The following is a 54,061-nucleotide window of genomic DNA, read 5'->3' on the forward strand; positions in this document are numbered from 1 at the left end:
AAGGCGATCCGCCCGGTGTCGCCGAGCATGACCGGCAGCCGGACCCGCGACCCGGGCACGTCGGAGATGGTGCGCGCGGGCCCGTCGCGGTGGGTCAGCCAGTACAGGCTGCCCCGCACGCACACCGCGCTGGCGCGGCCGGTGCGGTCCACGGCCAGCCCGTCCAGGTACGCCGAGGCCGGGACCTGGTACGGGCGCCGGCCCGCGCGCGGGCCGCCGAGGTCGACGGCGACACGCCGCGGCACCGAGTCCGGGCCGAGGTCGTCGACCAGCCACACCTCGCCCGCGCACTGGTAGACCACGCGCGTGCCGTCGGTGGCGGCGCTGCGGGCGTAGAAGTCGGCGTGGTCGGTGTGCCGCCGCAGGTCAGTGCCGTCCGGCAGGCAGGAGTACAGGTTGCCGATGCCCTCGTGGTCGGAGAGGAAGGCGATGCGACCCGCGACGAACATCGGCGACTCCAGATGGCCGTCGATCTCCGGCAGCAGCCGTCGGCACTGCAGCCACAGCCGCCCGGTCGCCCCGCCCCGGTACCGCTTCCACGAGGCCGGCTCGTGCGGCGCGGTCGCGGTCAGCAGCAGCGTCCGGTGCTCGCCCTCCTCGCTGTCGTCCACGGCGATGTCCGACACCGGGCCCCAGGGCAGCCGGCTGCCGGGACCGCCCTCGGACGGGATGCCGTAGGCCCAGGTGTAGTGCGAGAACGGCTCGCCGTGGGAGGAGACGGCCAGGATCCGGCCGTCCGGCGTCCAGGCGCGCACCCGTGTGTCGGTGCTGCCCCAGTAGGTCAGCCGGCGGGCCGGGCCGCCCTCGACCGGCGCCACGTACACCTCGGGGTCGAGGGAGCGCCAGCTGTTGAAGGCGATCACCGAGCCGTCGAGGGAGAACCGCGGATGCCCGACCCGGATCCGGTCGGCCGTCACCCGCCACGCGCGCCCCTCGTCCAGGGGCGCGACCCAGATGTCGTCCTCGGCGACGAAACAGAGCCGCTCGCCGTGGACATGCGGAAACCGGAGATATGCGGCGTCGCTCACTCATCCATCGTTCGCGGCTCCCGGAGCCCGGGCAACTTTTCCGGCCGGCGTCAGCGCAGGCACTCCCGCACCGCGCGGACCAGCGCCTGCGCGCGCGGATCGGCGGTGACGTTCTTCTGCATGCCGTTGGTGACATAGCCGAAGGCCACGCCCTCGCCGGGGTCCGCGAACCCCAGCGACCCGCCGCGGCCGGGGTGCCCGAAGGAGCCGGGGGACAGCAGCGGGGCGGCCGGGCCGTGCAGCATGAAACCCAGGCCGAAGCGGGTGTTCACCACCAGCACGCGGTCCGGGCCCTCCGACTCCGGGGTGCGCGCCGAGGTGAGCGTCGCCGGGGCGAAGAGCCGGGCGCCGGGGCCCTCGACCTCCCCGATCAGCGCGGCGTAGAAGCGGGCCAGCGAGCGGGCGGTGGCGATGCCCCCGGAGGCCGCCAGCTGCGCCGCGTGGTACCCGGGGTCGTTCTCGTCGGGCAGCGGGTCGATCGCGGCGAACGCGCGCCGGGTCAGCGACGACGGGTCGTCGTACGCCTCCGTCACGTTCCGCTTGGGCCGCGCCCGCAGCCCGGCCGCGGCCGGGGGCGGCGGGGTCGACACGGCGGCGATCCGCCCGACGCGGCGCTCCTCGCCCGCCGGCAGCCCGATCCACAGGTCGAGGCCGAGCGGGCGGGCGATCTCCTCCGCCACGTAGCGGCCGATGGGCCGGCCGCCGCTCGCCCGCTGCACCAGCTCGCCGATCAGCCAGCTGTACGTCTGTGCGTGGTAGCCGTGGTCCGTCCCCGGCGCCCAGAACGGGGCCTGCGCCGCGAGCGCCCGCGGCCCGCTGATGCCGTCCTGCGCCCGGGCGGGGGTGAGCGGGGTGTCCAGCGCCGGCACACCGGCCCGGTGCGCCAGGGCGTCCCGGAACGTGACGCGCTCCTTGCCGGCGGCCTTGAACTCGGGCCAGTACGCGCCGACGGGCGCGTCCAGGTCGAGCTGGCCGCGCTGGTGCAGCAGGAGCAGGCACGCCGCCGCCACGCCCTTCGTCGCCGAGCGCACCACCTGCGCGGTGTCCTGCGCCCAGGGCGCGCCGCCGCCACCGTCCTCGTCCCCGTCGGCGGAGCCCGCCCACAGGTCCACGACCTTGCGGCCGTCGCGGTACAGGGCCACGGCCGCGCCGCGTTCGCCCCGCTCCTCGAAGTTCCGGACGAAGGCCTCTCGGACCGGCTCGAAGCCTTCCGTCACCGCCCCGTGGACGTCCACCACAGCCCGTGCTCCCACCATGCGCCGCCGTTGTTGCTCCCCCCATGGTGCCTCCCTCCCGGGATCGGCCGGGACCGGGGTCGGGACGGAACGGGGCGGCGGCCCAGGGGCGCGGAGGAAGGAGGTCAGGCGGTCGCCTTCGCCGCCGCGCGGCCCGCCGTACGGCCGGAGAAGATGCAGCCGCCGAGGAAGGTCCCCTCCAGCGAGCGGTAGCCGTGCACCCCGCCGCCGCCGAAGCCGGCCGCCTCGCCCGCGGAGTACAGCCCCGGCAGCGGCTCGCCGTCGGCGCGCAGCACCCGCGCGTCCAGGTCGGTCTCCAACCCGCCGAGCGACTTGCGGGTCAGGATGTTCAGCCGTACGGCGATCAGCGGGCCCGCCTTCGGGTCCAGCAGCCGGTGCGGCGCGGCGGTGCGGATCAACTTGTCGCCGACGTAGTTGCGGGCCCCGCGGATCGCGGTGACCTGCAGGTCCTTGGTGAAGGTGTTGGTGATCTCGCGGTCCCGGGCCTCGATCTCGCGGCGCAGCGCGGCCTCGTCGATCAGGTCGTCCTCGGTGATCGCGTTCATGCCGCGCACCAGCGCGGCGAGGTCGTCCTCCACGACGAAGTCCACGCCGTGCCGCTTGAAGGCCTCGACCGGGGCCGGTGCCCCCGGCAGCGCGCGCTTGAGCACATCGCGCACGCTCTTGCCGGTCAGATCCGGGTTCTGCTCGGAGCCCGACAGCGCGAACTCCTTCTCGATGATCTTCTGGGTGAGGACGAACCACGTGTACTCGTGCCCGGTGCGCATGATGTGCTCCAGCGTCCCCAGTGTGTCGAAGCCCGGGAAGAGCGGCACCGGCAGCCGCCGGCCGGTCGCGTCCAGCCACAGCGAGGACGGGCCCGGCAGGATGCGGATGCCGTGCCTGGCCCAGATCGGGTTCCAGTTCTCGATGCCCTCGGTGTAGTGCCACATCCGGTCGCCGTTGATCAGGTGCGCCCCGGCCGCCTCGGCGATCCCCAGCATCAGGCCGTCCACGTGCGCCGGAACGCCCGACAGCAGCTTGCGCGGCGGCGTGCCCAGCCGCTCCGGCCAGGCCTTGCGCACCAGGTCGTGGTTGCCGCCGATGCCGCCCGAAGTGACGATCACCGCCTGCGCCTTGAGCTGGAACTCCGCGCGGATCTCCCGCGAACTCGCCTGGCCGCGCTCGGCGTCGCTGTCCACCAGGACCTCGCCCGCCACGCCGTCCACCGCGTCGCCCGTCGCCGTCAGCGCCGTCACACGGTGCCGGAAGCGCAGCTCCACCAGGCCCTTGGCGACCGCCTCCCGCACCCGGCGCTCGAACGGCGCCACCACGCCCGGGCCCGTGCCCCACGTGATGTGGAAACGGGGCACCGAATTGCCGTGCCCCGTGGCGAGGTAGCCCCCGCGCTCCGCCCAGCCGACCACCGGGAAGAACCGCATCCCCTGCGCGTGCAGCCAGGACCGCTTCTCGCCCGCGGCGAAGTCCACGTACGCCTCAGCCCACTTGCGCGGCCAGCGGTCCTCGGCGCGGTCGAAGCCGGCGGTGCCCGTCCAGTCCTGGAGGGCGAGTTCGCGGCTGTCCCTGATGCGCATCCGGCGCTGCTCGGGGGAGTCGACGAGGAACAGCCCGCCGAAGGACCAGAACGCCTGGCCGCCGAGGTTGCTCTCCGGCTCCTGGTCGAGCAGGAGGACCTTGCGGCCCGCGTCGGCCAGCTCGGCCGTCGCGACCAGACCGGCCAGTCCAGCTCCGACGACGACGACGTCCGCGTCCAGCGCCATGGTGTGCCTTTCCGCTCCCCTTTGGTGTGCAGGCACGTTACGCTACGCGCGAGTAAGGAGGCGAGAGGTCAGCGCCTCGCACTTCTCGCCGGCGGGGGATGACGCCATGCGCAGGTTCGAGGGGCACGCCGCCGTCATCACCGGAGGAGCCCAGGGCATCGGCGCGGCGACCGCCCGGCGCCTGATGTCCGAGGGCGCGGACGTCCTGCTGGCCGACCTGGACGGGGAGCGCGCCGGCGCGACGGCGCGGGCCCTCGCCGAGGAGACCGGCGGCCGGGCCGCGGCGGTGGAGTGCGACGTCGTCGACCAGGCCGCGGTGGACGCCGCGATGGGGTACGCGGCCGAGCGCTTCGGGCGGCTCGACGTGCTCGTCAACAACGCCTACGCCTGCCATGTGGACCCCCCGCGGTTCGAGGACATCCCCGACGCGGAGTGGTACGAGGACCTGGAGGTCACCCTCACCGGGGCCATGCGCTGCGCCCGTGCGGCGCTTCCGCTGCTGGCGGAGGCGGGCGGGCGCGGGGCGATCGTCAGCATCGGCTCCGTCAACGGGCACATGAACTTCGGCAACCACGCCTACAGCGCCGCCAAGGCGGGCCTCGCCTCGCTGACCCGCACGCTGGCCGTGCACGCCGCCCCGCGCGGGGTCCGGGTCAACCTCGTCGCCCCCGGCACGGTGCGGACCCCGGCGTGGGCGGGGCGCGACGACGCGCTCGACCGCCTCGCCGGGGTGTATCCCCTCGGGCGGGTCGGCGAGCCCGACGACATCGCGGCGGCGGTCGCGTTTCTCGCGTCCCGGGACGCGTCCTGGATCACGGGCCTGACGCTTCCCGTGGACGGGGGGATTCTCGTCAACGGGTCGGCGTTTCGCGCTGCGCTCGATTGATGCCGGGGTTGTGGTTGCGGCCCGTTGTTGTGCGCAGGCGCGAGCGCCCCGCACACGACAACCGGGCAGCCCGGGGGCACCCGAACCGCAGGCGCGAACGACCCGCACATGAGCAACCGGGCAGCCCGGGGCACCCGGACCGCAGGCGCAAACAACCCGCACACAACAACAGGCCGCAACCACAACCCCCGCCGCAACGTTACGCGTGCAGCATGAGGCCGATCCCGGCCACCACCACCAGCGCCGCGACGACCCGCGCCCGCCCCAGCCGCTCCTTGAAGAAGACCGCCCCGATGACCGCCCCCGCGATGATGGAGGTCTCACGCAGGGCCGCGATCGGCGCGAGGTCGCCCCGCGTCTGGGCCCACAGGACGAGGCCGTACGCGGACACGGACAGCGCCCCGCCGAGGAGCCCGCGGCCGGCGACCGGGCGCAGTTGCCCGAGGAGCGCCGCGCGGCGGGCCGCGAGGGCGCAGCCCACGAGCAGCGTGCCCTGGACGAGCAGGAGCCAGGCGACGTACCCCAGGGCGGTGCCGGACGCGCGGACGCCGACGCCGTCGACCACGGTGTAGACCGCGATGGTCAGCCCGGTGCCCACGGCCGCGCCGACCGCCGGCCAGTCCCTGCGGCGGCCCCGCATGCCCCACAGGGCGGCCCCGCCGAGCCCGGCGGAGGCGACGAGGACGCCCGCGGTCTGCAGGGCGTCCGGCACCTCGCCCACGAAGACCGCCGCGAGCAGCGTCACGACCATCGGGGCGACACCGCGCGCGATGGGGTAGACCTGCCCGAAGTCCCCCAGCGTGAAGGACTTCATCAGCAGGTACATGTACGCCATGTGGACCCCCACCGACGCGATCAGGTAGGGCCAGGCGCCCGCCGCCGGGAGCGGCGCGAACCCGGCGATCGCCGCGCCGCAGATCGCTCCGCCGCCTCCGACGAGGGTGAACGCGACGAGCTGGTCCTTGATGCCGTGGGCGATGGCGTTCCACACCGCGTGGGTGACCGCCGCGAGGAGGACGGCCGCCGCTATCAGGGGTGTCACGCGGTGCGTTCGCGGACGTCGGCCAGGGCCGCCCCGGCGTGCTCGACCAGTTCGGCGGGCGCCATGGGGAAGACGGTGTGCGGGGTGCCGGCGGCCGCCCACACGGTGGTGTGGGCCAGCAGGCCCCGGTCGGCGAGGACGGTGGTCCGCGTCCGGTGCCCGAAGGGGGGTACGCCGCCGATGGCGTACCCCGTGGTCTCGCGCACCAGGTCCGCGTCGGCTCGCCGTACCGCCGTGGCGCCGAGGTGCGCGCGGACCCGCTCCACGTCGACCCGGGACGCGCCGTCCATCAGCACCAGCACCGGGACCCCGTCCGCCGTGAAGATCAGGGACTTGACGATCTGGCCGAGCTCGCAGCCGACCGCCGTGGCGGCCTGCGCCGCGGTACGGGTCGCGTCGGGGAAGGCACGCACGGGTACCTGGAGGCCCAGCGCGGTGAGCGCCTCCGCGAAACGGGGATGAGCTGCGGCCGAAGTCGTCATGGCCGCACGTTAGTCCCCGGCGGGGGCGGGGTGCCAAGCCATTTGCGGGCGGGTCACGAAGCGCGTCACGAAGCGCGTCACGAAGCGCGTCACGGAGCGCGTCATGACGAGGCCTTCAGCACCGACGCCACGATCGGCCCGGCGGAGTCACCGCCGTGCCCGCCCTCCAGGACCATCCCGCCGGCGGCGACGTCACCGCGGTAGGCGACGAACCACCCGTTGGGCTGCTCCTGACCGCCGACCTCCGCGGAGCCGGTCTTGGCGCCGACGTCGCCGTAGACCCCGCGCATCGCGCCGGCGGCGGTGCCGCTCGACGCGGTCAGCCGCATCATCGACTTGAGGTTGCCCCGGACGCCGGACGGCAGGCCGCTCTGCGCCTTCGCGAGCGGGCCCTCGATCAGGCCGGCGGCCACCAGGCGGGGCTGGCGGAACACACCGTTCTGCACGGTGGCGGCGATGGAGGCCATGTTGAGCGGGCTCATCTGTATCTGGCCCTGCCCGATCATCTCCTCCGTCATCTCGTCGCCCGGGCCGCCGGGGACGCGGCCGTCCCAGGCCGGGACGCCGACGTTCCAGGTCTGGCCGAAGCCGTAGTAGCGCTGGGCGACCGTGGGGACCGAGGACTCGTCGAGCCGGCCGGCGAGCTTGATGAAGCCGGTGTTGCAGGAGATCGCGAAGTCCCGCTGGAAGGTGGCCGACGGGTCGGAGGAACTCTCCACGTTGTGGAACATCTTGCCGTTGTCGTGGTTCGCGGTCGCCGGGCACGGCGCCGGGGTGCCCGGCGTCACGCCCCTCTCCAGCAGGGCGGTGGCGGTGACGACCTTGAAGGTGGAGCCGGGGGCGACCTGCGCGTTGAAGGCGTTGTTGTTGTCGCTCGACGGGTTGTTGGCGAAGGCGAGGATCTCGCCGGTGCTCGCCTTGACCGCAGCGACAGACGACTGGCTGCTGCGCCTGACGGCCTGCTCGGCGGCCTTCTGGACGCGCGCGTCCAAGGTGGTGGGCAGCTTCGCGGCCGTGCCCTTGGAGATCACGTGCAGCGTCTGCCCGGGGCCGTCGGCGGCGTTCACCCAGGTCTCGATGCCCGGCTTGCCGCCGGAGAGCTTGGCGCCGTAGCGCTCGCGGAGCTGGGGCAGCACCGAGGTCAGGGAGGGGTAGTCGTCGGCGTCGAGGACCTTGCCGTTGCGGTCGACGACGTCCACCGGCGGCGAGGCGGCCTCACCGGTCTCCAGTGACTGACCGTCCGTCAGTTTGGGGTGCAGCACCGCCGGTTCCCAGTCGACCAGGGGGCGGTGGGTGGTCTCGCCGCGGAAGACGGTCAGGGCCGAGGAGTACGTCCACGTGGAGGACTTGCCCTGGTAGGAGAGCGAGGCGACGACCTTGAACGGCACCACGTCCCCCTTGGCCGCGCCCGGCGTCAGCCGTACGCGGGCGACGTGTGCGTCCTTGCGGTACGCGGCGAGGTCCGCGGAGGCCGTCGCCGCGTCGTTGGTGAGCGCGCCCGCAGCGGTGGTGTCCCCCTTGGCCCAGGCGGCCAGGAAGTCCGCGGCGGTCTTCTTCACCTCCGCCGCGGTCGGCGGCCCCGTCTCGGCCGGGGCGGCGGCCGCGGAGAATCCGCCGCCGCCGGACAGGCCGTCGTAGATGTTGTACGCCCCGTACGCCGCGGTCCCCACCAGTCCCGCGGTCAGCGTGGCGACGATCCCCAGCTTCACACCTCGGCGCATGGCACCGACCCTCCCCGTGGTCCCCCTGAACATGTTCAAAAAACAGGCGATGCAAGCGCACTCTACGGGAAGGAGGGGAATGTGGGGCGGTCCAACGGGTCACAGCTTCAGCACGCGCTTCCCATGGCCCGGGAAAGTCCGCCGGTCGGAGCGCCCTGCCGCGGGTCAGCACTCCGGCCCGGGCGGGAGCCGTTCCTCGTCCGTGAGGGCCAGCTCCGCCCAGACGATCTTGCCCTCGCCGGTCCTGCGGACACCCCACCGCGTACAGAGCTCCGCGACGATCACCAGGCCCCGCCCGCCCTCGTCGGTGGGCTCGGGATGGCGCGGCAGCGGCGGGCCGGGACCGGCGTCGAAGACCTCGCAGGCCAGCTTCATGTGCCGGACCAGCCGCAACCGCACGGGTCCCGCCCCGTGCCGGACGGCGTTGGCCACCAACTCGCCGACGACCTGCTCGGCGCCCGCCCTCACCCGGTCCAGACCCCATGCGGACAGCTGCCGGACCGTCTCGGCCCGTGCGCGTCCGACGGCGGCCGCCTCGGCCGGCACCTCCATGCTGAACACCCGGTCGGCGCTGAGCCGGCAGGTCCTGGCGAGCAGCAGCGCGACGTCGTCGTCCTGACCGCGCGTGGGCAGCAGGTCAACCACCGCGTCGCACAGGTCCTCCAGCGAGGTGCCCGGCGGCCGGGTGAGCGCGGTCCGCAGGCGCTCCATCCCGTCGTCGATGTCGCGGTCCCGGGTCTCGACGAGCCCGTCGGTGTACATGGCGATGACGCTTCCCGCGGGCAGTTCCAGTTCGACCGAGGGAAAGGAGCGCAGGCCCACGCCGAGGGGCGCCCCGGAAGGGATCTCCGGGAAGGCGGCCGTGCCGTCCGGGGTGATGATCGCCGGCGGGGGGTGCCCGGCCCTGGCGATGGTCAGGCGCTCGTCGATGGGGTCGTAGACGGCGTACACGCAGGTGGCGCCGAGGATGCCGGTGGTGGGCGAGGTGTCGTCGGAGTCCTCGAAGCCCTGCCGGACGACGAGGTCGTCCAGCGCGGACAGCAGCCGGTCCGGGGGCAGATCCAGCCCCGCGAGGGTACTCACCGCCGTGCGGATCCGCCCCATGGCCGCGGCGGCGTTGAGGCCGTGCCCCACGACGTCCCCGACGACCAGGGCCACCCGTGCGCCGGAGAGCCGGATCACGTCGAACCAGTCGCCGCCCACGCCGTCCTGCGTGTCCGCCGGGAGGTAGCGCCAGATCGTCTCCAGGGAGAACCCGGCGCTCGGGTTGCGGGGCAGCAGGCTGCGCTGCAGGGTCAGCGCCATGTTGTGCTCGCGCGTGTAGCGGCGGGCGTTGTCCAGACTGAGCGCCGCCCGGCTGACCAGCTCCTCCGCCAGCGTCCGGTCGTTCTCGTCGAAGGGGGTGGGGTTCTCGCTGCGGACGAGCACGGCGACACCGAGGATCTCGCCCCGCGCGTGGACGGGCAGGATCAGCAGGCTGTGCATCCCGTGTTCGAGGACCCGCTGCAGCCGCTGCGGGTCCTCCTCCAGCCACGTGCCGGGCTCGGTGTCCAGCTCCGTCTCCATGTACGTCCGGCCGGAGCGCAGCACCTCGACGAACGGCGAGTGCGGGGGGACGAAGACGGGGCTGCCGCGCGCGAACAGCGACTCCCGGTAGTCGTCGTGGACCGAGGCGATCCCCGCCCGGTGGAAGACGGGGACGTTGCCGCCCTCCATCGGGCCGAGCCGGGTGAGCGGGGCGTTGCCGAGCCGGACCGACTCCGCGAGGTCGATCGTCGCGTAGTCGGCGAGCAGCGGCACCAGCAGGTCGGCGAGGTCCTGCGCGGTCTGCAGGACGTCCAGGTTGGTCCCGATGCTGGTCGCCGCGCGGCCCAGCACGGTCATGCGGTCCCTGGCCCGCCGGCTCTCGGTGACGTCCACGTTCACCGAGCAGACGCCGGGCAGCCCGTGTCGGACGTCCTCGATCCGGAAGACGGACAGCGCGTACGCTCGGTGCCGCAGCCGGTCCAGCTGGCTCAGCTCCCGGTCGATCACCGGGACGCCGCTCTCCAGGACCTCGCGCAGCAGGGACTCGACCTGCTCGGTGTTCGCGTAGAGCGGTGACTCGTCCAGGTGCCGGCCCAGGCGCTCCTCGCGGGAGAGGCCGAAGTGGTCGGCGAGGGCGTCGTTCAGCCAGGCGGTGCGCAGGTCGCTGTCCCAGATCGCCATCGGGAAAGGGCACAGCTCCGCGGCCGACTCCAGTACCGACGGAGGTACCCCGGCGGTCGAGACCAGCCAGTCCATCGTGCCCGCGGCCCCCGGCAGCCCGGTCACCCGCAGGTCCACGTCGAGCCGCCGGCCGCCCCGGTGCCGCAGGGCGACCGGCCCGGCCCACTCCCGGGTGAACCCCTGCGGCCCGTCCCCCGGCCCGTCCAGCAGCATGGAGGAGTGCCTGCCCAGGACGTCCGCCGCCGCGTGGCCCAGCAGCCTGTGGGCGACCTCCGTCCAGCGGACGAGCACCCCGCCCGCGTCGACCACCGCCAGAGCCGCTCCGGCGCTGTCGAGCGCCGACGCCTGGCCGGGCACGGTGTGATCGGGAGCGGACATACGTGACATTCCCTCGGGGTTCACGCTAGGTCCGTGGTCGGCCCCCTGCAAACGGTCACCGCCCAGGTCGGCGGCCCCGCGGCCGGGCGGGTCAGATCCAGGTGTCGAGCCACATACGGGCGCGCCAGGCGTCCATGGGGATGGTCTGCCCGGTGTAGAGCGGGAAGAAGTAGATGAAGTTCCAGACGATCAGCAGCACCAGCGTGCCCGCGCCGACCGCGCCCCACATGCGGCGGCGTTCGCTGGAGCCGGGCGGCCCGAGGATCGCGCCGAGCATCATCGTGACCGCGAGGCACAGGAACGGCACGAAGACGACCGCGTAGAAGAGGAAGATCGTCCGCTCCTGGTACACGAACCACGGCAGGTACCCGGCCGCGATGCCGCAGGCGATCGCGCCGGCGCGCCAGTCGCGGCGGAAGATCCAGCGGTACAGGACGTACAGCAGGGCGAAGCAGCCGGCCCACCACAGCACCGGGGTGCCGATGGCGAGCACCTCGCGGGCACAGCCGCCGGCCGCGGTGCAGCCGTCCTCGCCGAACTTGGGGGACTCGTAGAAGTACGACACCGGGCGGCCCAGGACGAGCCAGCTCCACGGGTTGGACTGGTAGGTGTGCGGGGCGTGCAGGTTGACGTGGAAGTCGTACACCTGCGACTCGTAGTGCCACAGGCTGCGCAGCGCCGCCCAGGAGTCGGAGAGGAAGCCGCCGTCCCCCTTGGCCCAGTCGCGGTCGTAGCCCTTGTCGGTGGTGAACCAGCCGAGCCAGGACACCAGGTACGTCACGACGGCCACGCCGACCATGCAGATCGACGCCCACAGCCCGTCCAGCCAGAACGCCGTCAGCCGGGGGTGGCGGGCGCCCGCCACCCGGCGGGCACCGGCGTCCCACAGCACGGCGAGGACGCCGAAGAACGCCAGCACGTACAGGCCGTTCCACTTCGTGCCGATGGCCAGACCCAGGCAGATCCCGGCCGCGATCCGCCAGGGGCGCAGGCCCAGCCAGGTGAACGAGGCGACACGGTCGTCCGGGCGGCCCGCGGGCAGGGCGGCGGCGAGCCGGGCCCGCGCGCGGTCGCGGTCGATCAGCAGGCAGCCGAAGGCGGCCAGTACGAAGAACATGACGACGAGGTCGAGCAGCGCGACGCGGCTCATCACGAAGTGCAGGCCGTCCACCGCCATCAGACCGCCCGCGAGGCAACCCAGGGCCGTGGAGCGGAAGAGCCGGCGGCCGATCCGGCAGAGCATCAGCACCGACAGGGTGCCGAGCACCGCCATCGCGAAGCGCCAGCCGAAGGGGTTCAGCCCGAAGATCCACTCACCGGAGGCGATCACCCACTTGCCGACGGGCGGGTGCACCACGTACGCGGGGGCGTCGGAGAGCGGGACGGAGGGCGGGGTGGCGAGGATCAGGTCGTTGGCCTTCTCCGGCCAGCTGCCCTCGTAGCCGTACTGCAGGAGCGACCACGCGTCCTTCGCGTAGTACGTCTCGTCGAATATCACCGCGTGCGGGCTGCCCAGGTTCCAGAACCGCAGCAGGCCCGCGAAGAGCGCCACCAGCAGCGGGCCGCCCCAGCCCGTCCAGCGGGCCAGCCGGGACGCCGCCGCCGGGCCCACGCCGAGCGCGGCCCAGGCCCGTGTCCCCGGCTCGGGGAACGGCTGGAGCAGGCGCTCGCGCACGTCGGGGCGCGGGCGGTCCGCGTAGCCGAAGCGGCGCAGCTGCCGCTGCCAGGGGCTCTGCTCCTCCGCGGCCTTCGGTGCGTCCTCGACCCGGTGCGCGTGCGTCGCGGTGTCACTCGTCACCGGGCCATCGTAGGGAAGCCGCATGTGTATGTGCTGAGGACCGGGCCAACCGGGGTACACCGCCGTGCCGCGGCGAGCCCCGGCCGGATGCGCGGCGGGTGGGAGACTGGGGCGGTGACTAGCTCCGCAGGACCGGCCGCAGGCGTACTCGTACTCGCAGGGACCCCCATCGGCGACGTCGCCGACGCCCCGCCCCGGCTCTCCGCGGAGCTGGCCGGCGCCGACGTGATCGCCGCCGAGGACACCCGGCGGCTGCGCCGGCTCACCCAGTCCCTGGGCGTGACCACCACCGCCCGGGTCGTGTCGTACTTCGAGGGCAACGAGTCGGCCCGCACCCCGGAGCTGGTCACCGCGCTGGAGGAGGGCGCCCGGGTGCTGCTCGTCACCGACGCCGGGATGCCCTCGGTCTCCGACCCCGGCTACCGGCTGGTCGCGGCGGCCGTCGAGCGCGACATCCGGGTGACGGCCGTCCCCGGGCCGTCCGCCGTGCTGACCGCGCTCGCCCTCAGCGGTCTGCCCGTCGACCGCTTCTGCTTCGAGGGCTTCCCGCCCCGCAAGGCCGGTGAGCGGCGGGCCCGGCTCGGCGAGGCCGCCGGCGAGCGCCGCACCCTGGTCTACTTCGAGGCCCCGCACCGGCTCGCCGAGACCCTCGCGGCGATGGCCGAGGCCTTCGGCGCCGGGCGCCGCGCCGCCGTCTGCCGCGAGCTGACCAAGACCTACGAGGAGGTCAGGCGCGGCACCCTGCGGGAGCTGGCGGCCTGGGCCGCCGAAGGGGTGCGCGGGGAGATCACGGTCGTCGTGGAGGGCGCCCCGGAGACCGGGCCGGAGGAGCTGGACGCCACCGAACTGGTGCGCCGGGTCCGGGTCCGCGAGGAGGCGGGAGAACCCCGCAAGGAGGCGATCGCCGCCGTGGCGGCGGCGGCGGGACTGCCCAAGCGGGAGGTCTTCGACGCCGTGGTGTCCGCGAAGCACGCCGCGAACCGGTCCACAACCGGCTAAACGCGGCAGGGTGCAAAGTCCTATCGTGGGAGAGGGAAAAACCTGGGTCGCGTGCCCGGCCCCGTGTCACACACAGCCCAAAACTGGCTCAAGAAAGGGCACCCCCGCTATCGCCGGGGCCCGCCCGGGCGTTCGCTGATAGAGGGAAGTCCCGCTCCGGACGCCTCGTCCGGAGGGCATCAGGAGCTGCCATGAGCGAGACCATCGGAACCGATGGCACGGTTCGTGAGGCGTACGCCTTCGTCTGCATCAGCTGCGGGCGCGGATGGGAGCAGGCGTACGAGATCGAGCACCACGTCGACGCACAGGGTCGCGAGACCGTCTGGTACATGGCGGACGGCAAGCGCGTTCCGTCCCCGCTGACCCGCCCGACGTGCGTGGAGTGCGAGAGCCACAAGGTCCGCATCATGCGGGCCGGACAGGTCTCCGATGTCGCCGGGTCCTGGTCGGTCACCGCGGCCGCCGGCCCGCTGCCCGCGGCCTCCGACATGCGCCGGGTGTCGGCCTCGCCCGCCGTGGAGGACGCCGAGCGCCGCGCACGGCACTGGTCGCCCCGCAACCTGCTGCACCGCAGGAGGGACGCCCGGTAGCCGCCGCGGCGCCCGGCCTAGGATCTGGTGCATGCCCGAGCAGAACCAGAGCCAGAGCCGGCGCCCGAAGAAGGACGCGTCCGCCGCCCCTCCCCTCCCCGAACCGCTCGCGGTCCCGGTGGCGGACTCGCACACCCATCTCGACATGCAGGAGGGCAGCGTCGAGGAGGCGCTGGCGAAGGCGGCGTCCGTCGGCGTGACGACCGTGGTCCAGGTGGGCTGCGACGTCGACGGCTCCCACTGGGCGGCGCGCACCGCCGGGGCGTACGACGCGGTGTGGGCGGCGGTCGCCCTGCACCCCAACGAGGCTCCCCGGATCGTCCACGGGGACCCCGACGGCTGGAGCCGCCAGGGGGCCCGCGAGGCGGGCGGCCTGCCCGCGCTGGACGCCGCCCTCGCGGAGATCGAGGCCCTCGCCGCGCTCCCCCAGGTGCGCGGCGTCGGCGAGACCGGACTCGACTACTTCCGCACCGGGCCCGAGGGCGTCGAGGCCCAGCAGTACTCCTTCCGACGCCACATCGACATCGCCAAACGGCACGGCAAGGCCCTGGTCATCCACGACCGCGAGGCCCACGCCGACGTGCTGCGCATCCTCGACGAGGAGGGCGCGCCCGGCACCGTCGTCTTCCACTGCTACTCCGGCGACGCCGAGATGGCCAAGGTCTGCGCCGACAAGGGCTACTACATGTCCTTCGCCGGCAACGTCACCTACAAGTCCGCGCAGGACCTGCGCGACGCGGTCGCGGTCGCCCCCGCCGAGCTGCTGCTGGTCGAGACGGACGCGCCCTTCCTCACCCCCGTCCCGCACCGCGGCCGCCCCAACGCGCCGTACCTGATCCCGGTCACCGTGCGGGCCATGGCCGCCGTCCGGGGAGCCACGGAGGACGAGCTGGCCGCGGCCGTCGGGGCCAACACCGCCCGCGCCTTCGGCTACTGACGACGCGTCGCGGGCGCGCCGTGCGCGTCGCGCGGTCGGCGTAACACCGCGTGTCCGATTCCGGACGCGTGGCGGAGCGCGGCGGTGGCCGCCGAGGGCGGGGCGGGGCGCGCTGACCACGGGTGTGAGGTCCATCGCGGGGTCCGTCACGGAGCCCTCGTCCGGCGACACGGCGTGACCGGCCGGCTTGGGAGAGTGATGAATCCTCCGCTATGGTCCCGGTTCGGTCCGAATCGGGCCGGGCCGGAGGTACGCCGTGAGCAACATCAGCAACGCGGGCACGACGCGGGCCGGAGCACGGTCCCACGCGGACGGCCCCCACCGCGGGACACCGGGCACGGCCTCCGCCGCCGAGGGCGTCGAGCCTCGTCCGGGGCGCGCGGCCGCCCGGCGCAGGCGCGCCGCGAGGCGCCCCGACGCGCTGAGCAGGCTGCTGCCCCAAGCCCTGGTCGTCGCCTTCCTGGCGGGCGGCAGCACCGCCTACCTGGCCGGCGGCAAGGCCGTGCAGCTCAGCGTGGACGGCCGGCCGCGCGCCCTGCACACCTTCGCCGCGAGCGTCGAGGAACTGCTGCAGCGCCAGGGCGTCGAGGTCGGCGACCACGACATCGTCGCCCCCGACCCCCGCGCGGCGCTGCAGGACGGCGACACCGTCGCCGTCCGCTTCGGCCGCCCGGTCGCGCTCACCCTCGACGGCAGGCCGCGGCGGATCTGGACCACGGCCGGCACCGTCGACGGCGCCCTGCGCCAGCTGGGCGTGCGCGCGGACGGCGCCTACCTGTCCGCCTCCCGCGGCGAGGCCATCGGGCGGCACGGGCTGGAACTGGACGTCCGCACCGAACGCCAGGTGACCTTCCTCGTCGACGGCCGCGAACGGCCCGTCCGCACCAACGCCGCCACCGTCGGAGAGGCGCTGCACGACGCCGGCATCATGATGCGCGGCCTCGACGCCACCTCCGTCGACCCCGACAGCTTCCCCCGCGAGGGCCAGACGATCTCCGTCAGACGCATCCGCGGCCACGACGAGGTCCACGAGGAGCCGGTGCCCTTCCGCGTCGAGCGGACGAAGGATCCCTCGCTGTTCGAGGGCACCACCGCCGTCGACACCCGGGGCAGGAACGGGCTGCGCCGCGTCACGTACGCGTACCGCACGGTCGACGGGGTCCGGCAGAAGCCGCGCCGGATCGCCGAGGAGGTGCTGCGCAAGCCCGTGCGGCAGGTCGTGCGCGTCGGCACCAAACGACTCCCCGACAGCGTCCAGGGCGCCGACCACCTCAACTGGAAGGCGCTCGGCCAGTGCGAGGCGGGCGGCCGGCCCAATGCGGTCGACGCCTCCGGCACCTACGGCGGCCTCTACCAGTTCGACCAGCGCACCTGGCGCAACCTGGGCGGCCGCGGCCGCCCCCAGGACGCCTCGGCCAAGGAGCAGACGTACCGCGCCAAGCGCCTGTACATCCAGCGCGGTGCCAGCCCCTGGCCGGTCTGCGGCCGCAAGCTCCACTCGTAGTCCGCGGGAGGCCGCGCCGGGCCCGGATACCCTTGAGCGGTGAGCACCACCGACCACTCCGGTCCCGCCGACGACGCCCTGCTCGGCCCCGCCGACATCCGTGAGCTGGCCGCCGCGCTGGGCGTCCGCCCCACCAAGCAGCGCGGCCAGAACTTCGTCATCGACGCGAACACGGTGCGCCGCATCGTGCGCACCGCCGACGTCCGGCCCGACGACGTGGTCGTCGAGGTCGGCCCGGGACTCGGCTCGCTCACGCTGGCGCTGCTGGAGGTGGCCGAGCGCGTCACCGCCGTGGAGATCGACGACGTACTGGCCGCGGCCCTCCCCTCCACCGTCGCCGCCCGCCTGCCCGGCCGGGCCGACGGCTTCGCGCTCGTGCACAGCGACGCCCTGCGCGTCGAGGAGCTGCCCGGCCCGCCGCCCACGGCCCTGGTGGCCAACCTGCCGTACAACGTGGCCGTCCCGGTGCTGCTGCACATGCTCGCGACCTTCCCTAGCATCGAGCGCACCCTGGTCATGGTGCAGTCCGAGGTCGCCGACCGGCTGGCCGCCAGACCCGGCTCCAAGGTGTACGGAGTCCCCTCGGTGAAGGCCGCCTGGTACGCGGAGGTCAAGCGGGCCGGCGCCATCGGCCGCAACGTCTTCTGGCCCGCCCCGAACGTCGACTCCGGACTGGTCTCGCTGGTCCGCCGCAAGGAGCCGCTCGCCACCACCGCCTCCCGCGAGCAGGTCTTCGCGGTCGTGGACGCCGCCTTCGCGCAGCGCCGCAAGACGCTGCGGGCCGCGCTGGCCGGCTGGGCGGGCTCGGCCGCCGCGGCGGAGGAGGCGCTGGTGGCCGCCGGCGTCTCCCCGCAGGCGCGCGGCGAGGCCCTCACCGTGGAGGAGTTCGCGGCGATCGCCGAGCACGGCGGGGGCGGCACCTCCCGGCGCTAGCAGAGGGCACAATGGGGGCGCCGCCGTGCCCGGCGCGCCCGTCCCCGAACGTATCGCGCGCCGCACGACCCCCGCACCGAGGAGAACCGCGCCAGTGACCCGCCGCCCCGCGTCCGTGACCGTCCGGGTCCCCGCCAAGGTCAACGTCCAGCTCGCGGTGGGCGGACCCCGCCCCGACGGCTTCCACGACCTGGCTAACGTCTTCCTCGCCGTCGGCCTGTACGACGAGGTCACCGTGACTCCCCTGGCCTCCGACGTGGGGGACCCCACCGCCGAGGAGCCGCGGATCACGGTCGCCGGACCGGACGCCGGCCAGGTCCCGGCGGACGCGAGCAACCTCGCCGCCCGCGCCGCCGTCGCGCTCGCCGCGCGGCACGGCCTGGAGCCGCGCGTCCACATCCACATCGTCAAGGACATCCCCGTCGCCGGCGGCATGGCCGGCGGCAGCGCCGACGCCGCGGGCGCCCTCGTCGCCTGCGACGCGCTGTGGGGCACCGGCGCGAGCCGCGAGGAACTGCTCGCGATCTGCGCCGAACTCGGCAGCGACGTCCCCTTCAGCCTGGTGGGCGGCGCCGCCCTCGGCCGGGGCCGCGGCGAGCTGCTGGAGCCGCTGGAGACCGGCGGCACCTTCCACTGGGTCTTCGCCGTCGCCGACGGCGGCCTGTCCACCCCCGAGGTCTACCGCGAGTGCGACCGGCTGCGCGGCGACGCGGCGGTGCCGGAGCCGGAGGCCTCCCCGGCCCTGATCGAGGCGCTGCGCACCGGTGACGCCGTCGCCCTCGCCGCCTCCCTGGCCAACGACCTGCAGCCCGCCGCACTGTCCCTGCGGCCCTCGCTGGCCGCGACCCTCGCCGCGGGCACCGAGGCCGGCGCCCTGGCCGCCCTGGTCTCCGGCTCCGGCCCCACCACCGCCTTCCTCGCCAAGGACGCCGAGTCCGCGCACGCCGTCGCCGGCGCCCTCGCCGCCTCCGGCACCTGCCGCACGGTCCGGGTCACCACCGGCCCCGCCCAGGGCGCGACCCTGCTCTGAGTAGCCGTACTCACCCGATTCCGGGACGAGTTGAGTAGGGCGGGCCTGACGGAACGGCGCCCCGGCGCGGGATCGTGCCGCCATGGGGATGACAGCCGGAGAGGCGGCCGCGGCGACACCCGCGGGCCGGGACCGTTACGTGGACTTCCTGCGGGTGGCGTCGCTGGCCGCGGTCGTACTGGGGCACTGGCTGATGGCGGCGGTGACCACCGGGCCCGGCGGGGGCGTCGAGATCGGCAACCTGCTGGCGGTGCGCCCGGCGCTGCAACCGCTGACCTGGGCGCTGCAGGTCATGCCGGTGTTCTTCTTCGTCGGCGGCTTCTCGCACGCGCTCTCGTACCGCTCGGTGGCGCGCTCCGGCGGCGGGTACGCGGACTTCCTGCGGGCCCGGCTGCGCCGGCTGCTGCGGCCGACGATGCTGTTCGTCGCTGTGTGGGGCGCGGGCGCGCTGCTGCTCCCGGTGCCGGACGCGGCGGCACGGCTGGTGGCGCAACCGCTGTGGTTCATCGGGATCTACCTCGGCATGGTGGCCTTCACCCCGCCGCTGCTGCGGCTGCACGAGCGCTACGGCTGGGGCGCCTTCGCCGCGCTGTCGGCCGGCGCGCTCGTGGTGGACGTGCTGCGCTTCGCCCTCGACGTGCCCTACGTACCGTTCCTGAACTTCGCCTTCGTCTGGCTCGCGGTGCACCAGCTGGGCTTCCTGCGCGCGGACGGCCGGCTCCGGCTCCCCGCAGTCCTGGCCGCCTGCGGGCTGGCCGGGGCGGTCGCGCTGGTCGCCGTCGGTCCGTACCCGCTGTCCATGGTGGGCATGCCCGGCGAGCGGATCTCCAACATGGCGCCGCCCACGCTCGCCCTGCTCTGCCACGGCATGTGGCTCGTCGGCGCCGTCGAACTGCTGCGCCGCCCCGCCGCGCGCCTGCTGGAGCGCCCGCGCGTGTGGCGCGGCGTGGTCGCCGCGAACGGCATCGCGATGACGGCCTTCCTCTGGCACCTCACGGCCATGCTCGCCGTGTACGGCGCGTTGATCTCGCTGGGCGGCACCCTGCCCGCCCCGGCCGGTGCCGCCTGGTGGGCCCAGGCGCCGCTGCGGGTCGCGGCCGCCACCGCCCTCACCGCCGCCCTGGTCGCCGTCTTCCGCCGCGCCGAACGCCCACCGGCCCCCACCGCCCCCGCCCGGCCGCAGGCCCCCCTGTCCGGCCCCGGCGCGGCACTCGGCGTCGCCCTCGCGCTCCTCGGCGTCCTCGGCCTGTCCGCCGTCGGCTTCGGCGGCCTTCTCGACGGCCACTCGGCCACCCTGATCGCCGTCCGCGTGACGGCCCCGGCCGCCGTCCTGATGGCCGTCACCGGCTGGGCCCTGGTCGAACGCGCGGGCCGCACCGGGGGATGAGGCGGGCATCAGCCCACCCGGCCGACCTTGAGGACCAGGACGGTGACCGTCTCGGCGTCAGGCCGGTACAGAACACGCCAGTCGCCCACGGACAGCCGCAAGTACCCCGAACCTCCCAGGGCGCGCGCTGTCGGCGGACGCGGTTCCCGGGCCAAATCCCGGACGGCAGCCGCGCACGCCTTCGCACCCACCGGATCGAGGAGGCGCAGGCGGCGGAACTCGTCCATGGCCTGGTGCTGCCAGACGACGGTGTGTGTCACGAGGCCTCGGCCTGACGATCCTCGTCCTCCAGCCGGGCCATGAACTCGTCATGCGTCAGCGCGGGACCGGTGGGGGCCGATTCGCGGGCCGCCGACTCGGCCGCGTCCGCCGCGTCGCGCAGACGCTGTAGTTCCTCGAGCTCGCTTATCGGGATGAGCGCGGCGGCGGGTTTGCCGTACTCGCTGATCAGGATGTGTTCATGCCCGTGCCGGACCCGGCCGACGAGCTGCCCGAGCTGGTTGCGCGCTTCCACGAGCGGATACGTATCCATGAGGGAAATGTACAGACCTGCGGCTGTGTACGGTTGGCGATTCGCCGGAGACGGGCGGGCCCACCCGCACGGGTGCCCGCGCGGGGGCGGCCGGGCCCGAGGGGTGAGGGCGCCGCACTACCCTGGGAGGTCGTTCTTTCGTAGTGACAGGAGTCCCATGGCCGTCAACCTGGTCAACGTCGAGTCCGTCAGCAAGGTGTACGGAACGCGCACCCTGCTGGACGGGGTCTCGCTCGGCGTATCGGAGGGCGACCGCATCGGTGTCGTCGGCCGCAACGGCGACGGGAAGACGACCCTGATCCGCATGCTGGCGAAGCAGGAGGGGCCGGACACCGGGCGGGTGACGCACACCTCTGACCTGCGGCTGGGCGTGCTGACGCAGTACGACAGCCTGGACCCGCGGGCCACCATCCGGCACGAGGTGGTCGGCGACCGCCCGGACCACGAGTGGGCCGGCGACGCCAGGATCCGGGACGTGCTCACCGGGCTCTTCGGCGGGCTTGGCCTGCCCGGCTTCCCGCAGGGGCTGGACACGGTGATCGGACCGCTGTCCGGAGGCGAGCGCCGGCGGATCGCCCTGGCGAAGCTGCTCATCGCCGAGCAGGAACTGCTCGTGCTCGACGAGCCCACCAACCACCTCGACGTCGAGGGCATCGCCTGGCTGGCCGGCCACCTGCAGACCCGCCGCTCGGCCCTGGTGTGCGTGACCCACGACCGCTGGTTCCTGGACCAGGTCTGCACCCGCATGTGGGACGTGCAGCGCGGTGACGTCCACGAGTACGAGGGCGGCTACAGCGACTACGTCTTCGCCCGCGCCGAGCGCGAGCGGATCGCCGCGACCGAGGAGGTCAAGCGGCAGAACCTGATGCGCAAGGAGCTGGCCTGGCTGCGCCGCGGCGCCCCCGCCCGCACCAGCAAGCCGCGCTTTCGCATCGAGGCGGCCAACGAGCTGATCGCCGACGTGCCGCCGCCGCGCGACAACGCCGAACTGATGAAGTTCGCCACGACCCGGCTGGGCAGGACCGTCTTCGACCTGGAGAACGTGACCGTCCAGGCCGGGCCCAAGGTGCTCCTGAAGCACCTGACCTGGCAGCTGGGCCCCGGCGACCGGGTCGGTCTGGTCGGCGTCAACGGTGCGGGCAAGACGTCCCTGCTGCGGGCGCTCGCGGACGCCGCCGCCAGCGAGGGCGAGAAGCAGCCCGCGGCGGGCAAGGTCGTCGTCGGCAAGACCGTGCGGCTTGCCTACCTGTCGCAGGAGGTCGCCGAACTCGACCCCGCGCTGCGGGTGCTGCAGGCCGTGGAGTCGGTGCGCGGCCGGGTCGACCTCGGCAAGGGCCGGGAGATGACGGCGGGTCAGCTCTGCGAGAAGTTCGGGTTCACCAAGGAGAAGCAGTGGACCCCGGTCGGCGACCTCTCCGGCGGTGAGCGGCGCCGGCTGCAGCTGCTGCGGCTGCTGATGGACGAGCCCAACGTGCTCTTCCTCGACGAGCCCACCAACGACCTGGACATCGAGACCCTGACCCAGCTGGAGGACCTGCTCGACGGCTGGCCCGGCTCGATGGTGGTCATCTCCCACGACCGCTACTTCCTGGAGCGCACCACCGACCGGGTCTTCGCCCTGCTCGGCGACGCGACGCTGCGCATGCTCCCGCGCGGCATCGACGAGTACCTGGACCGGCGCCGCGCGGCGGTCGAAGCGGCCGCCCCCGCGCCCGCCCCGGCCAAGCCGAAGGGCGGCGGTGACAGCCGCGCGGCCAAGAAGGAACTGCAGCGCGTCGAGCGGCAGCTGGACAAGATCGGCGAGAAGGAGTCGAAGCTGCACAACGCCATCGCCGAGAACGCCACCGACTTCGAGAAGGTGGCCGAACTCGACCTGGAGCTGCGGTCGCTGGCCGCCGAGCGCGAGGAACTGGAGATGCGCTGGCTGGAGCTGGCCGAAGAGGTGTAGCAGTGCCGTAACGGTCCTTCGGCGCGGGGGCGGAACGGTGTGTGACCGGTGGTACAAAGAGGGTCACCGTCCGCCCCGAACGCCTGTGCCCGAAAGGTGCCGTTGATGTCGCAGCCGCCGCCTCCCCCCGGCGACCAGCCCGGATTCGGGCCGCAGCCGCCTCAGTACGGTTACCCGCCGCAGCAGCCGAACCCGTACGCCCAGCCGCCGACGCAGCCGCAGGGGCAGCAGTCGCCGCCCCCGCCGCCGGGCCCGTACGGCCCCAACCCGTACGCCCAGGCGCCCACCCAGCCCCTTCCCGGGTACGGCTGGCAGCCCTACCCGCAGTACCCGCAGCCGCCCAGGCGCGGCAACGGCAAGGTGGCCGGGATCGTGGCGGCGGCGATCGCGGCGGTCCTGGTGGTCGGCGCGGGTGTGTTCCTGGTCGCGAACGGCGGGGACGACGGGCCCTCGGACACCCCGTCGAAGGGGGGCAGCACCCGGCCGGCCGGCGACGGCCCGCTCAAGGCCCGCGCGCTGTGGGACAAGAGAGCGGTGCGGCCGTCCAAGGCGGAGATCACCGCCCCGGTGGCGGAGACCTGGTTCACCGGTGACGCGGTCGTCAAGACGATGCCGGACGCGCTGCGTTCCTTCGACATCGACAGCGGCAAGGAGAACTGGTCGATCCCCCTGTCCGGCGACTCCTGCCCGGGCCCGGAGTCGGCGTCCGGCGACCGCCTGGTGCTGCAGTACGGGACGGACTGCGACAGCGTGATCGCGGTCGACATCGCCCAGGGCAGGAAGCTGTGGGCGAAGAAGCTGCCCAGCCCGAACGGCCGGACCTCGCACAGCTACTCGCAGATCGCGCTCACGGGCGACACGGCGGCCGTCTCCTGGATCGGGGGTTCGGTCGCGTACAGGATCAGCACCGGTGCGGTGCTGTGGACGCCCAAGGCCGGTTCGGAGTGCGCCGACAAGGGCTACCACGGGGGCGCCGTGCTCGTCGCGGTCGTCGAGTGCGGCGGCTTCGGCGGTGACGAGTACGTGCAGGGTCTGGGCGAGGGCGGCGCCAAGAAGTGGTCCTGGCAGGTGCCGAACGGCAGTGAGGTGTACAGCGTCATCTCCACGGACCCGGTGGTCGTGGGGCTGTCGGCGGGCAGTCTGTCGATGACCGACATCGTGTACCTGGACGGCGGCAGGATGAAGAGCCGCATCTCGCTGGGCGCGGGCGGGGCCGAGGCCACGTACCGTATCCACTGCGAGGACAACCGGTGCACCAATGTCGCCGTCGACGGCACGACCATCTACCTGCCCACCAAGACCCATTCGGGCAGCGGCACCTCCTACTCGCAGACCAACGAGATCGCCGCGCTCGACCTCGCCACCGGCAAGCCGAAGTGGCTCGCCAAGCCCGACCAGGAGCGCGAGGTCAAGGTCGTCGGGATCAGCGGCGGCAAGGTCGTGGCGTACCAGAAGAACACCTACGACAAGCCGGGACGCCTGCTGCGGCTCGACCCCGCGACCCACAGGTTCACGGTGTTCATGGAACTGCCCGAGAGCGGCAAGGACCTGGAGAACGACTTCCTCGACAGCGACTCGGGCTGGTGGCTGTACAAGGACCACTTCTTCCTGACCTCCGACCACATCTCGGCCTCGGCCAACCTGACGGACCGCTCCATCGCCGCCTTCGGCTGACCGGGCCGAGGGAGGCGGTGCGCGGGCCGCTCAAACAAGCACACCCGGTCCCAAGTCGGCCATGTTTGGAGATAATGCGGATTTAGGGAGGCTTCTGCCGAGTAGGGGGCGCAAAGCGTCGAACAAGCGTGTACCTTCCCGGGCATGGCCCGGGCCCGCCGCGGGGGCACAGGCGGTATGCCGCACGGGCTTCGCCGCGGCATGTGAAAGGGGACCGGCTTGGACTCGGTGGGCAGGTCCGCACCAGTCCATGGGGGGATGAGGGGGACGCCCATGGGCGTACGGCTCGTCGTCGTCGACGACCATCGTCTGCTGGCCGAGGCGCTCGCCTCGGCGCTGAAGCTGCGCGGGCACCGGGTGCTCGCGGCGGCCGCGCCCGCTTCGGGTGCGGCGGATCTCGTACTGAGCCGGTCGCCCGAGGTGTGCCTGATCGGCACGGCGGCGCCCGCCGAGCCGGGTGCCTTCGACGCGGTCGTCCGCATCAAGCGGGAGCGGCCCGGGGTGGCGGTGCTGGTGCTCGGGCCGGTGCCCAACCCGCGGGGGATAGCCGCCGCGTTCGCCGCCGGCGCCTCCGGCTACGTACGGCACGACGAGCGGATCGAGGGCGTCGAGCGGGCGATGGCCAAGGCGCGCGCCGGCGAGGTGGCGGTGGCGCCCGCACTGCTGCAGGGCGCGTTCGCCGAGTTGCTCAACCCGGTGGCCGAGCCGGACGACGAGGGCACCAGGCTGATGCAGATGCTCACCCCGCGCGAGGTCGAGGTGCTGCTGCGGGTCGCGGAGGGCGAGGACACCCGGCTGATCGCGGCCGGGATGCGGATCGCCCCGAGCACCGCCCGTACGCATGTGCAGCGGGTGCTGATGAAGCTGGGGGTGGGCTCCCGGCTGGAGGCCGCCGCGCTGGCGGCCCGTACGGGCCTGCTGGACCGGGTCAGCCATCATTTCCCGGGCGGTGCGACGATCCCTCCTCAGGCGTCTCCTGTGCGGCGGGCGGGGGAGGAGGGGGACTGAGCTTCATCCACAGGAGGAAGAGCAGTCCCAGCACCAGCATGCCGATCCCCGTCCAGAGGTTGATGTTGATGCCCTGGGCCTTGGCGATGTCCGCGTCGGAGGCCGTGATCCCGGCGATGGTCACGATCACCCCGTAGACCACGAAGAGGCCGCCGATGACGCGGCGCACGTCGAAGAGGCGTGCCGCCGAGGCCGACTCGTGCTCCAGGTCCTCGATGCGGTGCTGGAAATCCGGCTCGTTGCCGTACTCGCTCACGACGTCACCTCACAGGGAGAAGGGGATGTAGCACAGCGCGGCCAGGAGGACGGCTCCCCAGCCGAGCAGTGCGGGCCTGCGGTACCAGGCGTCGTCACCCCTGGCGGGCGGTTCGGCCATGCCGGGGGAGGTGGTCCCGTAGACGAGTCCGGCCAGCGACTCGACCGGCTTGGGCTTGGTGAACCACGAGACGAGGACCATCACCACACCGCCGACGACGAAGGCGGCGATGGCGGAGACGAAGTTGGCGCCCTGGTCGCTGGGGATCGAGATCAGGCCGCCCTTGTAGAACCAGAAGTAGTTGATCATCGCGGCGACCGTGCCGCTCAGCAGCCCCCAGAAGCCGGCGGCGGCGGTGGAGCGCTTCCAGAACATGCCGAGGATGAAGACGCAGAACAGCGGCACGTTGAAGAACGAGAACAGCGTCTGCAGGTAGTTCATGATGTTGCTGAAGGACGAGGCGATGAAGGCCGTGCCCATGCCGATCAGCACGCCGATCGCGGTCACCACGCGGCCGGTGGTGACGTAGTACTGGTCGGGTCGGCCGCGCCGTACGTAGGCGCCCCAGATGTCGTACGTGAAGACGGTGTTGAAGGACGACACGTTGGCCGCCATGCCGGCCATGAAGGCGGCGAGCAGGCCCGTGATCGCGATGCCGAGGACGCCGTTGGGGAGCAGGTCGCGCATGAGCACCGGGATCGCGTCGTTGTACTGGAGCCCGCTGCCCGGTTTGCCGATGCCCGGCTCCATGACGAGCGCGATCAGTCCCGGCAGGACGACGATCAGCGGGATGAAGATCTTGGGGTACGCGGCGATGAGCGGGGTGCGCTGGGCGGCCGAGAGGTTCTTGGCGGACAGGGCGCGCTGCACCTCGGCGAAGTTGGTCGTCCAGTAGCCGAAACTGAGGACGAAGCCGAGGCCCAGCACGATGGTCAGCCAGTTCGCCCCCAGCGGGTTGGGCGAGCCGATGCCGGTGCCGTCCCAGGCGGTGAGGAACGCGGCGCCGTGGGAGTCGGTGAGCGAGTCCGTCAGCCCGGACCAGCCGCCGACCCGCTTCAGGCCGACGACGGTGAGCGGGATCAGCGCCGCGAGGATCACGAAGAACTGCAGCACCTCGTTGTAGATGGCCGAGGAGAGGCCGCCGAGGGTGATGTAGAAGAGCACGAAGAAGCCGGAGACGACGATCGCCACCCACTGGGGCCAGCCGATCAGGGCCTCCAGCACGATCGCCATGGCGTAGAGGTTGACGCCCGCGATCAGCAGTGCGGAGACCGCGAAGATGATCGAGCTCAGCAGGTGCGAGGCGGGTCCGAAGCGGTGCAGCAGGAACTCCGGTACGGAGCGGACCTTGGAGCCGTAGTAGAACGGCATCATCACCAGGCCGAGGAAGACCATGGCCGGAATGGCGCCGATCCAGTACCAGTGCACCGTGTACGCGCCGTACTGTGCGCCGTTGGCGGCCATCCCCAGGATCTCGGTCGCGCCCAGGTTGGCGGCGATGAACGCCAGACCGGTGACCCAGGCGGGCAGCGACCGGCCCGACAGGAAGAAGTCGAGGCTGGTCCGGACGGCGCGGCGGGCGGCGAAACCGATACCGAGGACGACGACGAAGTAGATCGCGAGGATCGAGTAGTCGAGCGCGTTCGTGGGGAGCCGTAGCCCTTCTGCAAGGTTTTGCATGGTTTGATCACTCCCCGCAACGGGGTCTCCGTTGACGTTGCTGTTGTGTTGTGGTTCATTGTGTTTGGTTCTGTTTGTTGGCGTGGTGAGGAGCCCGCAGGGTGAAGAAGACATCGACCCGACTCGCCGACGGGCGCGAGCTGATCTACTACGACCTGCGCGACGACGAGCCCCGCGACGCCGTCGACCGCCGTCCGCTGGACCCGGTGACCAGCGCCTCGGAGATCCGCCACGACCCGCTGCTCGGTGACTTCGTCGCCATCGCCTCCCACCGTCAGACCCGCACCTACCACCCGCCCGCGGACGAGTGCCCGCTCTGCCCGTCCCGGGACGGGAGGTTGAGCGAAATCCCGGACGACCACTACGACGTGGCCGTGTTCGAGAACCGCTTTCCCTCGCTCACCGGAAAACATGGCCGCTGCGAGGTCGTCTGTTTCACCGACCGGCACGACAGGTCGTTCGCCGACCTCACCCCCGAGCAGGCACGGCTCGTCCTCGACGCCTGGACCGACCGCACGGCCGAACTCTCCCGGTTGCCCGGCGTCGAGCAGGTCTACTGCTTCGAGAACCGCGGCGAGGAGATCGGCGTCACCCTCGGCCACCCGCACGGCCAGATCTACGGCTACCCGCACGCCACCCCGCGCACCGAGCTGATGCTGCGTTCGCTGGAGCGGCACCGCGAGGCCACCGGCGGCCGCAACCTCTTCGACGACCTCGTGGCGCGCGAGCGCGAGGACGGCAGCCGGATCGTGCTGGAGGGCGAGCACTGGACGGCGTTCGTGCCCTACTCCGCGCACTGGCCGTACGAGGTGCACCTCTACCCCCGCCGCAGGGTGCCGGACCTGACGGCCCTGGACGAGGCGGCCCGCGCCGAGTTCCCCGGGATCTACCTGGAACTGCTGCGCCGCTTCGACCGGCTCTTCGGCCCCGCGGGCCCTTACCGGCCGGAGGCCGCGGCGGAGCCGCCGACCCCGTACATCTCGGGCTGGCACCAGGCGCCGTTCGGCAGCCCGCAACGCGAGGAGTTCGCGCTCCACCTGGAGCTGTTCACGATCCGCCGCACCAAGGGCAAGCTCAAGTACCTGGCGGGCTCCGAGTCCGGCATGAGCGTCTTCATCAACGACGTGCCGCCGGAGACCGCCGCGAGCCGCCTGAGGGAGGTCGCCTCGCCGTGAGCGTCGTCCGTGTGACCGCCCCCTCGAACCCCGCCGTGACCGCCCCCTCGAACCCCGCCGTGCCGCACTCCCGGCGGACGTTCATGCGGCGCCGCTACCGTGGCCCCGAGTCGAACCCGAGAAAGGCTGTGACCCTGTGAGCGACCCTCGCCCGAAGAAGGTTCTGGTCACCGGAGGCGCCGGTTACGTCGGCAGCGTCGTGGCGGCCCATCTGCTGGAGGCGGGGCACCGGGTCACCGTCCTGGACGACCTGTCGACCGGCTTCCGGGACGGGGTCCCCGAGGGGGCCGACTTCGTCGAGGGACGCGTCCAGGACGCGGCGAAGGTGCTCGACGCCACCTACGACGCCGTACTGCACTTCGCCGCCAGCTCCCAGGTCGGCGAGTCCGTCGTCCACCCCGAGAAGTACTGGCGCAACAACGTCGCCGGCACGCTGGACCTGCTCACCGCCATGCGTGACACCGGGGTGCGGCGGCTGGTCTTCTCCTCCACCGCGGCCACCTACGGCGAGCCGAAGTCCGTCCCGATCACCGAGGACGACCCGGCGCTGCCGACCAACCCGTACGGCGCGTCCAAGCTCGCCGTCGACCACATGATCACCAGCGAGGCCGTCGCCCACGGCCTGGCCGCGGTCTCGCTGCGCTACTTCAACGTCGCGGGCGCCTACGGGGCGTTCGGCGAGCGGCACGACCCCGAGTCGCACCTCATCCCGCTCGTGCTGCAGGTCGCCCAGGGCCGCCGGGAGGCGATCTCTGTCTTCGGCGACGACTACCCCACCCCCGACGGGACCTGCGTACGCGACTACATCCACGTCGCCGACCTGGCCGAGGCGCACCTGCTCGCCGTCGACGCGCCGGCCCCCGGCGAGCACCTGATCTGCAACCTCGGCAACGGCAACGGCTTCTCGGTGCGCGAGGTCGTCGAGACCGTCCGCCGGGTCACCGGTCACCCCGTCCCCGAGGTCGTCGCCCCGCGCCGCGGCGGCGACCCGGCCGTCCTGGTCGCCTCCGCCGAGCGGGCCAAGGAGCGTCTCGGCTGGCGTCCCTCGCGCACCGACCTCGACGACATCGTCCGCGACGCCTGGAACTTCGCGCAGGACCTGCAGAACCGGGAGGGCACCAAGTGAGCGAGGACGGCTTCCGCGCCACGTACGGCACCGGCCCCGAGGGCGTCTGGGCCGCCCCCGGCCGGGTGAACCTGATCGGCGAGCACACCGACTACAACGACGGCTTCGTGATGCCGTTCGCCCTGCCGCACGCCACCGTCGCCGCGGTCGCCCGCCGCGCCGACGGGCGGCTGCGGCTGCACACCGGCTCCCCGGACGTCCCCGCCGGCGTCGTCGAACTGCACGTCGACGAACTCGAACCCGGCGGCGGCGCCGGCTGGGCCGACTACCCCGCGGGCGTCATCTGGGCACTGCGCGACGCCGGGCACGAGATCACCGGCGCCGACGTCCACTTCGAGAGCACCGTCCCCACCGGCGCCGGGCTGTCCTCCTCGGCCGCGCTGGAGGTCGTCACCGCCGTCGCCCTCAACGATCTCTACGGACTCGGCCTGGAGCGGTGGCGGATCGCCCGGCTCTGCCAGCGCGCCGAGAACGTCTACGTGGGCGCCCCCACCGGGATCATGGACCAGACCGCCTCGGCCTGCTGCACCGAGGGGCACGCCCTGTGGCTCGACACCCGCGACCTGTCGCAGCGCCAGATCCCCTTCGACCTCGCCTCCCAGGGCCTGCGGCTGCTCGTCGTCGACACCCGGGTCACCCACGCCCACAGCGAGGGCGAGTACGGCAAGCGGCGGTCGGGCTGCGAGGAGGCGGCGGCGCTGCTCGGCGTGGAGGCGCTGCGGGACATCCCGTACGAGGGTCTCGACGACGCCCTCGCCCGGGTCGAGGACCCCGGACTGCGGCCGCTGGTACGGCACGTGGTCACCGAGGACCGCCGCGTCGAGCGCGTCGTGGAACTGCTGGAGACGGGAGACGCGCGCGCCATCGGGCCGGTGCTGACGGAGGGCCACGCCTCGCTGCGCGACGACTTCAAGGTCTCCTGCCCGGAACTGGACCTGGTGGTGGCGGCCGGTGTGGAGGCGGGCGCCCTCGGCGCGCGCATGACCGGCGGCGGCTTCGGCGGTTCGGCGATCGTGCTGGTGGAGGAGTCCGCGGCGGAGAAGACCGCCGAGGCGATCGCCGGCGCCTTCGCCACGGCCGGTCACCGCGAGCCGCGGGTCTTCACCGCGGTGCCGTCGGCGGGGGCCCGCCGGCTGGCGTGAACCCGTAGGGGGCGGCACCGGCCGGACGGACGGTGCCGCCCCCGCCCTTTCGTCACACCAGACAGGGGACCTCGGCCAGCGAGGTGACGCCGAAGGCCGGATGACGGCGCAGGGGGAGAGGGCCGAGGCGAAGGGTCGGATGCCGGTCGTCGACGGCCCGCAGCAATGCCTCGACGGCCTGCCGGGCCAGGACCGCGCCGAGGCAGAAGTGACCGCCCCGGCCGAAGGACAGATGCCGGGGGCCCTTGCGGCGCACGTCGAAGGCGTCCGGGTCCGGGTACGCCTCCGGGTCCCGGTTGGCCGCGGCCAGTACCAGGACGACGCGGTCGCCGGCCGCGATGCGCCGGCCTCGTACCTCCAGGTCGCCACGGGCAGTTCGGGGGGCGAAGTGGAAGGGCGAGGAGAGCCGCAGCACCTCCTCGACCGCCGCGGCGTACGGCACCCGCCCGTGGCGCACCGCGTCCCACTCATCGGGGTGCGCGAGCAACAGGACGAGTGCCATGGCCGAAGCGGTGGCCACCGGCTCGGCGCCGCCCGTCAACAGTTGGGCGAAGGTCGCGGTCACCTCGGTGCCGTCCAGCGCTCCCGCGCGGTGCACCTCGTGGAGCAGCCGGGCCACGGGCGCCTCGCCGCGAGGGAGGACCGTTCCGGTCACGAATTCGGTCAGCTGTGCGGCGGCCTGCGCGGCGGCGCGGGCGGTCCCGTCCTGGAGCCCGGACATCGCCAGATACGCGATCAGCCGGTCGGACCAGTCGAGCACGGTGTCACGCTCGCCCGGCCGGATCCCCAGCAACGCACAGACGAGCTCCAGCGCATAGGGGCGCGCGACGTCGCCGAACAGGTCCCCGGGACCCTCGCCGAGCGCATCGGCGGCGCGCGCGGCGCAGCGGTCGACCACGCCTGTGAAGTCCGCCAACGCCCGCGGGGTGAACGCCCGCTGGATGGCCTTGCGCGCCCTGAGGTGGTAGGGCGCGTCGGAGAACACCAGCCACTTGCCGAGGAAGTGTTCCACCGGCGCGTACAGGGCCCGGCGTCCGGGTGCCAGGGCCGCGAGCATCCCGCTCTTGTCCCGTGGGCCGAGCGCGGCCGACAGCAGCAGCTCCGACACGTCGTCGTGGCGCGTGAGGTACCAGCTGTGGGTGGCGGGACTCCAGTGCACCGGTTCGTGCTCCCGTAGCCGGGCGAAGAACGGCACCGGCTCCAGCGCCGTGGCGGGGGAGAGGATCTCCTCGGGGTCGACGACGGGGGGCGGGGAAGTGGGCACGGTGCTCATCCTTCGTTCGGCCCGCCGTGTGCGAGTGCGGTGAGCGCGGCGTGCAGCGAGGTGGCGAGGCGGGCGAGGGCGGCTGCGCCCAGCCGTGAGGGGGCCGAGGTGAGCAGCAGGTTCCGTCTGCCGTCGGGACGAGTGGAGCGCAGAAGTTCCACGGCGAGCTCGGCGGGCGCCTCGGCGCGGGGCAGCCGCGCGGGTGCCAGTACGGCCTCCCCCAGGCGGAGGGTTCCGGCGGGGTGCTGCGGGTGGACGCACACGGTGACCTGTCCGGGCAGGCCGGTCCGATCCTCGGTTCCCCGGCCGCGGAACTCGATCGTGTCGGTCCACCGGTGGTCGACCGCGAACAGCACCTCCTCGTCGACACGGTGCACGAGTTCCGCCGGCCGCTGTCCCGGCTCGACCCGGACCCGGACCGGCACGGTGGCGACGTGGTGGCCGAGCGCGGTGTCCTGCCACGCCTCCACCCGTCCGGGCACCGACAGCCCGAGGCAGATGTCACGAGCCCCGGTGACCTCGGCCAGCGCCATGGCGCCGGCCGTGCACACCAGCGTCGTCAGGGACACGCCCTCGGCGCGGGTCCGCGCGTCCAGCGAGACCATCAGGGCCGCGTCGAGTTCCACGTGGTGCTCCACGGCACCCCGGTCGTCCCAGGGTTCCCCGGCCGCGGCGGGCCAGCGCAGCGCCCGCGCACCGTCCAGCCGTTCGCGCCAACGCTCGGCGCAGTCGTCCGGATCGAAGCCCGCGGGCCGCCACCGCGACGTGGCGGCGTGGCGCGCGGCCGCGCCGGCCGGGCGGCCGGCCGTTGCGTACATGACCTCCAGCTCCCGTTCGAAGGTGTCGAGCGACCAGGGGTCGAGTGCGCTGCGGTGCAGGTGCACGACGAGCAGCCGGCCGCCGCTCCAGGTGTAGAGCACGCACCGCAGCAACGGGCCGCGGGTGGTGTCGAAGCCCTCGAGAGCCCCGGCGGACGCGAGGTCGAGCGCCTGCCGCAGCGCCTCCCAACCCGCGTCCGGCAATGCGACCGTCGTGACTGGGGGACGGCCGTCATAGGGCAGCGGTACGGCCGTCGGTGGTCCGTCGGCGTCGACGAAGACGGTGCGCAGCGCTTCCTGACGTTCCACGACGGCGTGCACGGCCCCGGCGAGCCGCTCCGGATCGACGCCGCAGTCGCCGGTTCCGAGGTAGGCGAGGGAGACGACGGCTGCCGGATGGCCGGGATGTGCCGCCTCGTCGCGCCAGATGCGCCGGAAGCCGGAGACGAGGGCCGGCCCCGCGGTCGGGCACGGGTCGGCCGGGAGGGTGTCCGACCGGGTCCCGGCGACGATGGCACGCGGGCTCCGCCCCAGGTAGAGGTCGCTGACCGTGAGCGGGAGTCCCAGGTCCTCGTGGGCGCGGGCGGCCAGCCGGGCGGCGACCGGCAGGTCCAGCCCGGCGGCGGGCAGGTCCGTGGTCTCCTCGACGGGGAAGGCCAGTACCTCGGTGGCCAGGTCGGCGAGGCGAGCGGCCATTGCGTGGGAGTTCACCGTGGGGGCGGGACGAGTGCGCATGGTGTCCTTCCTCAGTTGACGGCGTCGCCGGCGGCCGGCGTCCGCTCCGGTGGTTGCGGTGCGCGGTCCCGCCGGCCGTCCCGCCCGGGCCGCGCGGCGCCGGGCAGCCAGATCCGGGACGAGAGCAGGAGGAGCGCGAGAAGGCCGCAGGCCACGGCCAGGGCCGTGATGAACGCGGGACCCCGGCCGCCGCCCACCAGGACTCCCGCCGCGAGCGGGCCGGCGATGTACCCCGTCGAGGTGGACATCCCGTACGCGGCGTTGAAACGGCCACGCGCGCCGGGCGGGGCCAGCGAGTTGACCAGAGTGGGGATGCCCGCGGCGTAGAAGGTCTCGGCGACGGCGAAGAGCACCATTCCCGTGATCAGCAGGGCGAACTGGGTGCTCCGGTCGCCGGCGCGCCCCGCTCCCAGGACGAACAGCCAGCTGACGGACCACAGGGCCGCCGCGGCCGCGCCGGCGTGTGCCGGGTGCAGCCGGGTGAGCACCTGGTGCAGCAGGACCTGGGTGCCGATGACCCCGCCGGTGTTCACGGCGAACAGCACGGCGAGGTGGTCGGCCCCGAGCGCGGTGTCCGTGGTCAGGAAGGCGGGCAGGCCGGCTTCGAGCTGGGCGTACGTGGTGAAGAACAGGACCGCGCCGGTGACCAGGACGACCACGAACGCCGGGCTGCGCAGGACCACCGCGTACGAGGTGCGGGCCCGGCCACCCGGCGGCGTGCTGCCGGCGGCCCCCGTCCGGGCGGCCTCGGCGGAGCTCCGGTGGCGGCCGCGCCGCGCGACCAGCAGGGCGGCCACCAGGCAGCTCAGCGCGTCGGCGAGGTACAACGCCCTGAAGGAGAACGGGTCGGCGGCGGACACCACGGCCCCTCCCACCAGGCCGCCGAGGCCGATGGAGGCGTTGACGCAGGTGAAGTTGAGGCTGAAGACGACCGGGTGCTTCTCGTCGGGCGCGGAGTCGGCCAGCAGCGTGTTCCACGCGGCGGAGCCGCCCACGCCGAATCCGACGAGGGCCGCCGAGACGAGGAAGTGCCAGCTCCGGTCGGCGAACGCGTATCCCGTCAGTCCCGCAGCGCTGACGGCCATGTGGAGCGCCGCGGCCCGCTCCGCGCTCGCGCGGTCCGCGAGCCAGCCGGCCACGGGGCTGCCGACCAGGGCCATGGCCGACACCACGGCGACGGCCGACGTGGCGGTCGTCAGGGGCAGGCCGTTGACGCGGTGGACGTAGACGACGAGGAAGGGCAGGACGAGACCCGACCCGATGTTGTTGAGCATGTTCAGCAGCAACAGCGCCCTCGTCCCGGGCGGCAGCGCACGGGCATCCCTCAGGAGGGACATCGTGTGGTTCCTCGTCTCTCGTGGGTCAGCCCACGGTCGGCCCGAGCACCCGCAGCGCCACGCCGTGCTCGCCGGCGTCGAGCTCGACGGCTGCGCCGAGGGGCAGGGTGGTGAGCGGATCGGTGTGTCCGAAGGGGAGGTCGATGATGATCGGGACGTCCGCCGGCGCGCATTCCAGGAGCGTTCGGTGGAAGCCGTCCCGCCACTCGCCCTCTCGGGGCATCCCGGGGGCGCGTCCCACCAGGAGGGCGGTGACCCGGTCGAGTAGTCCGGTGTGGCGCAGGTGGACCAGGCTGTGCCGGAACCGCGGTATCTCCGACGCGATCGCCGTCGCTTCGACGCAGAGCACCGTGGGCCCCGGAGGCGGGGACCACCAGCGGGTGCCTGCGAGACAACCGAGGGTGGGGACGTTGCCGCCGAACAGCACGCCGTCGGCCCGGCCCGGACGCAGCACCAGCGGTCCCCCCTCGTGGCGGGCGCGGCGGTACTCGTCGCGCCGGGACCAGTCGCCCCCGGGCTCGGCCCACCAGCCGGGCAGCGGGAGTTCGCCCCCACCGCCGTCCACCACCGCGTGCCGCAGCGACGTCACCGTCTCGGCGAACGGTGAGGGCCACTCACCGAACTGGGGCAGCAGGGCGGGACCGTAGAAGACGATCGCGCCGGTGCGCGCCTGGTAGCCGAGCAGCAGAGCGGTGTTGTCGCTGTAGCCGACCACCGGTTTCGGGGGGAGGCCGGCCGCCTCGTCGAGATGGTCCAGCAGGTCGTTGGAGTTGTTGCCACCGATCGTGGTGAGCACCGCGCCCACCTGGGGGTCCCGCAGCAGGTCGAGGAACTGGCCCGCGCGGACTTGGGGCGGTCCGGCCACGCCCCCGTCGATCGGCTCCGCGGGCAGCAGACGCGCCGGGCCGCCCAGGGCGTGCTCCAGTGCGACCAGCGCGCGTCGCGTGCGCTCGGGGAAGCGCTCGGCCGCCCATGCGCTGGTGGAGACGATCCCGATGGTGGCGCCGGGGGAGAGCCTCGGGGGCGGCCGCAGCGCCGCGTGTCCGGGCCGTACGGCGCCGGTGGCGCTCACGCGGCACCCCGGTGCGAACCGAAGAGGAAGCCGAGGGTGTTGCCCGCCAGCAGGGCGCCGTCGTCCGGCGTGCCCGCCAGCCGTTGTGCGGCCCTGATCCGCTCCATGGCCTCGGGGACCGTGGCGCCGAGCACCCGGCCGTCGTCCCAGGGCTGCAGGTGCCACGGGGTGTCCAGGGAGAACATCAGGCGATCCGCGTGCCGGGCGATCAGAGCGGCGAGCCGGCGGTCCTCCGCCACGGGTGGCGGTGCGCCGAGGGTGCGTTCGCACACCGCCTCCCAGGGCCCGAGATCGGCGAAGATGCCGGGAGCCCCGAGAACCTCCTCAAGACCGGGGTTGAGGAAACCCAGGTGGGCGATGGCCATGCGGACGCCCAGGCGCGCGACCTCGGGCACGGCGTCCCGGGTGAGTTCGGCCAGGTCGCCGAGGCGGCCCTCGGGCGAGCAGTGGGTGACCGTGGGCAGGTCCCATGCGGCGGCCAGTTCCAGGTACCCCGCGGCCACGATGCGCTCGACCGGGGTGTCGGACGCAGGGGGGTGCCACTTCAAGGCGAACACCTCGTCGCGGCGCCCGGCGTAGTCCGAGGCGAAGTCCCGGGCGTCGCGGAAGGGGTCGACCATGAGCGCGGCCATGGGGAGTGACCCGCCGTGGTCGTGCCGGGCGCGGTGCGCCGCACAGTCGTCGAGGAGGCGCAGATTGCGCTCGCGGATCACGGCGCTGCACGTCGCCGGGTCGACGGGAGTGTGCGGGGGCTTGAACTGGCGGTAGTACGGCATGGGCAGGATCAGGGCACCGACGGCGGAGCCCGGGCGCCCCAGATGGCGGTGCTCGAGCGCGGAGAGCAGGTCCATCAGCTCGTCCACGGACTGCCGGTAGCGGTGTTCGGCCTCCGCGTGGTGGTACATCAGCTCCGAGCCCGCGTGTTCGTGGGCGCTGACCAGGGATCCCCGGTCCGCGAGCACGGCGGAGACCCGTCTCCGGATCGGCGTGGTCACGGCGTCGCCTCCGGTGCGGCCGGCAGGTCCTCGGGGACGAGCCCGTAGACGACGCAGTCGACGCGGCCGGTGTGGGTGTGCCCGGCGCCGCGGAGTACGCCCTCGCGTACGAAGCCGGCCTTCGCGGCCACTCGTTGCGAGGCGGTGTTGCCGGTCGCCGCGAGCAGGGAGATCCGGTGCACGGGGGTTTCGCGCAGTGCCCACACGCAGACCGCGCGCAGGGCTTCGGGTGCCAGGCCGCGGCCCCGGGCCCAGGGACCCACCCAGTAACCCACCTCGGTGCGTCCGTCCCGCCAATCGGTGGACTTCAGGCCGAAGGCCCCCACCAGGCGCCCGCCGTCCAGTTCCTCGGCGGCGAACTGGACCCCGTCGCCGGAACGGAGCGCCTGCGCCGCCCCCTCACGGCACCACCAGGCCGCGGCCTCCCGTGTGTAGGGACGCGGCAGTGGCAGCCAGCGCTGGGTGGCCTCGTCGTCGCAGGCGAGGCGGACGTCGTCGATGTCGTCCTCGGAGAACGGGCGCAGCAACAGGCGCGAGGTGCGCAGGACCGGTTGGGGGAACACATGCATCGGGTACTCCGGAGTCACTTGTCGCCACGGAACTTGGTGCCCAGCAGGACCGGAACCCGGGCCGGAGTTCCGCAGCAGCCGCACGGGGCCGGGGTACCGGTGTCCCGCCACGGTCGTCCGATCACGTCGAGGGAGGTGCCCAGCACCTGCCGGGAGCACGGGGCGGCATCGCACAGCGGCATGCGCACGATGCCGCCGGCCGCTCCCGCGGCCAGGGCGTCGCCGAGGCTGCCGGCCTCCGTGACACCGGCGTCGTGACGGCGTCTTCGGTCCTCCGCCATGCGGGTCCCGGTCACGGAGAGGGCGTCCACCAGAGCGCGGACGCCGTCGCCCGGCAGGGGCCGGCCGTTCAGCAGGGCCGTTCCGCCGACGGTGCACAGCAGGGGTGCGCCATGAGTCCCGGCCTCTTCCGTGCGCACCGCCATGCCCTTGGGATTGTCGAACACCCGCGCGCGCACCCCGGATCCGCGCAGCCCGGCGGCGAGCGCGAGCGCCGCCGCGGCCGATTCCCTGCGTTCCGGGACCAGGGCCACCTGGACCGGCGCGACGGACGGGTGGTACACGGGGTGGGGGCCGTCGTGCGCGTGGACGAGCAGTGCGAGCACCAGGCGGGCGGAGAAGGCGAAGTTGACCATGTCGAGGGGGCGGCCCCCGATCTCGACCCCGAACATCTCACTGAAGCGCGTGCCCAGGGCGTAGACCGAGGTGAGCACCGTGGTGCTGCCGTCGGGCAGCAAGGTCACCAGTTCCAGCCGGCGGTCGGCGTACGCCGCGGGGGTGTCGGGGTCCCGCATCCTCTCGACTGCGATGGTGGGGAGAGCCATGGAGTCACAGGCGAGCATCGGCCCGGTGGTCATCAACTCGATGTCCTCGTGGGCGGGACCCTCGGTGGCCGCCTGTGCCTCGAAGAACGGCCAGACGAAACGTTCCTTCCACAGCGGGCGCATCCCGTTGCGCTCGTGCCTGCCGACGGTGCGTACGGTCGTCACCCGGAACGGCGGACGCCGGCCGTACTCCAGCCAGCGCGCCATGATGCCGGAGATCTGCGCCTCCATGGTCGAGGCGAGTGCGTGCCGGGGGCCGGACGGAGTGGGGCACAGCAGGTAGATCCGGTCCAGGAAGTCCTTGAGCGAACCTGCCTGACGCTCCATCGCCGCCAGGGGGACGGCCGACGGAAGGCCCAGTTCCTCGTAGCCGGCGGCGGCGAAGGTGTCCCGGAAGCGGTCGAGCACGGCCGAGCACAGGGCGTACCCGTGCGGCAGCCAGGCGCTGGCCCCGGAGAGCGGGTAGCGGGCGTCGATGATGTGGTCCCGCTCCAGGGCCGCGGCGTCGCCGGCCCACAGGGTGTCGCCGACGGTCGTCACTCGTCGTCCTCCTCGTGCTCGCCGCGCAGCAGCGCGAACTGGCTGATGTGGAACACGGAGACCACCGGAGGGCGCAGAACACCGTCCCGCCCGGTGAACCGGATGCCGGCCGCGGTGACGGCCGCGGCCGGCAGGTGCTGCACGGTCGCCGTCGCACGGCCCCGGAAGCGCCAGACGAGAGCCTGCTCGACCAGCCCCCACGGCTCCTGCGCGGGCCGTCCCGGGACCCCGAGCCGCTCCAGCGCGGTGCCGACCAGGGTCACGAGGTCGACGGGACGGTCCGGGGCGGCGGCGGCCAGGCCGTTGAGGCACACCTGGTCCTCGACGTCGCCGGTCACCGCGACTGGGGGGACGGCCGGGCCCGACGTCCAGTACCCGAGCGGGAGTTCCCGCCAGCTCAGTGGCCGGCGGGAGAGCAGCGGCAGTCCCTCCAGGCAGAGCCCCGCGGTGGGGTACCGGCCGGTGACCCGTTCCGACCGGTTGGTCCTCACGTCGGTGCCGTGCAGTCCCGGCGCCAGGAAGGAGGACACGGACGCCAGGACCGCCCCGGGGACGAGCACCGGCAGATGGGTGCGTTCGACTGGGCCCGCGGCCAGCACGTCGTGCGCGACGCCCAACGATGCGGCGATGCGGCTCATCCCCCGCCCGGTGACGACACCGTACCCGTCGGGTGCGCACCGTCGGTCGACCAGAGGGGCGAGGCCTGGCGACTGTGGCTCGAAACGCGTGGGCACGGGACTCCCTGGGGCGGTGGGACGGGTTCGGGACGCGGACGCGTCCTCGCGGGGACCGGGACCGGCCGGCAACGGGCCGTCGGTCACGGTTCACGGGGTCAGCGCGACACCGTTCAGGCGTGGGGCCAGCTGCAGCTCGCGGATGTCCTTCTGGTTCAGGACCCACATGAACCAGCGTTCGACACCGAGGCCGAACCCCGAAGTGCGCATCGGGGTTCGCTCCTTCATCTGCACGTACCAGCCGTAGGACTCCTCCGGCACCTGGTGGTGGGCGAGCGCGCGGCGCGTCTGCTCGCCGTCGAAGTGCCGCTCGCCGCAACCGACGGTCTCCCCGACGCCGAAGAGGAGGTCGCCGTTGAGGGCCGTGCGCCGCCCGTCGTCACCGTAGGCCTGGTAGAAGGGCACCGAGAGGTGGTCGTAGTGGGTCACCCACAGGACCGGGCTGACCTCCTCCATCAGCCGGCGCTCGCCGTGCCGGGTGAGCGTCCGCCATCCGTCGTGGTACTCCACGGCGTGGGAGTCGGAACCCAGGTGGGCGACGGCCTCGTCGAAGGTCATCCGCGGGAAGCCGTCCATGGCGAGCATCTGTTCGATGTGCGCGGTGGTGCCCGCCAGTTCGCCGACGGCCCCCTCGTGTCGCTCCATGACGGACGACGCCAGGCTGCTGATGTAGGCGTCGACCACGCTGATGCAGTCGTCCAGCCCACCCGCCAGTTCCGCCTCGCTGTGGAAGAACTGGTTGAGGTGGGACTCGTCGCAGTCCTCGCCGCGGAAGCTCGGCATCAGGTACCAGGCGCCGTCCGGAGCGAGCCGGCACCCGTACTCGAGCATGAACTGCATCGAGTCGGCGAGGAAGGTGCGCTGCCCGAACAGGTCGATCTCGACCGGCAACGAGTCGCTGCCCAGGCCCATCGGGCTGGAGATGCTGTTGGTGGTGACCGGCAGGTGCAGGGACTTGACGCCGCGTGCGCTCCAGAACGCCGCCGTCTCCGTGGTGACCAGGTCCTGGAGGTCGACCAGCGTGCGGTAGAGAGGCTGTTCCACGATGTCGAGGAAGCGGTCCGGCGCTGGACGCCAACCGCCGTGGGAAAACTCGCTCTTGCTGCTCATTAACCGTTCCTAGTCGAATGACGGCCACCGCCGGGGATCTCCGGTGGATCCGGGGCGGTGACCGGAAGAGGGAAGGGAGGCGGGCGAGTCGTGCGGGGTGCCCCGAACGAAGGCCCGGGTGGGGGGAGAACCGCGGTGCCGCCGGCCGGACCACTATGCGCACACGCTTCGGAGGGGGGCCAAGGATTCGGGCTGGCAGCTAGGACCGTGGCACGTTGGTGCCCGGGCCGGATCCGGCGTGCGTACGTGGCCGCTGCATAGAATCGGGGCTCCTCCGCCCGACCGCTCAGCCCTGGGGGCGCCCACTCATGCTCACGATGCAAGACGCTCTGCTCGCCCTGAACCGGTACTGGACCGAGCAGGGTTGCCTGGCGGCCCAGCCGATGAACACCGAGGTCGGCGCGGGTACCCTCAACCCCGCGACGTTCCTGCGGGTCCAGGGGCCCGAGCCCTGGCGGGTCGCGTACGTCGAACCCAGTGTGCGTCCCGACGACTCCCGCTACGGCGAGAACCCCAACCGCCTCCAGACCCACACCCAGTACCAGGTGATCCTCAAGCCGGAGCCGGGCAACGCCCAGGAGCTCTACCTCGGCAGCCTGCGGGCGCTCGGCATCGACACTGCCGCCCACGACGTCCGCTTCGTGGAGGACAACTGGGCCTCGCCCGCGCTCGGGGCCTGGGGACTGGGCTGGGAGGTCTGGCTCGACGGACTGGAGATCACCCAGTTCACGTACTTCCAGCAGGCCGGCGGCATCACCTTGGACCCGGTCTCCGTCGAGATCACCTACGGGATGGAGCGCATCCTCATGGCGCTCCAGGGCGTCGGCCACTTCAAGGACATCGCGTACGCACCCGGCGTCTCCTACGGCGAGGCGTTCGGCCAGGCGGAGTACGAGATGAGCCGCTACTACCTCGACGAAGCGGACGTGGACACCCAACGCGAACTCTTCGAGTCCTACGCGCGCGAGGCCCGCCGGATGCTCGACGAGCGGCTGCCCGTGCCCGCGTACTCGTACGTGCTGAAGTGCTCGCACACCTTCAACGTCCTCGACGCCCGCGGGTCCATCTCCACGACGGAGCGGGCCCGCGCCTTCGGCCGGATGCGCTCCCTCGCCCACGAAGTGGCCGGGCTGTGGGCCGCCCGCCGCGAGGAGCTGGGCCATCCCCTCGGCCTCGTGGAGTCGCCCGCCGCGCCGGCCGACCCCGTGCTGTCCCCCGCGGTCGCGGAGCAGGACGATGCCGGGCCCGCCGCCTTCGCACTGGAGATCGGCGTCGAGGAGATGCCACCGGCCGAGGTGAACCGCACCGCCGAGGCGGTGAGGCTCGCGCTGGAGCAGGCGCTGGAAGCAACCCGGCTGGGCCATGGGCCGGTGACGGTCTCCGCTTCGCCCCGGCGTGTGCTCGCCGTCGTCGAGCGGGTGGAGGCACATGAGAGCGATCACGAGCAGACCGTGCGAGGGCCGCGCGTCTCCGCGGCCTTCGACGCCGATGGACAGCCGACGAAGGCCCTCCTCGGTTTCGCCCGCGCACAGGGCGTCGAGGCCGGCGACCTGGTGCGGATCGAGCACGGCGGCCAGGAACACGTGGCCGTCAGCAGGCAGGTGCGGGGCAGGCCCGCTGCCGAGGTGCTCAGCGCTTCGCTGCCCGGGGTGGTGACCGGACTGAGGTCCGAGAAGAACATGCGGTGGAACGCACCGGGGCTGGCCTTCACCCGGCCGATCCGGTGGATCACCGCGCTCCTCGGCGAGCGGGTGCTGCCGTTCCGCGTCTCCACACTCGTCGCCGGCCGCACGACCCAGGTCCACCGCACCGCGGCTCAGCCGTCCGTGGACGTGCCGTCGGCCGACGGCTACCGCGAGTTCCTGGCGGGGCACGGTGTCCTCGTCGAGTCCGCGCGGCGGCGCGTCCTGGTCGAGGAGGGCGCGCTGCGGCTCGCCGCCGAGGCCGGCGGCACCGTGGACCTGGAGAAGTACGCCGGGCTCGTCTCCGAGATCACGGACCTGGTCGAGCAGCCGACCCCGATCCTGGGCCGCTTCGACGCGAAGTACCTCGACCTGCCCGACCAGATCCTCGTCACCGTCATGCGCAAGCACCAGCGCTACCTGCCGGTGCAGGACGAGCACGGCAGGTTGCTGCCCTTCTTCGTCGCGGTCGCCAACGGCTCCTGCGACCACGATGTGGTCCGGGCCGGCAACGAGGCGGTACTGAGGGCCCGTTACGAGGACGCGGCGTTCTTCTGGAACGCGGATCTGCGGACCGCGCCGGCCGACATGAAGCGGAAGCTGGCACTGCTGACCTTCGAGGAGCGGCTCGGCTCGATGGCCGACCGGGCCGAGCGCATCGCCGCGGTCGCCGGGCGCCTCGCCGAGGCCGCCGGACTCGGGGAGGCGGACCGCGGCACGGTGGAGCGCGCCGCCCGGCTGGTCAAGTTCGACCTGGGTTCCCAGATGGTCACCGAGCTGTCGTCCCTGGCCGGGGTCATGGCCAGGGAGTACGCCGGGCGGGCCGGTGAGGGCGGGGCGGTGGCCGACGCCCTCTACGAGGCCGAGCTCCCCAGGTTCGCCGGAGACGCCCTCCCCGGCACCACTCCCGGCGCGCTGCTGGCGCTCGCCGACCGCTTCGACCTGCTGGCGGGGCTGTTCGCGATCGGTTCCGCACCAACCGGCAGCTCCGACCCCTTCGGCCTGCGCCGCTCGGCGCTCGGCGTGGTCAACATCCTGCGGGCCCGGCCGGAACTGGCCGGCATCACCGTCGACGCCGGCCTGGCGGTCGCCGCGGAGTACCAGAAGGTGACGCCCACCGCCCAGGCGCTGGAGGACGCCCTGCAGTTCGTACTGCGCCGCTTCGAGCAGCAGTTGCTCGAAGCCGGCCACGGAGTCGATCCCGTCCGGGCGGTCCTGCCCCTGGGAGCGGCCCCGATCCGGGCGGAGGGCACGCTCGCGGAGTTGGAGTCGAGGCTCGGGAGTCCCGCGTTCCAGGCCCTCGTCGCGGCGGTGCAGCGGATCCGCCGCATCGTGCCCCCGGGCACGGAGCCGCTCTGCGACCCGGCACTGTTCGAGCAGGGAGCCGAGGCCGGGCTGCTCACGGCCGTGGAGAAGGTGCAGGCCGCTCTCGACGGGGACACCCGCCTGGACCGTTTTGCGGAGGAGACCACCGAGCTCGTCGGCGCGGTCGAACGGTTCTTCGAGGACGTGCTGGTCATGGCCGAGGACCCGGCCGTGCGAGCGAACCGGCTCGGGCTGCTCGCGGGGGTCACCGAGCTCGCCGATCCGGTGCTGGACTGGAAGGCAGTCAATTAGGCCACGGGACGATTTCCTCCGGGCCCGCGTCCGGCACCTCGTGTGCCGGGCACGGGCCCTTTTCCGTGCCGGGTACACTCGCCGGAGCCTGTGGTCCGGGAGCGGACGGCGGCACGGAGCGAGTGCTCGACCCGGCACTCCCCTCGTGAGGGGACGCGCAATCCGCTTTTCCCGTACTGCCGGACACCTCCGGGCTCCGACAGTACGTGGGGGATTCTGTTGACCAAAAATGAGCCGGCCAATAAAAGTACAACAATCAACAGATCGGCCGGCGGGGGAACCCTGGCTTTTCTGGGCGTGAGCCGCGAGGCCGAGGCGATATACCGGACGATGCTCCGCAAGCCCTACTGGGCCCCGGGCGAGCTGGCCGGAAAGCTTCGCCTTGACGAGGCGGACGTGGGCACCGCCTGTGCGGAACTGTCGGCCGCGGGCCTCGCGCGGCCCTCCTACGACGAACCCGGTCTGTGGACGGCGGTCAAACCCGACCTCGGCGTCGGCGCCCTCATAGCGAGTCGGCAGACCAAGATCCTCAAGCAGCAGCAGAAGCTGGAGCGGGCGCGTTCCGCCCTGGCCGACCTCATGCGGGAACACGAGGTCGGGCGCACCCATCCCGAGGGCGGCGTCATCGAGTACCTGAGGGGGCTGGACTCGACGCGCAACCGGATCGAGGAGCTCTCACGGGAGGTGGAGGCCGAGGTCCTCGCGCTGATCCCCCGGGCGGCGCTGTCACCGGAGAGCATGGAGGCCAGCCGGGCCCTGGACAGTGAGATCCTGGCGCGCGGGGTCTCGGTGCGCACCGTCTATCTGGACAGCGTCCGCAACCACCCCGGCACCCAGCAGTACGCGGCCTGGCTCGCCGGCCTCGGTGGCGAGGTCAGGACGGTTCCGACGATGCCGATGCGGATCATCGTCATCGACCGTAAGGTCGCCACCCTGCCGATCGACTGCGAGGACAGCAGCTCCGGCGCGCTGCTGCTGCGTGAGCCGAGCCTCGTCACCGCTGTCGTGGAACTCTTCGAGAGGATCTGGGAGTCCGCCAAGCCCCTGGGTACCTCGACGGCACGGGACGAGGAGGGGCTGACCCCGCAGGAGCGCGAGCTGCTGCGGATGCTCGCCATGGGGCTGACGGATGAGGTGGCCGGGCGGCATCTGGGCCTGTCCCTGCGCAGCGTGCGCCGGTTGATGGCCGGGCTGATGACCCGTCTCGACGCGCGCAGCCGTTTCGAGGCGGGGGTGCGCGCGGTGGAGCGCGGCTGGCTCTGAGCCGGGCGGTCAGTGCCGCGCGCCGGCCAGGGCCGCACGGGCGGCCCCGCGGATCTCGAGCAGCGCCTCTGCCAGCACGGCCACGCGGGAGCCGGTCACCACTGCGGCGGTCCCGTCGCCGCGGACCTCCCCACCGACGAGGTTCGCGGCGCCGAGCAGTACGTCGGCGGCCCGGACTCCACGGGCGAGCAGGGCGGGCCCGGTGGCTGCGGCGATATCCGTCACGGGGCCGTCCGCCCCGCCCAGCACGGCGAGGCCCAGGCCGGAGGCCAGCCGCTCGGCGACGGCCGTGGCCAGTACGGGCAGTTCGCTGCGGGCGAGGCCGTCCACGCGAGCGGTGACCAGCAGGCCGCCCCGGACCAGCTCGGCCCGGTCGGCCAGGGCGGCGGCCCGGCGGTCCCGATCGGCCTGGCGCAGACGTTCCACCTCCTGCCGCAACTGGGCGAGTTGCCCGAGCCGGCTCCGCAGGGCGTCGACCGGGTCCCGCGCGGGATCCTCCAGCAGTTCCGTCAGCTCCCGCAGCTTCAGGGTGCCGAGGTCCACGGCGCGGAGCGCGTCGAAACCCGTCCACACCTCGATCCGCAGGAAGCCCGGGGCGGACACCCGCTGGTTCCGGACGCGAATCGTCCCGGCCAGCGAGCCGTGCGAGACGTGCGTGCCACCGCACTGCTCACGCGAGAAGTCGCCGATGGACACCACGGGGGCACCTGTGCGGCGGCCGGCCGTCACCTCGGGGTCTGCGAGCAGCAGGGAGTTCACCCGCTCCTCGACCAGGGTCAGTTCGGCCGGGGCCAGCGTCCTTCGATGGCGGAACTCGTAGACCAGCCGACCGGGCCCGGCCAGGGAACGAAGGCGTACGGCCTGTTCGCCCAGCAGCCCGCGCAGTACATGGTGCAGGACGTGGGCGGCGGTGTGGGAGCGTGCGATCGCCAGCCGCCGCGGGCCGTCGGCCTCGGCGTCCACCACGTCGCCGGGCGCGATCGCCCCCGACAACACCCGCCCCCGGTGGGACGGGTGCCCGGACGCTCCGCGCCGTACCTCCGTCACCTGGACCACGGTATCGCCCGACCGCACGGCACCGGTGTCGCACGCCTGCCCGCCGCCCTCGGCGTGGAACGGGCTCTCCGCCAGCGCGAGCGCCACCGCGGTGCCCGCCGACGCCCGGGACAGCGGGCGGCCCGACGTGTTGGACAACCCGGTGACCCGGGTGCGGGCGGTGACCCTGCGGAAGCCGACGAGCCCTGCGGGCCCGGCCGTCTCCACGCAGATCGCGGCGACATCCGCCCGGCTCACGGCGAGGGGGCGAGGGACACCCCGGGGACCGGGTGCATCCAGCCGTGCGCGTCGTGCTGGCGGCCGTACTGCACGGCGGCGAGCTCGTCCCGCAGCGCGGCCGTCAGTTTGCCGGGCCGCCCGTCGCCGACGAGGGTGCGGCCCCGAGGGGTCCTGATCACGCCGATCGGGACGACGGAGGCGGCGGTGCCGCATGCGAAGGCTTCGGTGACGCGGCTGTCGTCGGCGGTGAGTTCCGCGAGGGCGACGGGCCGCTCGGTGACCCGGTGGCCCAGCCCGGCCGCCAGGCGCAGCAGGCTGTCACGGATGTTGCCGGCCAGGATCGTGTCGGACAGCGCCGGGGTGACCAGCTGCGTCTCCCCGTCGGGCGTGCGAACGGCGCAGAAGAAGTTCATTGCGCCGAGTTCCTCGATCCAGCGGTGTTCCAGGGCGTCCAGCCACAGGACTTCCTGACACCCGTTGGCCAGCGCTTCGGCCTTGGTGGCCAGGCTGCCGGCGTAGTTGCCGGCGCACTTGGCGGCGCCCGTACCGCCGGGGGCGGCGCGGATCAGGCCGTCCGGGCACCACACGTCGATGGCCTCGCCGCCGCCGGCGAAGAAGTGGTCCACCGGCGAGGCGACGACCGCGAACAGGTACTCCCGGGACGGCCGTACGCCGAGGTTCGGCTCCACCGCGATCATGAACGGTCGCAGGTAGAGGCTCTGGCCCTGGCCACGCGGCACCTCATCGGCGTCGGCGCGGGCCAAGGTCTCGCACGCCGCCACGAAGACCTGGGGCGGGAGCTCGGGCATCGCCAGGCGCGCGGCACTGCGTGCAAAACGCTCGGCGTTGAACCACGGGCGGAACAACGCCAGCGTGCCGTCGGCCGCCGCATAGGCCTTGAGACCCTCGAAGATCGCCTGCCCGTAGTGGAGCGCCATGGCCGTGGGCGGCAGTTCCAACGGCCGGTGCCCGGTGAGGCCGGCCGGTCCCCAGCCCTTCTCCGTGGTCCACCGGGCCACCACCATGTGGGAGGTGAACCGGTTGCCGAAGCCCAGCGGCGCCGGGTCGTCACCGGCGCTCATCCGGCCACCTCGTACGCGGGCAGCAGCGCGGCCTCCAGTTCCGCGGTCCGCGAGCGGAACTCCTCCTCGCTGTCGGCCCCCAGCACCAGCAGCAGGCACCACACGGAGGGGTGCAGTTCGCCGATCTCGAAGCCCACGGAACGGGACCTGATGACATCCAGCACGTACGGGAACCGCGCGATCAGCTCGTCGCCCGGATCCGCGACGATCCGGCCCGGCCGGTCGGGGGCGAGGTTGATCCACCCGACGTAGGGGTACGGGGGCGTACGCAGCACCGGCACGTCGTGGTCCGCTCCGAGCACGGCCTGAACCCACAGTTCGCGCAGGTCCGCCCCGAGCGGTCCGAAGGTCTCGGGTATCGCGCCGCCCGCGAAGCGGGTCGCGATCTCGGAGAACCACAGGGAGCCGTCGGGCCGTCGGAAGAGTTCCAGGTGGGTGATCTCGTCGGTGATGCCGAATGCCGCGTTGAGGCGCTCGTGGAGCATCTCGATCTCCCGGTACAGGCCGGGTTCGCGCTCCCGTGGGAGCAGGATCGAGCCGTTCTCCCGGCCTGGGGTCCGCACCGTCATCCGGGGCCGGAGGTAGCGGCTGACGCCGAAGACCCGGGCCTTGCCTCCCACCCACACTGCGTCGACGTGGAACTCCTCACCGTCGATGGGCTCTTCGGCCATCAGGAACTGGACGGTGGTCTCCCGGGACGCCTCCGCGAGCACGGCGGCCAGCTCGGCGGCGTCCGCCACCTTGGAGGTACCGACGGACCCGAGTCCAGCGGCGGGCTTGACCACGACGGGGAATCCGAGATCGGACACGACCCGGCGCACGGACTCCTCGGCATCCGCCGTGGACAGCGGCACGAAGCGCGCGCAGGCGATCCCGGCCCGACTTGCCCGCTCCTTCATGGCCCGCTTGTCCCGCATCAGCACGGACATCTCGACGGACGGCTGGTCCAGGCCGAGCAACTGGGCCAGATAGGCGGCGCTGAACTGGCTGAACTCGGAGAGGCTGAGCACCCGGTCGATCTTCACTCCGGTCGAGCGGATCTCGACGGCGAGCTGCGCCACTTCGTCGAGCGCGTCGAAGCTACGGATCACGTAGTGCCGGTCGACCCTGGCGAGCAGCGCCGGGTCGATGGCGCGGTGGGCCGCCTCCCACTCGTCGAAGACCAGGGTCACCGCGGCTCCCCGGTCGAGCAGCGCGTTCAGCGTCACCTGGTCCCATCGGCACACCAGGATGTTCATCGGTCTCTCCCTCGCTCTCTCGCCCGGTACGCCGTCAGTCCCAATTCAGGCTGTCCGTCGACACGGTGACGGAGGAATCCGCCATCGTGTGATGGGCTGCGGGGGCCGTGAATGCGCCGGTCAGGAGCGCAGTCAGAATGGCGAGAGCAGAGAGGACGGCGGCAGCGGAACCGGAATTCTTCATTTCACCAATACCCTTGGTCGATCCCAACCGGAAGGCGGGATTGCCCTCCCGGCTCGCTTGATGGCCATCATCGCGAAATGTGTATGCGGGAATACTGGCGCAGGTACCGGACCAGCCCAACAGATCGGACTGGCACTTTGCGGACTGGCACTTTCGTGCCCAGTCCCGGTTGCGATTACGCGGCCTTCCGTGCCGGGAAGCCGGGCATTCGCAGGCGAGGTACGTCCGTAGGCGAGGGACCGCGGATGACGGCTCCCTGGCCCGGGCGTACCCCTGCCCACCGAGGAGCCCGGTGAGTGGGAAGTCCGGAAGCCCCGGGCGCCGACGCGGGAGTGGAGCAGTCGTGGCCGCGGGCCAGGACCTCGGCGCGGCGCACCGGTTCCCCGCCCACGCAGCGGCCGGAGGCCGGCTCGTGCGCCCGGGGCAGGCCGATGTGCGGCCACGGTACGTACGCGCCCGGCGAGGCCACCGATCAGCGTCCGGGATTCGCTGAACGGGTTTGCTCCGAGGGGGAGTTCACATGAACACCGGTGTTACGCACCGCCTGTGGCGCCTGTGGCGCTGCCGTGCCGGACGGCGCGGCAGCCACCGCGACTCCGCGTGCCGCCCCTCGTCCACGCCTGTGGAGAACCGCACCACGGGCCACACCCGGGCGCGTCCCGGGGAACTCCGTCCAGCGAGTTTTTCCATTCGGGCGCCTTTGTCTGCTCCTGCCCCTACGCTTTTTGGCAGCGCCGGTGGGGGCCGGCGGCATCAGGGGGCGAGACACAAGGGTTCGGCACCTGGTTGGGGACGGCTGCTAGCCCGGCGGCGTGCGGCGTCCGCTCCAGGTGCCGGCCCTCCGTGCACATCGACCTCGTCCGTGGGGGGAAGTGCCGAATGCCGGGAGTGGGGCCCGTGGGACGTATCCGCGTTCTCGTCGTCGACGACCACCGCATCTTCGCCGAATCGCTCGCGGCCGCCCTCGCGGCCGAACCAGACGTCGACGTCTCGGCCGCCGGGAGCGGGGCGGCCGCCCAGCGCTGCCTGGACCGGGCGGCCTCCGACGGCCGCCGCTACGACGTACTGCTGGTCGACGCCGACCTGGGGGCCACCTCCGCCGTGGGCGTCCGGGTGATGGGCGCGCCCAAGGCCGCCCCGCCGGGCGCGGCCGACGGCGGCGCGCAGGCCGGACTCGACGGCATCGCCCTGGTGGAACGCGTGCGTTCCGAGCATCCCGACACCCGGACGGTCGTGCTGGCGGAGCGGGACGACGCGCGCCGGGCCGCCCGGGCCCTGCAGGCCGGCGCCTCCGGCTGGGTCGCCAAGGACTGCTCGCTGTCCCGGTTGCTGGCCGTGATGCGCGGCGTCCTGCGCGACGAGACGCACCTGCCGCCCGCGCTGCTCACCGGTGTGCTGCGGGAGTTGACGGCCGCCCGCCGGCACCGCACGGAGAGCGAGCGGCTGGTGGAGTCGCTCACCCCGCGCGAGCAGGAGGTGCTGCGCTGCATGGTGGCCGGCCTGGGCCGAAAGGCGGTCGCCGAACGGCTCTACCTGTCGCCGCACACGGTCCGCACCCACATGCAGAACGTGCTGGGGAAGCTGGGCGTGCACTCGACGCTGGCCGCCGTGGCGCTGGCCCGCCGGGCCGGCGTGCCCCCGGTCGACGGTGACGGCGGCCGCGTGGGTTCGGTGGCCCCCGTCCAGCACGTCTGACGGCACGGCGCGCGGCGGATCGCCCTCCCCGTGACCGGGGAGAGCGACCCGCCGGGTCACCGCGGATACCCGCGGTTATTCACCGCCGACGCCGGTGACCGGCGCCGAGCGGCTGGTGTCACGGTCGTTGGCACGGTCACGGTGCTGACCGTTCTCCTGACCGCGGTCATTGAGGCCGTCGAACGGGTCGCGGCCGTTGTCGTTCCGGCGGCTGTCACCGGCCTCGTCGAAGGGGTCGCTCTCGTTGTTGCCGCGGCCGTTGTCGCCCCGGCCGTTACCGCCGTTGCCACCGTGGCCGTTGTCGCCCCGGCCGTTACCGCCGTTGCCACCGTGGCCGTTGTCGCCCCGGCCGTTGCCACCGCGGCCGTTGTCACGGCAGTTGAAGCCACCGTTCAGGCCGGGGACGCCGACGAAGCCGGGTCCACCGACGAAGCCGGGACCACCGATACCGCCGACGCCACCGACACCGCCGATGCCGCCGACCCCACCGGGACCGCCGACGAAGCCGGGACCGCCGACGCCACCGATACCACCGATACCACCGATGCCGCCGACACCGCCGACCCCACCGGGTCCACCGACGAAGCCGGGACCGCCCACGCCGCCGACACCGCCGACGAGACCGGGACCGCCGACGCCGCCGACGCCACCGACTCCGCCGATGCCGCCGACTCCGCCGACACCGCCGACCCCGCCGCGGCCGCCGCCGGGGCCGTCGCTGCGCTTGGCGAGGGCGACGCTGTCCAGGGAGTCCTCGGCGCGGTTGTCCTCGCGGAACGGGTCGTCCACGCCGTTGAAGCGCTGGTCGCCGCGGCCGTGCTCGCGACCGCCGTGCCCGTTGTTGCGGCAGACGCCGATCCCGCCGATCCCGCCGACGAAGCCCGGGACGCCGATCCCTCCGACGCCACCGACACCGCCGATCCCGCCGACACCGCCGATCCCGCCGACTCCGCCGACACCGCCCACGCCGCCGACACCGCCCACGCCACCGACACCGCCGGTGCCGCTGCACCAGGCGGGTGACGGACCGACGTTGGCCACGAAGCGGGCCGAGGACCAGGCCCAGAGGTTGCCGCTGAGCTGGTACCAGCGCGGGTTGCCGGCGATGGGGCTGCCTACGGATTTGCAGACGATGGCCACCAGGGCGTTGTAGGGGATGACGCCGACGCTGGAGAACTGGACGCCCGGTCCGCTGCGGACGCGCAGACCCGTACGGGCGACGACGCGGCCCTGGAACAGGGCCGCGTGGGGGGAGCGTGCGGACACCGCCGCTACTTCACGGGACAGGTCCCGGAGACGCTCGGAAGGGGAAACGAGTTCACTTTGGCCATCCGGTCCAGGAGCGGCAGGCACCCCGGCGGCAGGCCGGCCGTCGGTGGCGAAGGCGGTGCCCATGGTGCCGATGGCGAGGGTGCCGGCCAAGGCGCCGGTCACCGCGGTTGCGGCTATCTTGCTTGCGCGGGTGTGCAGAGTCATCTGCATCTCCAAGGTGGAGCGGGACCCGGCGGGGTCCAGGGAAATGGAAGCCGGACGCGCCCCGACCGCCTTCCACTTGACGTTGTCGGAATGTGGTGCGCCGGCAGCCGCAAAAGTGGCCATTTGAGCCTTTAAGCGGCGATCACGGTCCTCACGCTAAGTGCGCCACTTTGTGTGTGCAACCGGTGGCGGAGCGTGGCCGTTTGTGATCGTTCCCCAACGATCACGCCGGGTGATCGACGTCAGCCGGGGATGTTGTCGAAGGGCGCGGTCAACTGTCGGAGCAGGTTCGCGAGTTCCCCGCGCTGGCGGCCGGAGAGCTCTCCGAGGATGGCCCGCTCCTGGGCCAGCAGGCCCGCCAGGGCCTGGTCCGCCCGGTCCCGTCCCTCCGGGGTGAGCCGTACGAGGACGCCGCGCCGGTCCGAGGGGTCGGGCAGCCGCTCCACGAGCCCCTTCTTGGTGAGCCGGTCGATCCGGTTGGTCATCGTCCCGGAGGTGACCAGCGTCTGGGTCAGCAACTGCCCGGGGGAGAGCTGGTAGGGCGCGCCCGCGCGGCGCAGGGAGGTGAGCACGTCGAACTCCCAGGGCTCCAGGCCGTGCTCGGAGAACGCCAGGCGACGGGCCCGGTCCAGGTGCCTCGCCAGCCTGCTGACCCGGCTGAGCACCTCGAGCGGTTCGACGTCGAGGTCAGGGCGCTCCCTGCGCCACGCAGCGACCAGCCGATCGACCTCGTCCTCCATGGGGATCAGTGTAGTGGTTGTGTCGACATGAAGTCTCTTGACATCAAGAGATTAGCTCTGGAACCTTGTGGGCAATGTCGGCGGCAGGAAGAGATCCATCTCTCGCCAGGGAGTTCGAAACATGCCCGCAGCAGCCTGGGATCCCCAGCAGTATCTCCACCACTCCACCCACCGCACCCGCCCCTTCCACGACCTGCTGGCCCGGATACCGGAGCTGCCCGGCGCGAGCCCGCGGATAGCCGACGTCGGCTGCGGACCCGGCAACGTGACCGCCCTGCTCGCGGAGCGCTGGCCCGCCGCCCGCATCACCGGCCTCGACAGCTCCGCCGAGATGCTGGAGGCCGCCCGGGCCCACGAGGGCCCGACCCCCGGGGGCGGCAGCCTCCACTTCCGCGCCGCCGACGCCGCCCACTGGATCCCCGACGGCACCTACGACCTGATCGTCTCCAACGCCGCCCTGCAATGGGTCGAGGGCCACGCCGACCGCTTCCCCCTCTGGGTCGAGCACCTCGCCCCCGGCGGCGTCCTCGCCTTTCAGGTCCCCGGCAACTTCACCTCGCCCAGTCACGCCCTGCTCGGCGACCTCTGCGACTCCCCGGCCTGGCGGGACCGCCTCGGCGACGGCCACGGCCGGCGCTACGTCCACATCCTCCAGCCCCCCGGCTACCTGGAGCGGCTCATCGAGATCCCCGAGGTCGAGGTGGACGTCGACGTCTGGGAGACCACCTACGTGCAGCTCCTGCAGGGCGAGGACGCGGTGCTCGAATGGACCAAGGGGACGGCGCTGCGCCCCGTGCTGACCGCGCTGGAGGACGATCCGGAGGCCACCAGGGAGTTCCTCGGCCAGTACCGCGACCTGCTGCGCAAGGCGTACCCGGCGGGGCCGCACGGCACCGTCTTCCCCTTCCGGCGGATCTTCGCCGTCGCACGGAAGGCGGGGTGACGCAGGTGATCACCGCCCTGGACCACGTCCAGCTCGCCGCTCCGCCCGGCTCGGAGGAGATCCTGCGCGCCTTCTACGCGGGGGTCCTGGGGATGAGCGAGGTGCCCAAGCCGCCGGTGCTCGCCGCCCGGGGCGGCTGCTGGTTCGCCACCGGCGCGGTCCAGCTGCACATCGGCGTCGAGGCGGACTTCCGCCCGGCTCGGAAGGCCCATCCGGGCCTGCGCGTCAGCGGCATCGAGGCCTACGCGGAGCGGCTGGAGTCCCGCGGCGCCGCGGTCGTCTGGGATGGCGACCTCCCGGGCCACCGCCGCTTCCACACCGACGACCCGTTCGGCAACCGCCTGGAGTTCCTGGAACCCGTCGACGCGGCGTGACACACCGGCGGCGC

The 54,061-nt window shown here is 73.1% G+C and carries 45 protein-coding genes (1 of these 45 running past the window's edge); 19 read left to right on the plus strand and 26 right to left on the minus strand.

What is annotated here, in order from left to right; genetic code table 11:
* The 3 genes from PV342_RS30005 to PV342_RS30015 form a co-directional block, all read right to left on the minus strand.
* Positions 1-1,028 carry the 5' end (the start) of a S41 family peptidase gene (locus tag PV342_RS30005; protein WP_500319404.1) on the minus strand. 2,371 nt of this gene lie to the left of the window's left edge, so 1,028 of the gene's 3,399 nt are visible here — the first part of the coding sequence; it begins with the start codon at positions 1,026-1,028; its stop codon lies beyond the left edge, outside the window.
* Positions 1,029-1,078: 50 nt separating this feature from the next.
* Positions 1,079-2,284 (minus strand): serine hydrolase domain-containing protein, encoded by a 1,206-nt coding sequence (locus PV342_RS30010; RefSeq protein ID WP_386988425.1) that lies wholly within the window; start codon positions 2,282-2,284, stop codon positions 1,079-1,081.
* A gap of 104 nt (positions 2,285-2,388) precedes the next feature.
* On the minus strand, positions 2,389-4,044 hold the full coding sequence (locus tag PV342_RS30015; RefSeq protein WP_500319406.1) for an FAD-binding dehydrogenase: 1,656 nt from the start codon (positions 4,042-4,044) through the stop codon (positions 2,389-2,391).
* Positions 4,045-4,150: 106 nt separating this feature from the next.
* On the opposite strand from PV342_RS30015, the gene PV342_RS30020 reads away from it, so the two are divergent.
* Positions 4,151-4,930 (plus strand): SDR family NAD(P)-dependent oxidoreductase, encoded by a 780-nt coding sequence (locus PV342_RS30020; RefSeq protein WP_392604004.1) that lies wholly within the window; start codon positions 4,151-4,153, stop codon positions 4,928-4,930.
* 199 nt (positions 4,931-5,129) lie between these two features.
* Here PV342_RS30020 and PV342_RS30025 read toward each other — a convergent pair whose 3' ends face one another.
* From PV342_RS30025 to PV342_RS30045, 5 genes are all read right to left on the minus strand, one after another.
* Entirely contained in the window at positions 5,130-5,972 is an 843-nt protein-coding gene (locus tag PV342_RS30025) for an EamA family transporter (RefSeq protein ID WP_500319408.1), read from the minus strand.
* Positions 5,969-6,454 carry a YbaK/EbsC family protein gene (locus PV342_RS30030; RefSeq protein WP_400802767.1) on the minus strand — a complete coding sequence of 162 codons (486 nt, stop codon included), beginning with the start codon at positions 6,452-6,454 and terminating at the stop codon, positions 5,969-5,971. Before PV342_RS30030 ends, PV342_RS30025 begins: the two co-directional genes overlap by 4 nt.
* A gap of 101 nt (positions 6,455-6,555) precedes the next feature.
* Positions 6,556-8,175 carry a penicillin-binding transpeptidase domain-containing protein gene (locus PV342_RS30035; RefSeq protein WP_500319410.1) on the minus strand — a complete coding sequence of 540 codons (1,620 nt, stop codon included), beginning with the start codon at positions 8,173-8,175 and terminating at the stop codon, positions 6,556-6,558.
* Positions 8,176-8,340: 165 nt separating this feature from the next.
* Positions 8,341-10,761: a SpoIIE family protein phosphatase gene (locus PV342_RS30040; protein ID WP_500319412.1), complete on the minus strand. Its 2,421-nt coding sequence runs from the start codon at positions 10,759-10,761 to the stop codon at positions 8,341-8,343.
* A gap of 91 nt (positions 10,762-10,852) precedes the next feature.
* Positions 10,853-12,583, minus strand: coding sequence for a dolichyl-phosphate-mannose--protein mannosyltransferase (locus PV342_RS30045; RefSeq protein ID WP_500319414.1), 1,731 nt, complete (start codon positions 12,581-12,583; stop codon positions 10,853-10,855).
* 63 nt (positions 12,584-12,646) lie between these two features.
* On the opposite strand from PV342_RS30045, the gene rsmI reads away from it, so the two are divergent.
* The 7 genes from rsmI (at position 12,647) to PV342_RS30080 (ending at position 19,939) form a co-directional block, all read left to right on the plus strand.
* Positions 12,647-13,558, plus strand: a complete 912-nt coding sequence (gene rsmI, locus PV342_RS30050) for a 16S rRNA (cytidine(1402)-2'-O)-methyltransferase (protein WP_051102085.1) — start codon at positions 12,647-12,649, stop codon at positions 13,556-13,558.
* A 191-nt stretch (positions 13,559-13,749) separates the two neighbouring features.
* Positions 13,750-14,148, plus strand: a complete 399-nt coding sequence (locus PV342_RS30055) for a hypothetical protein (protein ID WP_500319416.1) — start codon at positions 13,750-13,752, stop codon at positions 14,146-14,148.
* 31 nt (positions 14,149-14,179) lie between these two features.
* Positions 14,180-15,085 carry a TatD family hydrolase gene (locus tag PV342_RS30060; RefSeq protein WP_406265592.1) on the plus strand — a complete coding sequence of 302 codons (906 nt, stop codon included), beginning with the start codon at positions 14,180-14,182 and terminating at the stop codon, positions 15,083-15,085.
* 256 nt (positions 15,086-15,341) lie between these two features.
* The gene (locus PV342_RS30065) at positions 15,342-16,589 is read left to right on the plus strand and encodes a resuscitation-promoting factor (RefSeq protein WP_500319418.1); all 1,248 of its coding nucleotides are present in this window, start codon (positions 15,342-15,344) and stop codon (positions 16,587-16,589) included.
* 39 nt (positions 16,590-16,628) lie between these two features.
* Positions 16,629-17,522, plus strand: a complete 894-nt coding sequence (rsmA, locus tag PV342_RS30070; protein ID WP_500319420.1) for a 16S rRNA (adenine(1518)-N(6)/adenine(1519)-N(6))-dimethyltransferase RsmA — start codon at positions 16,629-16,631, stop codon at positions 17,520-17,522.
* Between the two features lie 94 nt (positions 17,523-17,616).
* Positions 17,617-18,552, plus strand: coding sequence for a 4-(cytidine 5'-diphospho)-2-C-methyl-D-erythritol kinase (locus PV342_RS30075; protein ID WP_400802746.1), 936 nt, complete (start codon positions 17,617-17,619; stop codon positions 18,550-18,552).
* An 82-nt stretch (positions 18,553-18,634) separates the two neighbouring features.
* Positions 18,635-19,939, plus strand: a complete 1,305-nt coding sequence (locus PV342_RS30080; protein WP_500319422.1) for an acyltransferase family protein — start codon at positions 18,635-18,637, stop codon at positions 19,937-19,939.
* 8 nt (positions 19,940-19,947) lie between these two features.
* Here the strand turns inward: PV342_RS30080 and PV342_RS30085 are convergent, their stop codons facing one another.
* Complete coding sequence (locus PV342_RS30085; protein ID WP_018559832.1) at positions 19,948-20,199, minus strand: type II toxin-antitoxin system RelE family toxin; 252 nt, start codon at positions 20,197-20,199, stop codon at positions 19,948-19,950.
* Complete coding sequence (locus tag PV342_RS30090; protein ID WP_078619930.1) at positions 20,196-20,471, minus strand: type II toxin-antitoxin system Phd/YefM family antitoxin; 276 nt, start codon at positions 20,469-20,471, stop codon at positions 20,196-20,198. Before PV342_RS30090 ends, PV342_RS30085 begins: the two co-directional genes overlap by 4 nt.
* Before the next feature lie 157 nt (positions 20,472-20,628).
* On the opposite strand from PV342_RS30090, the gene PV342_RS30095 reads away from it, so the two are divergent.
* From PV342_RS30095 to PV342_RS30105, 3 genes are all read left to right on the plus strand, one after another.
* A complete protein-coding gene (locus PV342_RS30095; RefSeq protein WP_500319425.1) occupies positions 20,629-22,419 on the plus strand; it encodes an ABC-F family ATP-binding cassette domain-containing protein in 1,791 nt (596 codons plus the stop codon).
* Between the two features lie 105 nt (positions 22,420-22,524).
* On the plus strand, positions 22,525-24,093 hold the full coding sequence (locus PV342_RS30100) for an outer membrane protein assembly factor BamB family protein (RefSeq protein WP_400802740.1): 1,569 nt from the start codon (positions 22,525-22,527) through the stop codon (positions 24,091-24,093).
* A gap of 273 nt (positions 24,094-24,366) precedes the next feature.
* Positions 24,367-25,101 carry a response regulator transcription factor gene (locus PV342_RS30105; RefSeq protein WP_018559828.1) on the plus strand — a complete coding sequence of 245 codons (735 nt, stop codon included), beginning with the start codon at positions 24,367-24,369 and terminating at the stop codon, positions 25,099-25,101.
* Here PV342_RS30105 and PV342_RS30110 read toward each other — a convergent pair.
* Both PV342_RS30110 and PV342_RS30115 read right to left on the minus strand, forming a co-directional pair.
* On the minus strand, positions 25,022-25,357 hold the full coding sequence (locus PV342_RS30110) for a hypothetical protein (RefSeq protein ID WP_026251128.1): 336 nt from the start codon (positions 25,355-25,357) through the stop codon (positions 25,022-25,024). The two genes, PV342_RS30105 and PV342_RS30110, sit on opposite strands and share 80 nt — an antisense overlap.
* 9 nt (positions 25,358-25,366) lie before the next feature.
* Entirely contained in the window at positions 25,367-27,037 is a 1,671-nt protein-coding gene (locus tag PV342_RS30115; protein ID WP_329187416.1) for a sodium:solute symporter family protein, read from the minus strand.
* Positions 27,038-27,138: 101 nt separating this feature from the next.
* Between PV342_RS30115 and galT the strand changes: the two genes are divergently transcribed.
* The 3 genes from galT to galK all read left to right on the plus strand — a co-directional run bounded on the left by galT (position 27,139) and on the right by galK (position 30,480).
* A complete protein-coding gene (gene galT / locus PV342_RS30120) occupies positions 27,139-28,212 on the plus strand; it encodes a galactose-1-phosphate uridylyltransferase (protein WP_386988471.1) in 1,074 nt (357 codons plus the stop codon).
* 136 nt (positions 28,213-28,348) lie between these two features.
* Positions 28,349-29,338, plus strand: a complete 990-nt coding sequence (galE, locus tag PV342_RS30125) for a UDP-glucose 4-epimerase GalE (protein ID WP_400802737.1) — start codon at positions 28,349-28,351, stop codon at positions 29,336-29,338.
* Positions 29,335-30,480, plus strand: a complete 1,146-nt coding sequence (gene galK / locus PV342_RS30130) for a galactokinase (RefSeq protein WP_018559822.1) — start codon at positions 29,335-29,337, stop codon at positions 30,478-30,480. The genes galE and galK overlap by 4 nt, the downstream gene beginning before the upstream one ends.
* Before the next feature lie 52 nt (positions 30,481-30,532).
* Here the strand turns inward: galK and PV342_RS30135 are convergent, their stop codons facing one another.
* The 9 genes from PV342_RS30135 to PV342_RS30175 all read right to left on the minus strand — a co-directional run bounded on the left by PV342_RS30135 (position 30,533) and on the right by PV342_RS30175 (position 40,478).
* Complete coding sequence (locus PV342_RS30135; RefSeq protein WP_500319428.1) at positions 30,533-31,744, minus strand: cytochrome P450; 1,212 nt, start codon at positions 31,742-31,744, stop codon at positions 30,533-30,535.
* A 5-nt stretch (positions 31,745-31,749) separates the two neighbouring features.
* Entirely contained in the window at positions 31,750-33,297 is a 1,548-nt protein-coding gene (locus tag PV342_RS30140; RefSeq protein WP_400802730.1) for a condensation domain-containing protein, read from the minus strand.
* Between the two features lie 11 nt (positions 33,298-33,308).
* Positions 33,309-34,634 (minus strand): MFS transporter, encoded by a 1,326-nt coding sequence (locus PV342_RS30145; RefSeq protein ID WP_400802728.1) that lies wholly within the window; start codon positions 34,632-34,634, stop codon positions 33,309-33,311.
* Positions 34,635-34,659: 25 nt separating this feature from the next.
* Positions 34,660-35,706 carry an LD-carboxypeptidase gene (locus tag PV342_RS30150; RefSeq protein WP_500319430.1) on the minus strand — a complete coding sequence of 349 codons (1,047 nt, stop codon included), beginning with the start codon at positions 35,704-35,706 and terminating at the stop codon, positions 34,660-34,662.
* Entirely contained in the window at positions 35,703-36,701 is a 999-nt protein-coding gene (locus tag PV342_RS30155; protein WP_500319432.1) for an amidohydrolase family protein, read from the minus strand. The genes PV342_RS30150 and PV342_RS30155 overlap by 4 nt, the downstream gene beginning before the upstream one ends.
* Positions 36,698-37,270, minus strand: coding sequence for a GNAT family N-acetyltransferase (locus tag PV342_RS30160; RefSeq protein WP_500319434.1), 573 nt, complete (start codon positions 37,268-37,270; stop codon positions 36,698-36,700). Before PV342_RS30160 ends, PV342_RS30155 begins: the two co-directional genes overlap by 4 nt.
* Positions 37,271-37,284: 14 nt before the next feature.
* Positions 37,285-38,634: a class-II aminoacyl-tRNA synthetase family protein gene (locus PV342_RS30165; RefSeq protein WP_500319436.1), complete on the minus strand. Its 1,350-nt coding sequence runs from the start codon at positions 38,632-38,634 to the stop codon at positions 37,285-37,287.
* Entirely contained in the window at positions 38,631-39,272 is a 642-nt protein-coding gene (locus PV342_RS30170) for a hypothetical protein (RefSeq protein ID WP_400802717.1), read from the minus strand. Before PV342_RS30170 ends, PV342_RS30165 begins: the two co-directional genes overlap by 4 nt.
* 186 nt (positions 39,273-39,458) lie before the next feature.
* Entirely contained in the window at positions 39,459-40,478 is a 1,020-nt protein-coding gene (locus PV342_RS30175; RefSeq protein WP_400802715.1) for an amino acid--tRNA ligase-related protein, read from the minus strand.
* A gap of 308 nt (positions 40,479-40,786) precedes the next feature.
* Here PV342_RS30175 and PV342_RS30180 point away from each other — a divergent pair, with 308 nt between their 5' ends.
* Positions 40,787-43,777 carry a glycine--tRNA ligase gene (locus PV342_RS30180; protein ID WP_500319439.1) on the plus strand — a complete coding sequence of 997 codons (2,991 nt, stop codon included), beginning with the start codon at positions 40,787-40,789 and terminating at the stop codon, positions 43,775-43,777.
* A 297-nt stretch (positions 43,778-44,074) separates the two neighbouring features.
* On the plus strand, positions 44,075-45,040 hold the full coding sequence (locus tag PV342_RS30185) for a helix-turn-helix transcriptional regulator (protein ID WP_391576424.1): 966 nt from the start codon (positions 44,075-44,077) through the stop codon (positions 45,038-45,040).
* 9 nt (positions 45,041-45,049) lie between these two features.
* Here the strand turns inward: PV342_RS30185 and PV342_RS30190 are convergent, their stop codons facing one another.
* The 3 genes from PV342_RS30190 to PV342_RS30200 are packed head-to-tail and all read right to left on the minus strand — an operon-like array spanning position 45,050 to position 48,635.
* A complete protein-coding gene (locus tag PV342_RS30190; protein ID WP_400802706.1) occupies positions 45,050-46,333 on the minus strand; it encodes an alanine--tRNA ligase-related protein in 1,284 nt (427 codons plus the stop codon).
* Positions 46,330-47,397, minus strand: coding sequence for a branched-chain amino acid aminotransferase (locus tag PV342_RS30195; protein ID WP_400802702.1), 1,068 nt, complete (start codon positions 47,395-47,397; stop codon positions 46,330-46,332). Before PV342_RS30195 ends, PV342_RS30190 begins: the two co-directional genes overlap by 4 nt.
* Positions 47,394-48,635 (minus strand): ATP-grasp domain-containing protein, encoded by a 1,242-nt coding sequence (locus tag PV342_RS30200; RefSeq protein WP_500319442.1) that lies wholly within the window; start codon positions 48,633-48,635, stop codon positions 47,394-47,396. Before PV342_RS30200 ends, PV342_RS30195 begins: the two co-directional genes overlap by 4 nt.
* Before the next feature lie 1,081 nt (positions 48,636-49,716).
* On the opposite strand from PV342_RS30200, the gene PV342_RS30205 reads away from it, so the two are divergent.
* Positions 49,717-50,514: a LuxR C-terminal-related transcriptional regulator gene (locus PV342_RS30205; protein ID WP_400802695.1), complete on the plus strand. Its 798-nt coding sequence runs from the start codon at positions 49,717-49,719 to the stop codon at positions 50,512-50,514.
* A gap of 75 nt (positions 50,515-50,589) precedes the next feature.
* Here PV342_RS30205 and PV342_RS30210 read toward each other — a convergent pair whose 3' ends face one another.
* Positions 50,590-51,780, minus strand: a complete 1,191-nt coding sequence (locus tag PV342_RS30210; protein WP_500319444.1) for an SH3 domain-containing protein — start codon at positions 51,778-51,780, stop codon at positions 50,590-50,592.
* 452 nt (positions 51,781-52,232) lie between these two features.
* Positions 52,233-52,730 carry a MarR family winged helix-turn-helix transcriptional regulator gene (locus PV342_RS30215; protein WP_089222314.1) on the minus strand — a complete coding sequence of 166 codons (498 nt, stop codon included), beginning with the start codon at positions 52,728-52,730 and terminating at the stop codon, positions 52,233-52,235.
* A 121-nt stretch (positions 52,731-52,851) separates the two neighbouring features.
* Between PV342_RS30215 and PV342_RS30220 the strand changes: the two genes are divergently transcribed.
* Together PV342_RS30220 and PV342_RS30225 are read left to right on the plus strand one after the other, a co-directional pair.
* Entirely contained in the window at positions 52,852-53,673 is an 822-nt protein-coding gene (locus PV342_RS30220; RefSeq protein ID WP_400802689.1) for a trans-aconitate 2-methyltransferase, read from the plus strand.
* Positions 53,674-53,678: 5 nt separating this feature from the next.
* Positions 53,679-54,047 carry a VOC family protein gene (locus PV342_RS30225; protein ID WP_361009884.1) on the plus strand — a complete coding sequence of 123 codons (369 nt, stop codon included), beginning with the start codon at positions 53,679-53,681 and terminating at the stop codon, positions 54,045-54,047.
* Positions 54,048-54,061 lie beyond the last annotated feature (14 nt).

The organism is Streptomyces sp. PA03-3a, assembly GCF_033792735.1.
Lineage (GTDB): Bacteria > Actinomycetota > Actinomycetes > Streptomycetales > Streptomycetaceae > Actinacidiphila.

What these genes read in the sequence shown, in the direction of transcription:
- PV342_RS30010 (WP_386988425.1), bottom strand. Translation starts at nt 2,284, where the DNA reads ATGGTGGGAGCACGGGCTGTGGTGGACGTCCACGGGGCGGTGACGGAA.
- PV342_RS30015 (WP_500319406.1), bottom strand. Translation starts at nt 4,044, where the DNA reads ATGGCGCTGGACGCGGACGTCGTCGTCGTCGGAGCTGGACTGGCCGGT.
- PV342_RS30020 (WP_392604004.1), top strand. Translation starts at nt 4,151, where the DNA reads ATGCGCAGGTTCGAGGGGCACGCCGCCGTCATCACCGGAGGAGCCCAG.
- PV342_RS30030 (WP_400802767.1), bottom strand. Translation starts at nt 6,454, where the DNA reads ATGACGACTTCGGCCGCAGCTCATCCCCGTTTCGCGGAGGCGCTCACC.
- PV342_RS30035 (WP_500319410.1), bottom strand. Translation starts at nt 8,175, where the DNA reads ATGCGCCGAGGTGTGAAGCTGGGGATCGTCGCCACGCTGACCGCGGGA.
- PV342_RS30040 (WP_500319412.1), bottom strand. Translation starts at nt 10,761, where the DNA reads ATGTCCGCTCCCGATCACACCGTGCCCGGCCAGGCGTCGGCGCTCGAC.
- PV342_RS30045 (WP_500319414.1), bottom strand. Translation starts at nt 12,583, where the DNA reads ATGCGGCTTCCCTACGATGGCCCGGTGACGAGTGACACCGCGACGCAC.
- rsmI (WP_051102085.1), top strand. Translation starts at nt 12,647, where the DNA reads ATGCGCGGCGGGTGGGAGACTGGGGCGGTGACTAGCTCCGCAGGACCG.
- PV342_RS30055 (WP_500319416.1), top strand. Translation starts at nt 13,750, where the DNA reads ATGAGCGAGACCATCGGAACCGATGGCACGGTTCGTGAGGCGTACGCC.
- PV342_RS30060 (WP_406265592.1), top strand. Translation starts at nt 14,180, where the DNA reads ATGCCCGAGCAGAACCAGAGCCAGAGCCGGCGCCCGAAGAAGGACGCG.
- PV342_RS30080 (WP_500319422.1), top strand. Translation starts at nt 18,635, where the DNA reads ATGGGGATGACAGCCGGAGAGGCGGCCGCGGCGACACCCGCGGGCCGG.
- PV342_RS30090 (WP_078619930.1), bottom strand. Translation starts at nt 20,471, where the DNA reads ATGGATACGTATCCGCTCGTGGAAGCGCGCAACCAGCTCGGGCAGCTC.
- PV342_RS30095 (WP_500319425.1), top strand. Translation starts at nt 20,629, where the DNA reads ATGGCCGTCAACCTGGTCAACGTCGAGTCCGTCAGCAAGGTGTACGGA.
- PV342_RS30100 (WP_400802740.1), top strand. Translation starts at nt 22,525, where the DNA reads ATGTCGCAGCCGCCGCCTCCCCCCGGCGACCAGCCCGGATTCGGGCCG.
- PV342_RS30105 (WP_018559828.1), top strand. Translation starts at nt 24,367, where the DNA reads ATGGGCGTACGGCTCGTCGTCGTCGACGACCATCGTCTGCTGGCCGAG.
- PV342_RS30115 (WP_329187416.1), bottom strand. Translation starts at nt 27,037, where the DNA reads ATGCAAAACCTTGCAGAAGGGCTACGGCTCCCCACGAACGCGCTCGAC.
- PV342_RS30140 (WP_400802730.1), bottom strand. Translation starts at nt 33,297, where the DNA reads ATGCGCACTCGTCCCGCCCCCACGGTGAACTCCCACGCAATGGCCGCT.
- PV342_RS30145 (WP_400802728.1), bottom strand. Translation starts at nt 34,634, where the DNA reads ATGTCCCTCCTGAGGGATGCCCGTGCGCTGCCGCCCGGGACGAGGGCG.
- PV342_RS30160 (WP_500319434.1), bottom strand. Translation starts at nt 37,270, where the DNA reads ATGCATGTGTTCCCCCAACCGGTCCTGCGCACCTCGCGCCTGTTGCTG.
- PV342_RS30170 (WP_400802717.1), bottom strand. Translation starts at nt 39,272, where the DNA reads ATGAGCCGCATCGCCGCATCGTTGGGCGTCGCGCACGACGTGCTGGCC.
- PV342_RS30175 (WP_400802715.1), bottom strand. Translation starts at nt 40,478, where the DNA reads ATGAGCAGCAAGAGCGAGTTTTCCCACGGCGGTTGGCGTCCAGCGCCG.
- PV342_RS30180 (WP_500319439.1), top strand. Translation starts at nt 40,787, where the DNA reads ATGCTCACGATGCAAGACGCTCTGCTCGCCCTGAACCGGTACTGGACC.
- PV342_RS30195 (WP_400802702.1), bottom strand. Translation starts at nt 47,397, where the DNA reads ATGAGCGCCGGTGACGACCCGGCGCCGCTGGGCTTCGGCAACCGGTTC.
- PV342_RS30200 (WP_500319442.1), bottom strand. Translation starts at nt 48,635, where the DNA reads ATGAACATCCTGGTGTGCCGATGGGACCAGGTGACGCTGAACGCGCTG.
- PV342_RS30215 (WP_089222314.1), bottom strand. Translation starts at nt 52,730, where the DNA reads ATGGAGGACGAGGTCGATCGGCTGGTCGCTGCGTGGCGCAGGGAGCGC.
- PV342_RS30220 (WP_400802689.1), top strand. Translation starts at nt 52,852, where the DNA reads ATGCCCGCAGCAGCCTGGGATCCCCAGCAGTATCTCCACCACTCCACC.